This is a genomic window from Paracoccus nototheniae (genome assembly GCF_004335005.1).
Lineage (GTDB): Bacteria > Pseudomonadota > Alphaproteobacteria > Rhodobacterales > Rhodobacteraceae > Paracoccus > Paracoccus nototheniae.
The window spans coordinates 55209-112011 of sequence record NZ_RQRT01000003.1 but is presented as its reverse complement, the minus strand read 5'-3'; the positions used below and the strand labels follow the sequence as shown (position 1 = coordinate 112011).

The following is a 56803-nucleotide window of genomic DNA, read 5'->3' as shown; positions in this document are numbered from 1 at the left end:
GTGGAATACAAAGGCACCGGCGACGTCATCCAGATCAGCGCCCTGTCCATCACCTATGGCATGAGCGCAGGCATGGTCCGGTTCAGCGTCCCGAATGCCTCGCCGCAGATGGTGGCGCGCTGCGACGATCAAGCGGACGAGGTCAACAACCGCCCGTGTCGGATCTTCTATCAGCTTTTCTCGACGGTTGAGAGCGGTGGCTTGCATGCCGGGCGCCTGGTGGGCGATCCCATCGCCATCTTTACGGGCCGGATGCGCGACATGCGAAGCACATCGACGCGGGAGAGGCGAGAGATCGAGCTGGAAGCATATGGACGCCTGTCGCGGCAGGGCAGACCACCCCATGGCCGCTGGACCGATGCCGATCAGAGGGCGCGGTATCCCGGTGATACGGGGCTGGGCCTGCTTGCGGCCCTGAAGAACCGCGCTGTTGTCTGGGTGCCTGCAGGGTGATCCGGCCAGCAGTTGAAAGCGACATCCCCCGCATCATCGACATGGTGGAGCGGCTGACAGGGGCTGTGAGCGGCCCGCAGGCGGTATGCCGCATCTGGACCGGCCAGCGCCTCGCCTTTCTGATCCACAGCCCTGACGGCCTTGTCAGGTTGTCCCAAGGCGGGTTCATCGCGGCCTCTATGACGCGCACCATCATCAGCCCCGACTGGATCGCAAACGAAGAGGGATGGTGGGCCGAGGATCGCAGCTTCATCCCGCTCTTCGATTGCTTCGAGCGGTGGGCTGACGATCGCGCGGCGACCATCCGAAAAATGTCCTGCGCCACCGCAACGGTGCGGAGGTTCCTAGAGCGCCGGGGCTACCGGATGGCAGAAATGGCAATGGTGCGCTGATGGCGATTTTCTCAGCGGCCCTCTATGGCCTCGGATATGCAGTGGGCTTCCTCGGCGCGGCTGCCGGTCTTTCCACGGCGACCATCCTCTCTATTGCCGGTGCTGCGGGACAGATCGCGGTCGGCGCCGCGCTCAATGCTGTCGCCCGGGCGCTGGCGCCGAGCGTCAATGTTCCGCGCTCGGAAATTCAGGCCCTGATAAGCCAGACCGATGCCCCGCGTCGCATCTATGTCGGGCGCAACCTCGTCGGCGGCATCCGGGCCCTGTTCGATGTGAAGGGCGATGTCCTCTATCAGCTGGTTCTGGTCGCGCACGGCCAGGTCGATGCTTTTGAGGCCTTCTGGATCGACGGCGAGGCGCAGACGCTCGGCGCGGGTCCTGACTGGTGGGGGACTGCGCAGCCGGTTCAGTTCCCGACCGGGACGGACAAATTTGGCTTCGTGAACGTCACCACCAGAGACGGTTCGGGGCTCGGGGGTGACTACCCGGTGCTGCTGTCAGAGTTCAGCGAATGGACTTCGGCGCGGAGGGTGGAGGGACAGGCGACTTTCCTTGTCGGGTCCAAGGCGCCCAAGCCCGAGGACTTCGCCAAGATTTTCCCGAAGGGCTATAGCACGGACTATCAGTGGGTCATTCGTGGACAGGCGATTTACGATCCCCGCAGCGATGTGACCAGCTATAGCGCCAACGCGGCACTGGTTCAGATGCACTATCTGACCCATCCGGACGGGTTCAAGCTAGACCGTTCTGAGATGAACATGGAAAGCGTGACCGCCATGGCGCGGGTCTCCGATATCCCTGTTCCCCAAATGGCGGGGGGCAATGCGCCGAACCTGCAGCTCTGGGGTTACTGGACGCTCGATGAGGAACCGAACCAGGTCCTTGACCGGATGCACACCGCCAGCGGCATTCGCCCCTATGAGATGCAAGACGGTCGGATTGGGCTGATCGGCGGCCCTTTCGGCCAACCGGCGTGCACCCTTACGGCGAAGGACATCCGCGACATCCAGACCACCGAGGCGATTAGCGAGCGCAAGGGCTACAACGTCCTGCGGGTGTTCCACATGACGGCAGCGCAGAAATACGAGGTCATCGAGGTCGAAAGCTGGCGCGATGAAGCGCGCTTGGCGATCGAGGGTGAGATCCCTGAGGAATACAAGCTGGAGATGTGCCCGAACCGGTCGCAGGCCCGCCGCCTGGCCAAGCGCCAGATGCACGACGATAACCGGGCGAAGGTCACGATCATCACCAACCTCGTCGGCCTCAAGGCGCGCTGGCCGCGCTTCCATGGCCAGCGACACACGATCCTGCTGGACTATCGGCCCGAGGATGGATCTGGCCGCGTGATTGAGGGCGAATACGAGGTGCTGGACCATGAGTTCGACCCGGTCGAGCTCGAGTGCCGGATCGAACTGGGCCGCGTGAACCGGGCATCTGAGACTTGGACGGCAGTAGAAGAAGGCGAGACGACCGCCGATCTTCCCACGACCGAACGAAACCCGCCTCCGCCGATCGTGGCAGAGCTGACGCAGCGGGTCATTCAGGTCAGCGCGGGGGTCAAACAGCCCGTCCTGGAGATTTCAGCGCTGCCCGTCACCGGTCGCGAGGATCTCTCCATTCAGGCGCGGTATCGTGCGGTTGGCGAGACGGACTGGATCGACATGGGCGTCTCGGGACTTCGCGCGCAGGCCGGGGCCATCGAAGACGGCGAGCAATACCAGGCGCAGGTTCGCTGGCGCGGCGTGTTTGACGGTGTCGCAGCCTGGCAGGACCTCGGCCCTATTACGATCCAGATTGATGCTGTTCCGCCGGGGCAGCCTACCGAACTCGCCGCGTCAAACGAGCCCGACCACATCATGCTCAGCTGGCGCAACGCACCGACGGCCTTCTTCGAGGTCCGGATCTATCGCGGGACCAGCAGCAGCCTTGGCAGCGCCAGCCTGATCGACACCACGGGCGGGGCGATTGGTCAGGTCTCGCAATACGAGGACGACACTGCCGTTTCCGGGACCGCCTATTACTACTGGGTCCGCGCGGCCAACATCTCTGGCGTCGAAGGCCTGCCTGCTGGGCCAGCCACCATCACCCGAACCTGACAACGGCAAGACCGCCGATCAACAACGCCCTTGGGCGGCCCCTCAACGATGGAGGCAACCTTGCCATTTCTAGAAGATGTGAACCTCTTTCTGCGCGACCACATGGGCTATACCGGAGACGGTCAGGGCGGCAACGGCGCCTTGCCGGTGGGCGATCGGTCCACCAGTCGCAAGCCGATCAACACCCGGGATCTGCGCGCCCTCTTCGCTGCTTTCGCCGAGGAATACGAGGGAGCAGTCGATGATGCCATCGAGGCTGCCGTCGACGCGCAGGCCGCCGCTGATCTGGCCGCTGGTTACGCCGGATCTGCAACCGGCACGCCTCAGTTCGCCAGCCGCGCGACGGCAGAGGCCGCGACGATTCCGGCCTTTGCCAATTGGATCATTGTCGGCGGCCTGGTCTATCGCCGCTCGCCGGGCGCCACCGCCCTGACGACTGCGGGGGGTGTGACCTGGGCGCACGTCGATACCACGGAAGGCATCGACACCCGGCAGTTCGGCGCGAGCATGCTGAACGACGATAACAGCCCGGCAATCCAAGCTGCGATCGAAGTTGCGAAGGCGGCTTTCGGCGCATCAGGTGCTGCGATCATACTGCCCGCTGGCGGGTTTGTTATGTGCCGCAGCCAGATCGACGCATATCGCCCCAACAGCCCCCGCTCGGATCTTATCTTCAAGGGCGCGGGCCACCTGATCTGCCGCCTGACATGCGGGTTCTACGGCGCCGATCTGGCGTTGATCAGGTGCCGCGACCCCCTGGGGGTGACCCGCTCAAGCCCTATCTGGTTTGAGAACGTTCGGTTCCAGCACGAGAGCACGACCGGCGGCGTCAATCCGGTGTTCCTGGATATCGGGGGCTGGGGCAACAGTTCCATGTACGGCATCCTGTTCAGCAATTCGAACAACACCCAGCTGCGCGCCTCCAGCATCCAAAACCTGCGGATGACCCGCTGCGAGTTCTGGTATGGCGGCTATGCCTTCCCGAAGAAATCCACGTCAGGGATCACCTTCAGCCTGTCCGGAACCACCCTGACGGCCAGCGGGGCGATCTTCGACTCGCGCGACCGGTACATCACCATCTTCCACAGCCCCGACCGCCGCCGCTATCGCATCGCGGCCTATGTCAGTCCGACGGAGGTGACGCTGGAGGCGGCGGGTTACCGGATCACCAGCGGGACCGGCCTCAACGGTCTTTTCGATTGCCCACGCGTCAGCATGGTGGCCGGGTCGAACCTGGTGAACGGCATCGTCGGGGATGAGATTTTCGTGGCCGGTGATGTCGGCCGGACGATCCTGATCCCCCGTGCGCGTGAGGGGAACGTGGCGGGCGCCTTCCGCATCCTGCGCGCCCGGATTATAGAATATGTCGCGCCGCATGCCGTCCGCATTGGTGACGAACAGGGCAACCCCATCAACGCGGATCGGGACGTCACCCACGTCCGGGTCGGCTGCCCGGCTATCGACTTCTACCAGCCGCGCGGCGGCGGCAGCTATGGCTCTCTGCAATCGGACCTGACCGCGGATCACCTGCACATCGAGCACTTCGCCGGGGTCGGCATCTTCGCCGAGACCGCCGACAGCTGGCGGATTTCTGGCAAGATCCACGGCGACACGAACCCGAGCCGTCTGCGTTATTCGCTGAACACCATGTGGTTCAACAATATCGGCGGGGAATACGTCGGCGGCTTTGACAGCACGTCCGCCTCCGGCGAGGCGCTGGCCTACATCGCCGATCAGGCTAAAGCCTTCACCTACCGAAACCTCTGGGCGCGCAACGCGATCAATGAGCGGATCGTCCAGGCCGAGGATTTCCTGAGCCCGTCGGGCTACGTGATCATCGATGGCATCGACTGCCAGAATTATGCAGGCGATCCGCGCGACCTGATCAGCGAGACCAACGTCCCGTTCCGCGTCCTGCTTCTGGGCTTCGTGAACATGCAGGGCGATTCTCAGGCGGGAGAACTCCGCTTTGGTCACGGCAGCTATATCGACCACCGCCATCTCAAGGTTCAGCCGGGTCGAGTGTTGCTGGGACAGGCCGTTGACGCAGGATCTCTGCCGAATGGCTCGTTTGGCATCAACGTTGTCAGTGGCAATCTGGTCTTCCGCGACATGGCCGGCGTGCTGCGAACAATCAACACCACCGTCGTCTAACCGCACCCCTTCCCCTGCCCTCAACCCGGCCCCGCCGGGCCTTCACCCGTGGAGCACGCAATGGCGACCATTCCCTATAAGCCCGGCACGCCCGGGCCGCTGGCGCTCAGGCTGGTGGACGATTTCGGCATCCCGATCACCGCCGACCGCGCGCAGCTGCGCATCGGGACCGGCGATATCTGCCTGCCCCTCGATGCCGACGGGCCGGGGCCGGTCTTCGAGTTCGCGCTCAACGAGGTCGAGATCGCCCCGTCCTTCTATTCGGCTGAGGTCTATTTCGATCTCGACGACGGCGAAGGCTGGCAGTTGGCCAAGCGATTTTACCTGCACATCAAAAGGGGCTGCTGATGTCGTCATTCGATATCGACGTTGCCAACCGGGGCATTCCCGGCGCGACGACTTATGAGCGGGCACAGGCCCTGTTCGGGTTCACGGGCACCGAAGAGGAATACATGGCCTCCCTGCGCGGGGCCGATGCCGACACGACCGAGCTTCAGGCGGCGGTCACGTCGGCCTCTGGCAGTGCTGGCGCTGCGGCTGCTGACCGAGCTGCTATCGAGCCGCTGGCAGCACAGGTGGATGGGGACGCTCAGGCGGTCGAGACGTCACGCCAGCTGGTCGCGGCAGATCTGTCTTCGACGCAAAGCCTGGCGACTGCGGCTGGCACATCGGCTTCAGTGGCGGATCAGCGGGCGGGGGATGCTGAGACCGCGGCAGCCCAAGCGGGCGGCATCCTCACCCAAGCCACAACTGCCCGGGACGCGGCTTTCGTCAACGCCAACGTCTATGCAGATATCGCAACGGGCCGGGCGGCTGTCGCTGACCTCCAGCAGTTCCAAGTTGTGTCAGGCGACGAGATCATTCGCTATCGTCGGGACAGCGTCAGCACGCAGACGGAAATGGCGAGGTATCCAAGCGCCAGCGCGCTGAGCAAGTCGGTGGACGCGCTTTCTGAGCTGTCTTTCATGGCGCGCTCGGGTCAACCCATTGCGGGCGCCAACTTGGCGTCAGGAACTTACGTTCTCAACCAGCCTGCCTCCGCAGACGGGGAGGTATACCGGCTTGATATCTGGTCGTTGTCGGCGACAACCGTGTCGCTGCGCAGATTTACCCAAGCTAGCGGACAGATCGGTCCGTCGCTCGCAATCCCCCTCGCGGCGGGGTTCAACTCAATCAATATCGAACTCCCAATTGTCGCCGGTCAGTATCTTGGCATTTACACGCCCGGAAACTCCCTGTGCGCTACGGCAAGCACCACTGCGGACAATGTCGGTTATGTCCGCACACTGGCCGACACAACGGAGTTTCCGACATCAGGCGCCATCAATAGCAACCGCATTGAGGTTCGCTTTTATATCCGCAGGCGGATCGTCACAAAGGAGTCTTTCGAGCTTCTGGGCGCGGAAGTTCAGGCCTCTGTTGAAACCGTTGAAGCGGTTCGCGCGGCAATCGATGACTTCGCAGCACCCGTCTTGTCTGCCGTCGAAACTCGGGATGCCACCGCAGCCTATACCACCGGCAACTTTGGGGGGTGGGCAGGCGCCATGCTTCTTCCGGGTGTTTCGGACGGAACGGTTCTAACCGCCTTGGAATTGCAGGGCATCCGAGTTGCAGCCGGAGCCACTGTGCTAAGGCTCATGGTCTACTCGCGCCAGAACGGTGAAGTTGCTGCGCCCCCCGCGGGATGCGCTCTTGCTTTCACTCAGGACTATCAGGTTTCAGACCTTGAAATCACCGCAGGCGCCAGCGATTTCAAGAGCGCGACGTTCCGCTTTCCTGTGCCCTATATCAAAGGTTCCGGCAATCATCTTGCATGGCGCCTGGAAGCCCGCGATGCGGCAGACGCCAAGGTCAATATCGGCATGGGGTATCTTGTCGATGCCGCCGCGACCGCCAGTGAGCGTGGTTGGTATTACGCCAACCTGACTGCGCTCAATTATTCCGCACTGGCCGCCCCAAACAAGGTGGCCGGGGTTGTTTTCCGGGATCGTTATACGGTGCCTGGAGAAAAAGCCCTGCCGGTCGTCGCATCGGCAGAGGCCGACATCTCTGTCGCCGGAGGCAACATTGCCGTGACCGGATCCCTGTCCCGCGTCACGGGAGAGCAGGCCACGTTCAGCGGAACACTAACTCCCGTCCTTGCCGCAGCCGGGCAAGAGCGCATCGACCTTATCGTTCTTGATCGCGCCACGTCGGCCCTGTCCTTGGTTGCAGGTTCGCCCCGAACTGCCCAGCTGGATTCGCTGGAATGGCAAGGGCCTGTGCCATCAAATGCTCTGATGATCGGTCGTGCTCGCGTTGGCAGCGCGTCAATACAAGCCGTCTCAGTGGCCGATTGGCGGGGCGTGATACGGAAGGGTTCTGAGGCCGCGATGGCGGCGCATATTGAACGGAACCGATCTGTCCTGCGCAAGGTGGTCAGCAAGGCCGCGCGCGCGGGTGCTATCCGCTTGGGAGGCTACGGTGACAGCATAACCGCGCTCCAGTTCGGAGCGCCGGGCTTCGAAGCCAACGGCCAAGTCCGCGATAGGGCAACCGCTTCATATCTGACCCATTATCCTTCCGACACCAAAGCGGTTCTGCCGGTCTTTGACACAGGTGACGGCGCCGGGCAGGTTCACACGCGACTTGGCTGGAACTGGGACATCAAGATCGCTTTGGATGATATGGCGGGCGCCGATGTGGTGGCGTATTTTAACTATGGCATCGGCGGTACCAGCAGCCAGCCGACGGCAAACAACGGCCTGGACCCGGCCCGTATTGCCTTCCCCTTGGGCGATAACCTTGACCTGGTAGTTATCGCGTTCGGCATGAACGAACGCGGCCAGTCCTACACCTACGCCAATATCGTGGCGATGATCGGACAGTTCAAAGCCGCAGGCGTGGCCTGCGTCGTGATGGGGTGCCCGCGTCCTAACGCCAACCAGAGCCTTTCGGCGTGGCGGGTAACGAACAACGCCCTTGAGGCTGCAGCTATGGATGCTGGGGCTGCGTTCATTTCCACAGCAGCTATCGCAGATGACCAGACTATCGGGGGCATGGGAATTCCCGCTCAGGCATTGGCGTCGGCTAACACAATCAATAACGGTAACAATCACCCGGGCATCTATGAACTGCGCCGATACGGATTGGCCGCCGTGACCCAGCTGGGGTTGTGAGGCCTGACCGCCGCCTAATCAACCTACCGCCCGCCTCGGCGCGGGCCATCTGCTGCCGAGGTAATCATGCAGGCACCCGCATTTAGACGTAGGAGGGCACCGTAATGGACCCTCAAAGCGCCATCGATGACCTTGCCAGCGGCAGCATCGCGAAGGTCCTATCAACCGGCCTCGTCGCCCTGTTCCTCGTCTGCGTCGTGCTGTTCCGCCGCCTGAACCAGGTGCAGGACCAGCGGATCGAGGACATGCGCGAATACGGCGACCGTCTGCACAAGATGCAGGAGCAGGCCAACCTTGCCCTCGGGGCGCTGGTCGAGCCTGTCCGGGAAGCCGTGCGCGAGATGAGGGGGCGGCGATGATGCGCCTGATCCGACTGCTATGCGGCAAGAGCCGCCGATCTGCCCAGGTCGATGAGATGAAGCGGCGCCAGACAGCCGACTTCGACAATGGCCAGCGACAGGTCGTGGAAAAGCGGGTGGCGTTGGAGCGCCTCGTTGATCAGCTACAGAAGGACGCCACAGCATGGCACTGACTATCGGGATGATCGCGGCCATCAACGCGTTCGGCTATTTCGCCGTGATCTGGGCCTTCCGTGCCAGCTTCCGAGAGCTGCGGTCGGCAACCTGGTGGTTCGCCACCGGCTTCATGATCCTCGCCGGGGCCATCATCGCCCGCGGGCTATACTGGGACGTCTTCGTGCCCCTGCTGCGCCTCTGGGCGCCCGAGGCGGCTGCTTGGCTCTCTGAGCATGTCGGGCGCTACATGAACATCGTCTTCGGGCTGATGAAGATGTCGGCGTTCTACTGCGCGCTGCGCTGCCGTCAGATGCTGATCCCGGAGCATGAGCGGCACCACTGGCCGCTTTGGAAGGCATGGCTGCATCCGAGCGCGATCCGGCTGCTACCGTGGCGGTGATCTAGCGGCGGCTAAGCGGCAGTCACCAAGGCCACTCGTGACCTGAAACGGCGCCGCTTAGCCTGCGCCGAGCATAGCAGATGGCTCGGGTCTAGCCTCGAACAATCGATCGCTTATCGCCCCGCCATCGTGCGGGGCTTTTGCATTGGAGATACCCGTGACCGCAGAAAAGAAAGCCGTCATGAACGCCGTTCGTGCCCGTCAGGCGCGCTGCGCCGCACTGGGCTTCAACCCCGGCCCGATCGATGGGGCGGACGGCCCCCGCACCCAAGCGGCCTTCGCCGCCGCCACGGCGGCACAGCGGGCCAAGGGCCTGCCCTTCGAGCATCCGACCCGCCTGACACGCATCCACTGGCACTGGACCGCCGGGGGCTATGTCCCCAACTCGACGGACCTGCGCGCGTATCATGGCTTGATCCCGGGCGAGGGCCGCCCGCGTTGGCCTGTGGACCCCACTGCTTCGCGCAGCCACACCCTGAACGCCAACGGCGGCGCGATCGGCATCTCTATCTGCGCCATGACCGGCGCGCAGGAACGCCCGTTCGATCGGGGCCGCGCGCCGATCACCCCCTATCAGGTCTGCGAGCTCGTCCGCGAGACGGCCCGCATGTGCCGCGCCTATGACATTCCCGTCTCGCGCTGGTCGACACTGTCGCACGCCGAGATCCAGCCGACCCTTGGCGTCGTCCAGCGGTGGAAGTGGGACATCACCTGGCTGCCAGGCATGGAAGGCCCCGGCGATCCGATCACGGTCGGGGACCGCCTGCGCGACATGGTGCGCGCCGAACTGCTCAACCTCTGAACCTCAGGAGATACCGATGAACCGCACCACCCCCGCCCTGGCGGCTGTCGCCGCTGCGCTGATCATGGCGCCCGTCGCGGCCCTCGCCGCCAACAGCATGCCCGACCTGCTCGATCAGGGCATCTCGTGGCTGGCCGCCGCACTGGCCACCGCCGCCGCCTCGGCCATCGCCGCCACCGTGGCGAAGATCACCGGCGCCACACTCGACGCCAAGGCCCGCGCGACGATCGAGGTGGCGCTGCAGCGCGCCGCGCGGATCGGTCTGGAATGGCTTCTGGACGAGGCCTCGGATACGCCGTTGGGTCAGCGCCTCACGATCGCGGCGCAGACCATGTTGCCCTATGTCGACGAGGGCGCCGGGCACTCGCTGAAGCGCTTTGGCCTCGACGCAGCGCAGGCGGCCCGCCCGCACCTGCAGGACATGGCCCGGGCCGAGCTGATCAAGCAACTGGGCGAGGTCGCGCCGGACAAGCTGGCCGCCGCCCTGACCAGCGCCGTGACCGCATCGGCGCGCGTCAGCACCGCGCCCCGCCCGACCAAAAGCTGAGCGCAAAGCTCGTCGCGCCCCGTGCGCGGCGGGCGCCGTATTGCAACCGCGTTCCCTTTCCGTTCTTGTGACGGAAAGGGAATCACCATGCGAATCCACGAGCCCATCTTTCCAGAGGATCAGGCCCTCTTCATCATCTGGTGCGATCCGCCGCACGGCCCGCGCAGATCCATCGCCGCCGGCACCTTCGAGGCGGTCGACGCCGCATGGGCCGCGATACAGGGGCTGTACCCCCGCGACAGGCTGACATGGCAGCAAGGCGCCCGGGTCATGCGCGAGCGGCCCCCGCTGATGCCATAGGCATCCCCCGGTCCCGTTTCGGTGCGGATAAACCGTATCTCGCCCGTTCAGGATGGGCCGAAAGCAGGAACAAACGGGCGAGAGAGGGCGAACACCCCCGCCCGCACTGCCCTCCGAAGGCAGGGGCCAATCACCGATCGGACGCCGCGCCGCGCAGCTGCGTGACCGTCGCGGCCTTGCCGGTGACGTAATCCGACCAGGACTGCAGGACGGGCCGCCGGCGCTCCAGCAGGTCCGACCGGGCATAGCTGCGCTCAATCTGATTCCCGATCGCGTGGCCAAGCGACGTCTCTGCCACATCCCAGCTGATATCGTGATCCTGGCACCACGTCCGGAAGGTCGTGCGGAAGCCATGCGGCCGCCCGGCTTCGCGCAGGCCATTGAGCCTCTTGATCAGACCGGTCGATGTGGGCCGCTTGCCGGTATAGGTCGCGAACAGCATCCCCTCTGCATACTTGCTGGCCCGGCTGACCAGCGCCTGGGCAGCCGTCGAAAGCGGCACCCGGAAATCCTTGACCGATCCCTCGGACCCTTTCATCCGATCGGCGGGGACCGTCCAGACATCCCCCGCGATCTCGTCGCCCCGTGCCCCGGCGCAGGCCTCGGTTCGCATGGCCGTCAGGATCATGAACCGGAGACAGTCGGCGACCGCACCCTCGCCGAGCCGCGCATAGAGCGCCGGTATCTCCTGCCAAGGCGTCGACACGATCGGCGAGACCTGGTGCCTCACATCCCCCAAAATACGAAGAGCCGCGTCCGCCTCGAACGGATCGCAGTGATACCCCATCAGCTTGCCCTCGCGCAGGATCAACCGAATCCGTTGCTGGCACTTCGCCGCCGTCGGATGCTTCGTCCTCCAGATGGGGCGCAGGTTCTCCGCGATGTCGAAGCGGGTGATGTCGGAGACGCGCTTGCGCCCGATCACCGGGAAGACGTTCACCTTGAGCGGGCTGAGCCACCGGCCCCGCTCGCCCCCGCCCCGCAGGCTGTCCCGCTTCGCGATGAAGACGGTCTCGGTCAGTTCCTGGAACGTCGGGTCCGTCTTGTCCCGCGCTGCCACATCCGCGGCGCGCTGGGTGTTGCGGATGGTGATCGGGTCGCGCCCGGCGGCCAGCTCGGCCGCCCAGCTGTCCCGCACCTTCCGGGCCTCGGACAGCGTGACCGTCGGCCAGTTGCCCAAGCCCATCTCTCGGCGCTTGCCGAGGTGCGAATATCTGAAGACCCATTTCCCGACCGGCCCGGCTTTGATCAGCACGAGGCCGCCGCCGTCCTGCAGCTTCCCGTCAGGTGCTGCCTTGATCGCGACTGCGGTCAGCTTGCTCTTCACGCCAGTCCCCCATCTGGTCCCCCAATGGTCGACGCGCTGCCGGTCGACTCGGTGCGCCACCGTGCGACAACCGTCACCAATGGATCAGGGAAAACAGGGGCTTTGTCGAGACAAAGTGGACAGCATGCGCCGCAATGCGACAGCGGATAAGTGCGCTCTACCCGCACCATCCTTTCCGTTCCCGACCCATGTGAAAGGGCGCCGGATCGACCGGCGCCCTTCGGGATCTGGCAAGGGCCTGTCAGTCGACGCTGCGTTCCTGCAGCTGCAGGCCTGCGGGGGCTGGGGTCAGCTCGGTGACCGGGGCTGCGCTGCCGATGGGGCGGCCGGCCATGGCGGCGTCGAACTGCTCGCGGTCCAGCGCGCCCTGCCAGCGGCTGACCACGACGGTCGCCACGGCATTGCCGATGAAATTCGTGACCGACCGGCATTCCGACATGAAGCGGTCCACGCCCAGGATCAGCGCCATCCCGGCCACCGGCACGGTCGGCACAACCGACAGGGTCGCGGCCAAGGTGATGAACCCCGCGCCCGTCACACCCGCCGCGCCCTTGGACGACAGCATCGCCACCAGCAGCAGCAGCACCTGCTGTTGCAGCGTCAGGTCGGTGTTGGTGGCCTGCGCGATGAACAGCGCCGCCAGCGTCATGTAGATATTGGTGCCGTCCAGATTGAAGGAATAGCCGGTCGGCACGACCAGACCCACGACGGGACGGGCGCAACCGGCCTTTTCCATCTTTTCCATCAGCGAGGGCAGCGCCGATTCCGACGACGAGGTGCCCAGCACCAGCAGGATCTCGGCCTTGAGATAGGAAATCAGCCGAAAGATCGAAAACCCGTTCAGCATGCAGACCGTGCCCAGAATGACCACGATGAACAACGCCGAGGTCAGATAGAACGTCCCCACCAGCGCCGCCAGATTGACGACCGAGCCGATGCCGTATTTGCCGATCGTGAAGGCGAAGGCGCCGAAGGCACCGATGGGCGCGGCCTTCATCAGGATGTCGACGACGCGGAACATGGCGAAACTGGCGGCCTCGAACACGTTCAGGATCGGCTTGGCCTTGTCGCCCACAAGGATCATGCCGATGCCGAACAGGATCGCCACGAACAGAACCTGCAGGATGTTGCCCTCGACAAAGGCCGAGACCAGCGTGGTCGGGATGATGTCCATCACGAAGCCGGTCAGCGAGGTCTCGTGCGCCTTTTCGGTATAGGTGCTGATGGTGCTGGCATCCAGCGAGGCCGGGTCGATGTTCATGCCGCGTCCGGGCTGGATCACATTGGCCACGATCAGCCCGACGATCAGCGCCAGAGTCGAAAAGGTGAAGAAATAGGCAAACGCCTTGCCCACGACCGAGCCGACGCCGCGCAGCGTGCCCATACCGGCCAGTCCGGTGACGATGGTCAGAAAGATGACCGGCGCGATGATCATCTTGACCAGCTTGATGAAGCCGTCGCCAAGCGGCTTCAGCGCCTCGCCGGTCTGCGGGAAGAAATGCCCGATCAGCGCGCCGGTCACGATGGCGGCGATGACCTGAACATAAAGATGGGCATAAAAGGGCTTGGGGGCGGGCGCATCGGGATGTGCGGGGGCGGTGATCTGCATCGGGTCTCCTCCGACCTTAGATGTGGCAGTGATGTGACGGGCAAGTTATCCGCCTGCCCCGGATCGGCCCAATCCCATGCGCATGGCAGCAATGCATTGATTTCATGGCTTTCCGGGGGTGTTTCGCCGGGCCGATTGTGTGGTTTTCCGCACAAGAGGGCCGTGCTAGTGTGGAAACCGAAACAAGGGCTGCGGGGACCGGCATGGGCGGGACGACGGGCGATTCGCGCTGGCCTGTGGCACTGGTGCTGCTGGCGGCCCTGCTGGTGCCGCTGGCGACCTATCGTCTGACGCGCGAGGCCGCGCTGTCGCGGCTGGACGAGGCGGCGCAGATCGCCCTGACCAGCCGCGCCCTGACCTTGGACAGCATCCTTGACCGGCAGCGCGCGGTGGCGGCGGTGCTGGCCGTCGACCGGCAGGTGATCGACACGCTGCGCGCGGGTGGCCGCGATCCCGGCGATCAGGTCTCGGCCAAGATGGATCTGCTGCGGGCGGAAACGCAAAGCGATGTCATCTATCTGCTGGATGTGTCGGGGCGAGCGGTCGCGGCCTCGAACTGGGATCAGCCTGCCAGCTTTGTCGGGTACGACTACGGCTTTCGGCGCTATTTCCAGCAGGCGATGGCCGAGGGCACGGGTCAGGAATACGGGCTGGGCACGGTCAGCGGGCGCCCGGGCCTGTATCTGGCCCATGACGTGCGCGACGACGGGCGCGACGGCGACGCGCTGTGGGGCGTGGTCGTGGTCAAGGTCGAGTTCGACGCGCTGGAGGCCGCATGGGGCCGCGATCCGGCGGGCACGCATGTGCTGGACGCGGCGGGGCGGGTGCTGATCTCGGGGCGTCCGGCGCTGCGGTTCCAGCCCCTGCCGCCCGACAGCGGCACGCGGGCGATCAGCATGGCCCTGCGCGGCACCGACTGGCGGCTGGTCATGCGCAGCCCCACCGCGGGGGCGACGCGGCTGGCCGGGCTGGCGGCGGGCACGGCCCTGCTGGCGGTGCTGCTGGCGGGGATCGTGCTGGCGCTTTATCTGGCGCGGCGGCGCCGGGCGGCGCGGGTCGCGCGGGCCGATGCCGCCCATCGCGCCGATCTGGAACGCGCGGTCGGTGAACGCACCCGCGATCTGTCCGACGAGATGCGCACCCGCCGCGCCGCCGAACAGCGGCTGGTGCAGTTGCAGTCGGATCTGGTGCAGGCCAACAAGCTGGCCACCCTGGGTCAGGTGACCGCGGGCTTTGCGCATGAGGTGAACCAGCCGCTGGCCACGATCCGCCTGCTGGCCGAAAACGGGCGTCATCTGCTGGGCGACGGCCCGCTTTTGGTGCGCGAAAATCTGGACCGGATTATCGGCATGACCGATCGCATCGGGCAGATCACCCGCGAATTGCGCAGCTTTTCGCGCAAGGCGACCGGCACGGTGCAGGCGGTGTCGCTGCAAGAGGCGATCCAGGCGTCCCTGATGCTGACGGCCAGCCGCAGGCGGGCGGTGGCGATGGCCTTCGATCTGCCCGACCTGCCCCCCGGTCTGTGCGTGCGGGCCGAGGCGGTGCGGCTGGAACAGATTTTGGTGAACCTGTTGACCAACGCCCATGACGCGCAGGAAGGCCGCGCCGCGCCGCGCATCGCCATCGCCGTGGAGACGACGTCCGACAGCGTTGCCCTGACGATCCGCGACGATGGCCCCGGCCTGTCGCCCGGCATGGCCGCGCAGCTGTTCACGCCCTTTGCAACCGACAAGCCGCAGGGTCTGGGGCTGGGGCTGGTCATCTCGCGCGAGATCGCCCGCGATTTCGGAGGAGAGCTGGACGCCCTGCCCCCCGTGCCCGGTCGGGGCGCCGCGTTTCGCCTGACCTTGCCGAGGGCCGCATGACCCGCATCCGGCTGATCGACGACGATGACGACCTGCGTGGCGCCCTGTGTCAGACGCTGGCCATCGCCGGGTTGCAGGTCGAGGATTTCGCCGCTGCGGCCCCCGCTCTGATTGGGCTCGAGCGTGATTATCCCGGCGTGGTGCTGACCGATATCCGCATGCCTGGCATGGATGGGCTGCAGCTGATGCGGCATCTGCAAGGGGTGGACCCCGATCTGCCGGTGATCCTGCTGACCGGGCATGGCGACGTGCCGATGGCCGTCGATGCGCTGCGCGAGGGGGCCTATGATTTCCTGACCAAGCCGGTGGCCGCCGACCGGCTGCTGGCGGCGCTGAACCGGGCGCTGGCAGCCCGCGCACTGGTCATGGAAAACCGCCGCCTGCGCCGGACCCGGCAGGATGCGTCTCTGACCCATCCGCCGCTGCAGGGCGACAGCCCGGCCATGATCCATCTGCGCGACGCGCTGGAACGGGTGGCAGAGGCCGACAGCGATGCGCTGATCACCGGCCCCTCGGGTGCGGGGAAATCGCTGGTCGCACAGGCGATCCATAGGCTGGGGACGCGCCGGTCGCGCCCGATGGTGGTGCTGGATTGCGCATCAACCGGCGAGGCCGGGTTCGAGATCCTGCTGACCGGGCAAGAGGCGCAGCCTGGCCAGCGCCAGCCCCGCCGCCCCGGCCTGCTGGAAAAGGCCCATCGCGGCATCCTGTGTCTGGAACGCGCCACCGCCCTGCCTCCGCATCATCAGGCCCGCCTGCTGGCGCTGGTCGAGGCCGGGGAATACTGGCCCGCCGGCGCTGCGGCCCCGCGCCCGCTGGATCTGCAGATCCTTGCCACCGCCGATGACGGGAACGGGAACGGGGACGGCACGGGCACGGGGTTGCAACAGGGCCTCTCCTTCCGGCTGTCGCGGGCGGTGCTGCGGGTGCCGCCGCTGTCGGACCGCCGGGGCGATGTCCCGGCGCTGTTTCGCCATTTCCTGCAACAGGCGGCGGACCGGCTGGCGCGGCAGGTGCCGCCGCTGACCGATCTGGTGATGGCGCGTCTGGCCGCCCATGACTGGCCCGGCAATCTGCGCGAATTGCAGGCCTTTGCCGAAAACCACGTTCTGGGAATCGCCCCCCGCACCCTGCCCCGGCCCGGCGCCGACCACCCCGCCCTGCCCGATCTGGTCGCCGCCTACGAGGCCGCGCTGATCCGCGAGGCTTTGCGCGCGTGTCAGGGCCATGCCACCGGGGCGATGGCGCTGCTGGGCCTGCCGCGCAAGACGTTTTACGACAAGCTGACCCGCCACGGCATCCGGCCCGGCGATTTCCGCGGCCCCCCTGCGCGCGGCTAGGGGTCGGCTCTGGCGGACGCCTCTAACGGTCGGTGGTGTTCACCGGATAGGCGGTGCCCTGGCGCACCGCCTCCATCGCGAATTGGGCGGTGACATTGCGGATCGGGACCGCATCGGTCAGCGCCGTATAGAACCGGTCATAGGCCGCCATGTCGGGCACCGCCACGCGCAACAGATAATCGACATCGCCCGCCATGCGCCACGCCTCGATCACCTCGGGCAAGGCGGCCAGCGCGCGGGCAAAGGTCGCGCGCCAGTCGCTGCCGTGATCTGGCGCGGCGATGCCCACAAAGACCGTCAGCCCAAAGCCCAGCTTGACCGGATCGGCCAAGGCCACCCGGCGCAGGATGACACCCGAGGCCTCCAGCCGTTGAATGCGTTTCCAGCAGGGGGTTTGCGACAGGCCCACCTTGTCGGCGATCCGGGCGATGGGGGTGGTCGCATCCGCCATCAGCGCCGCGACGATCTTGCGGTCGATCAGGTCCAAGCCGTGCGGGGTCTGGGTCTGGGTCTGGGTCTGGGGAAGATGTCTGTCCACTGGGGTCATCGGGCGATTCCTTTCATCGCCGTCAGGATGCCAGAATAGAATATAATGTCTAGCGTGATTGTCGTTATTAGAGCGGCAGGCCGGTCAGGCCTGCGCGGAGCGCCGCTCAGCTTTCGGTCGTGGTCAGGCCCAGTTCGGACATCAGGTCCGGTCCCAGCACATAGATCTCGGCTGGCGGGGTGCGCAGGGCATAGGTCATCAGCCGCAGATCGACGCCCATCTGGACCAGATAATCCATCACCCCGGCCTGCGCCCGCTGCAGGTCGCTGACCGCCATGAACGCAGGCAGGATCGTGTTTTGCCCGAAATAATGCTGATGCACCCCGACGACGCCGCCGTTCGCCACGGCCCGCCCGACGCCGCCCGCCAGCATATAGGGGCAGGCCGACATGCAGACCGCACCATCCTGAACGGTCGTGTCATAGCCCGCCGCCCGGATCGTGCGCCCGATCGCCAGCGCATCCGAGACAGAGCCGCCGGAACTGTCCAGCGCCACCGCCGTCACCTCGGGGCGGGTGCGTTCCAGCCATTCGGCAAAGCGGTCGGCATCGCCCGGCGCGATCTGCCCCGACATCTGCAGCGTGCCGTCGGCCGCGTCGAATTCCAGCGCCTCGGGCATCGGGCGCATCGCGGGGCCGCCCGGCCGCGCGGGGTCCGAGGGGCGCAGGTCGGGGCGATAGGGGCGCACGCTCGGCCCCTCGGCGGGGGGCGCGTAAAGACCGGGCGCGGCATTGCCCGGCGCGCGCATCAGATCCAGCCCGACGATGCCGAAACCCATGATCACCTGCGCGACCAGCACCGCCCGGATCGCCTTGCCGGGGGTCGAGAACAGCCCCATCCTAGACCCCGCCCCGCAGATCGTCAGGCGGCGGCGGATAGCCCCGGTCGGTTCGGGACGGGCCCGCGCCCTCGTGCTGGCGCAGAATCTCGGACGCGGCCAGGGCGGCGCGCAATTCGCCCACCGTCATGCGGTCGTCGCTGTGCCCCTCGCCCCGGCCCGACCGGATCGCGGCCTGCACGACCATGATGATAAAGACCAGCACGGCGGGCAGAAGATCGATCGAGATCGCCCCCGCCCAGGCAGGAATGAAATTGCCCGCATAGGCGATCACCGCATCCGCCGCCGACATCGGCTTGTAAAGCGCATCGTCGGGTTCGGGCAGGGCCATCACCTCGGCTGCGGCGGTGGTCAGGGTCTGGGCGCGTTGGGCGACAAGGCTCAGGACCGATTCGATGGTGCTGGACTGGCCTGCGCGGGTGGCGGCGGTCGATCCGTCCAGCTCGGGCAGCACCACCGCATCGGCCAGATCCTGCGCCGCCCGTCCGACCAGCGGCGCGGGGTTCAGCTGACGCAGTTGGGTGATCAGGCCCGCCAGTTCGACCGCGTCTTCCGAAAAGCTGACGGTGCGGTCCGACAGCGGCCCGGGCGCGACCGAGGTGCCGCGCATGCGCGACAGGATGGTGTTGCCTTGGGCAAAGGTCTGTTCGACGGGCGCGAGGGTCAGGACAAGCTGTTCCTCCAGCGCCTGCAATTCGGCGCTTTTCTGGGTCAGAACGCGGAAGACCGCGCCGCGCCCGGAAAAACCCGACAGGGTGCCCCCGGCTTCTTGTTCGGACAGATCCTGAAAGCTTTGGCGCACCCGCGCCACGTCGCGCGACAGCGATTGCCCCGCCACCGCATTGGCATGGGCGCGTTCCAGCGAGGTCTGGTAATGCTGCACGGTGGTGGCCATGTGCGTCTCGACCGCCGCCCCCCCGGCCAGCGCCGCGGCGTTCAGCCAGGACGACATCGCGATGATCGCCACCGATCCAAGCGCCATGGTCAGCATCAGCCCCACGCGCGATGCCGCGCTGCGCACCGCAGGCAACAGCCGCAGCAGATAGGACCAGAAGACGAAGATCCCCACCGACACCGCGATCGCATAGGCCAGTGCGGCAAAGGTCGTCCACAGCCCCGGATCGTCCAGAAGCGTGCGCACCCCCAGATAGGTATAGATGCCGGACGCCGCCGACAGCACCCCGAGCGCGGTCGAGGTAAAGCTGTCCAGCCAGTCCAGATGCCGTTCCAGTTCCCGCGCATAGCGGTCGCCCGCGCGGTCGGGGCCGGGGTTCACGCTTGCATCGGCACCATAGGGCCGCGCCGGGACGGGGCCGGTCTGCGCCGGGTGGATCTCCGCCGCGCTGGCATCCATGTTGCGGCTGTCGGCGGGATGGGTATCGGCGGGGCGGGTATCGGGCAAGGGAGGCTGGGCCATGCGGTCTCCGGACAAGCGAGGGTGCTGGCATCAGATAAGCCAAAACCGCCCGATATCTCAGCCCCCCGCGCGACGGCTTGCGGTCACGCTTTCGGCATGGTCGGGCATCGGCGTCAGCGCAGATCCTCGGGGATGCGGAAGATGCTGTTATCAAGGACGATCCTGTCATTGCCGCAATGCGCGTTTTCCAGCCGCACCCGGTCCAGCACCCGGATCGCGCCGCGTCCCATCTGCACGATGCCCGCATCGCGCAATTGCGCCAGCGTCTTGTTCACCGTCTGGCGCGAACATCCGGCAAAACCCGCCAGCTCGGTCTGGCTCAGCTGAACATCGGGCGCCTCGATCGAGGTCATGGACAGCAGGTGAATGCGAATCCGATCCTCGGCGCCATAGAACATCGCCAGCGATTGCAGGCGGTTGTCGCGCGTCAGGCGGTCGTGAAAGATGTCGGCGATATTGCGCAGCAACAGGTCCGGGGCCAGATGGCGCAACAACAGCGCCGCATCGACGATCAGCACCGTCGTGTTGGCCATCGTGGTGCAGGTCGCCGCGCAGGTCCGCCCGGAAAACTGTTCGACCTCGCCCATCGCCTCGCCCGGACCGGCCAGATGCGCCAGCACCCGGTTGCCGTTCACATCGATGAAGCTGACCTCGATCCGGCCTTTCAGGATCAGATACACGCCATCCGCCGGCTCTCCCTGTCGCAGAACCTCGCGCGGGCGGGGCAGGTTCAGGACGCGCCCTTCGGCCAGCAACGCCTGCATCTGCCCCCGCTCCATGCCTGCGATCAGCGTCGGGTTTACTGCGGTCAACACCGACAGCCAATCCGATGCCTCGGGGCATTTTTTGCGAAAATGGATGTCGGAAGAGGTGGGATGCATAACGGCGACGCCCGGCTGCTTTGGTCTGCAGCCAGCATAGCACGATCACAGGATCGTCACAAAGTTTTTACCCGGCTATCCAACAAGGCGGAACAGGGCCGCCGGCGGCGGGTCGAAGGCGTTTTCGTTAGGAAACAGAACACTTTTTAAAAAGCCTCGACCCGCCCGTTCGTTTTAAGCCGGATCAAATTGCGACAATGTCACGCAGGCGACAGTAAAAGGGACTTGTGCAGAATTTTTCCATGATCGCAGCTCTTGCCCGTTTTCAAGGCACATGGAACATACCGACAAGGAGGATCTGCGATGCATGAACGGATCGATCTGCCGCACCTGGTGGCGCGGTTGACGGAGATGACACAGGGCCGGGCGCGGCGGATGGTGGCGCTGGCCGGTCCGCCGGGCGCGGGCAAAAGCCATGTGACGGATGCCTTGCTGGATCAGCTGCCGGGCGCGGCCCTGCTGCCGATGGACGGCTATCATCTGGATGACGGGCTGTTGGCCGCGCGGGGCGAGCTGTCCCGCAAGGGCGCGCCGCAGACCTTCGATCTGGACGGGTTCGCCGTCATGCTGGACCGGCTGGCGCGCGATGACGGGCGCGACGTGCTGGTCCCCGTCTTCGACCGCGATCTGGAAATCAGCCGCGCCGCCGCGCGCGCCATCCCCGCACAGGCCAGGCTGATTCTGGTCGAGGGGAATTACCTGCTGCTGGATCGCCCCGGCTGGCGCGATCTGGCGGGCCATTTCGCGCTGACGGTGATGCTGGACGTGCCCCGCGCGGTGCTGGAGGCGCGGCTGACCGCCCGCTGGCGCGCCCTGCCCGCCGATGAGGCCCGCGCCAGGCTGCAGGGCAACGATCTGCCCAATCTGGACCTGGTGCTGACGGAAAGCCGTGCCGCCGACCTGATCCTGCCGAACGGCTAGCCCGATGGGCTGGCCGCGCGGCGCCTGCGCGCGATCTCAAACGCAAGCGCCCCGATCACGGTGGCCACGATGATGATCAGGGCCAGCGCATTGACCGCAGGGGTCAGGCCGGTGCGGACTTTGGTGGCGATGAACACGGTCAGCGGCGTCTCGAACCCGCGCACGAACAGGGTGGTGTTGTAATTCTCGATCGATTGCAGCACCGCCAGCCCAGCTGAGGCCAGCAGCGCGGGCCGCAGGAACGGCAGCAGCACCCGGCGGAACACCATCACGCGAGAGGCGCCAAGGCCCAACGCGGCCTCTTCCTGCGTGCGGTCGAACCGTTGCAGGCGGGCCATGACCATCAGCATCACATAGCTGATGATAAAGGTCGATTGCGCCAGCACGATCAGGAACACCCCGCCACCGACACCCAGCTGCCGCCACAGGATCAGCGTCGAGATTCCGATCACCACCCCCGGCGTCAGCAAGGGCGACACCATCAGCGCATAGGCCACCCCGCGCGCGCGGGCATGCAGCGAGGTCAGGACCAGCGCGGCCGCCGTGCCCACCGGCACCACGATCACCACCACCGCGACCGCGATCAGCACCGATGTCCACAGCGATTGCCACATCGCCGCGTCCGCCCACATGGCGCGGAACCATTCCAGCGTCGTGCCCTGCCACGGGATCACGGTGGGAAAGCGGCTTTCGTTGAAAGCCGCCGCCCCCATGATGATCATCGGCAGAAACAGATACAGCACGAAGACCGCCAGATAGAGGACGAACATCGCCCGGAAAATACGCTCTGCCGTCATTTCGCCACATCCGTCAGATTGACCCGGGCCAGCTTCAGCGTGGCCAGCACGACGGCCAGACACAGGACCAGCAGCACCAGCGCATAGGCCGCGCCCCGGTTCCAGTCGCCGCCCTCGAAGAACCAGTTATAGATGATCTCGGTGAACCAGCGGCTGCCGGGACTGCCCAGCAGCGCGGGCGCGACATAAGATCCCGCCGCCAGCATGAAGGTAAAGACGAAACCCGTCGCGATCCCGGCTTTCGCATGGGGAATGACCACCCGCGTGTGGATCCGCCATGTCGAGGCGCCAAGGTCGCGCGCCGCCTCGACCTGGGCTTTTTCCAGCGATTCGATGGCGTTGTAGATTGGGAACAGCATGAACAGGATATAGGCATAGACCATCGCCGCCAGCACGCCGCCATCGCCCTGCCAGCGGATCGGGGCGCCGATCAGGCCGATATCCATCAGCACGCTGTTCAGCGGCCCGCGATAGGCCAGAATGATGAACCAGGCCAGCGTGCGCAGCACCTCGTTGATGAAAAACGGGATGATGATCAGCAGCATCGCCACCGCCGCCTGCCCCGTGGTCGCCCGCTGCGCCAGCCAGAAGGCGATGGGATAGCAGACAAGAAAGGTCACCCCGGCCACCAGCCCGCTGGCGCAGATGGTCTTGAAAAAGATCGACCGATGCGTCGGCTCGCCCGCCAGATACAGGATATTGGCCAGCGACCAGCCGTCGTCCGGCCCGCCGATGGCCGAGGGCGGCAGGTTCGGGCGCAGCGCGTAATCGATCATCATCAGGTTCGGCGCCAGCACCATCCCCGCCAGCCACAGCCCGACCAGCGCAAGGAAGATAGTCGAAAGCCCCGGTCCGAAACGGTTTTTCAGATCACCCATCGCCCAGCACCACCGCATGGGCGGGATCAAAGCTGAAGCCCGCCCGGCTGCCCGGCTCGGGCGCATCCGCCAATCGCGTGCTGGGAACCGAGGCGGCCAGCGCCTCGCCCCCCTCGAACCGGCCATGGACCAGCGCGAAAGACCCCTCGAAATCGACGCGGTCGATATCGGCGCTGATCTGATTGGGTCCGGTGCCCTGGGGCATCAGCGCCTCGGGGCGGATATAGATGGTGCCCTGCGCACCGGGTTGAGCGCCCTGCCCCGCGCGACCTGTCAGCGGGCCAAGCCCGGTCTCGATCTGCGCATGGCCGTTCTGCACCGAGGCGATGCGGCCCGACAGGGCGTTCGTCTCGCCCACGAAGCGGGCCACAAAAGGCGTGGCGGGGTTGTCATACAGCTCGCGCGGGGTGGCCACCTGTTGCAGCAGCCCCGCCGACATGACGGCGACGCGGTCCGACATGGCCAAAGCCTCGGACTGGTCATGGGTGATATAGATGAAGGTGACGCCGGTGCGTTTCTGCAGGGCGCGCAGTTCGGCCCGCATATGCTGGCGCAGCTTCAGATCCAGCGCCGACAGCGGCTCGTCCAGCAGCAGAACGCCCGGTTCGACCGCGAGGGCGCGGGCGATGGCCACGCGCTGGCGCTGACCGCCCGACAATTCGCCCGGCATCCGGTCGCCATACCCCTCCAGCGCGATCAGGCGCAGCAGATCATCGGCCTTGGCATGGCGTTCGGCGCGGCTGACGCCCCGCGCCTCCAGTCCGAAGGCGATGTTGTCGCGCACCGACATCAGCGGAAACAGCGCCAGCGACTGAAAGATCATCGCGGTCGGGCGCTGATTGGGGCCAAGCCCCTTCATGTCGCGATCGCCGATCAGCACGCTGCCCTCGGTCGGTTCGATAAAGCCCGCGATCATGCGCAGGATCGTCGTCTTGCCACAGCCCGACGGCCCGAGGATCGAAAAGAATTCACCTGCCGCGACCGTAAAGGTCACGTCGCTGACGGCGCGGGTGGTGCCGAAGGTCATGCCGATCCCGGCCAGTTCCACGGAATGGGACATCGTCTCTCCTGCAAAGGGGGCGCCTGTTCGGGCGCCCCGCCAAGTCATCAGGCCGACAGGAAGCGGTCCTGATATTCATTGCGCTTGGTGATATACCAGCTTTCCTGAATCGGCCACCACCAAAGCTTTTCAAGGGCATCGCCGGGATAGGCGGCGGCAAAGAACGCCTTGGCCTCGTCCGAGGTCAGCTGGTCGGACCCCACGGCGGTCGAGTTGATCTTGGTCGCGTTGGTATACATCGCGCCCGCTTCCGGGGTCAGAAACCAGTTGATGAATTCATAGGCACCATCGAGATTTTCGGCACCCGTGGGGATGGACAGCCCCTCCATCCAGGCCAGCGCGCCTTCCTTGGGCGCGACAAAACCAACCGGCAGACCTTCGGCGGCCAGTGCGGCGGCGGTCGAATCCCAGGTCTGACCGACCGTCGCGCCGTTCACGCGGAAGGCACCCTGCGCCTCGTTCTCGTTGTTCCAGAACTGGATGATCGCGGCCTTGCGGGCCACGGCCTCGGCCAGAATCGCGTCGAACACCTCGGACTGTGCCTCGGGCGAGGTAAAGGCGTCCAGCAGCGGGCGGGGCAGCTTGCCTTCGGCCTCCATCCACAGGCCCAACCCGATCAGCGAGGAATGGCCGCGCACGGTCGCCTGCGCGCCTTCGGCCCAGATGTCGCCATAGGACGCGGTGCCGTATTCCAGCGGGTTCTGTTCGGTGTCAAAGGCCACCGCCTCGGTGCCCCAGTCCGTCGGCACCTGATAGCGCGCGCCATCCACGACGGCGCCCAGATTGACCGAGTTTTCCCATGCGCTTGGCAGGACGCGGGCGACCTCGATCCGGGCCTCGTCCAAAGGCTGGATCAGGCCGAATTCGACATAATTCGGCACCCGGTCCACGGTCGGCCAGATCAGATCGAATCCCGCCCCATTGTTGGCGCGCAGCTGGTTCAGCAGCTCGTCATTGGTGCCATAGGGGGTGAAATTGGGGGTGATGCCGGTCGCCTCGGCAAAGGCGCCCAGAATCTCGTCATTCAGATAGCCGGACCAGGCAAAGATGTTCACCGTGCCCGCACCCTGCGCCATCGCGCGCCGCGCCAGAAAGGGCGAGGCCAGCGTCACGCCTGCAGTGGCCGCAGCCCCGCGCAACAGCCCGCGTCGGTCGATCCGTGTCATCGAAAGATCCTCCTTGTTCATGTCATCTGCCGTCACCCGTTAAACGCTTGGCATGTCAACGACATGACGGCGCCTGCGGGCTGACTTGCGGCGAAGACTAGACCGCGCGGACCGCTTCGCAAAGCATCTTTCTGGCGGCATGCCCGGACGCCACGCGGCGGGGATGCGGCGGGGCGGCATGCGAAAAGGGCCGCCCCGACGGGACGGCCCTTTCCCCGGGCAGACTGCCCGATTGTTCAGCGCGCGGTTTCGCGCAGCACCTCGCCCTCGGGATCCAGTTCCAGCGTGACGGTTTCGCCGTGCGGATTGGTGGCGTCCAGCATGACGCGCGGACCGTCCTGACGCAGCAGGCCAAAGGCGGAATAGCCCGCCCCGGTCAGGCTTTCGTTGACGGCCACGGTGTCGAATTGCGGCGCGGGTGCCGGCATGTCGCCACGGGGGCCTTCCGCACGGGGACCGCCGTCACGGGGACCATCACCACGGGGACCACGATCGTGATCGCCGCGTTCATGGCGCGGGCCACGGCCTTCGCGACCGCCCCGCTCTCCGTCGCGGGCAAAACGCAGGACATTGCCCGCCTCGTCGAACTGGGCGCGCATATCCTCGCCCTGCGCATCCTCGCCCTTGACCTCGAAGCGGCCGTATTCCGCCTTGATCTCCTCGATCATGCCGAACTGGGCGATGATCTCGTTGCTGCGCACGGCCTGCGGCAGGATCGCGTCGATCATCGGCTGCGGCATGGCCATGTCGTCGGTCTCGATCTCGATCAGGCTGTTATCGGGGCCGAACTTGACCTCGACCTCGGCGCCCGTCTCGTTGCGACCCTTGATTTCCAGATGGCGGGGATGGGTCTTGATCTCTTCAAAGCTGGCAAACATCGCCATGGCCGGATGGTCGCGCAGCTCGGACGGCAGGGCCGCGTCCACCACGGATGCGGGCAGCATGCCGTCATCGGCCTCGACCTTGATCAGATTGTCGGCCATGTCGTATTCGGCCTCGATCTCGGTGCCGTCGGGCAGATAGCCCTCGTATTTGCGCTGGCCGTCGCGCTTGGTCTCAAAGCTGATGCGGCTGAGGTCCAGCCCCTGCAGCAGCGCAGGCAGCGTCACGCCCTCGGTCTGGGGGGCGGTCTGGGCCAAGACAGGTGCCGCGCCCGCAACAACGGCGATCAGCGCGGCGGTCGAGGCAAGATGCTTGATGGTCATGTGAGTAACTCCTTTAGAACTTCTGGCTGGGCCATCGATGGTGGCCCGCGACGAATCACATCTAACCCAGGGCGCCCGAACGAAACGCCAATGCGGCATTTGGTTTTCATTGGGGTGCGTTTCGCCATAATGACCCCATGACACGCCGCCCCCCCCTTGCTGTCCTGATGATCCCGCTGCTGGCCGTTCTGGCCGTCCCGGCGGGTGGCCAGCCCGTGCCGCCCGATCCCGTGCCCGCGGACGCGGTCGACCCTTGGGCGACCAGCTTTCGCCCCATGCCCTTCCACCAGATCGCCGAGGCGGTCACAGCCCGCTATGCCGGTCGCCTGCTGGCGGCCGAGACAAAGCCACCGACCCCCGGCGAACGCGCGATGGGGGCCCAGCTGGTCTATGAATTCCGCCTGCTGACGCCGCAGCGCAACCGCCTGAACATCCGCGTCGATGCGCAGAACGGCCGCTTTCTGGAGGTCGCGGGACGCGGCCAGCTGCAGGCGCGTCGCGGCGCCGAACCGCAACCGCCCGGCACCGCGTTGCCCCGCCAGACCCCCTAGGACAAAGACCCCATGCGCGCGCTGATAGTCGAAGACGACCCCCTGCTGGCCGACCAGCTGTCTCAGGCCATGACCCAGGCCGGTTTCGTGACCGACCGGGCCTCGGACGGGACGCAAGGCGAATTTCTGGGCGCCACCGAAAGCTATGACGTGGCGATCCTTGATCTGGGCCTGCCCGGCCTGCCCGGCATCGAGGTGCTGACCCGCTGGCGCGATCAGGGCATCGCCATGCCGGTGCTGATCCTGACGGCGCGCGGCGACTGGACCGACAAGGTGGCGGGCTTTCGGGCGGGCGCCGACGACTACGCCGTCAAGCCGTTCCGTCTGGACGAGGTCGTCCTGCGCGCCCAGACCCTGATCCGGCGCGCGGCGGGCCATGCGCGCCCGATGATCGCGGCGGGGCGGCTGCAGCTGGATGGCCAGCTGGGGGTGATCACCCGCGACGGCATTGCGCTGAAGCTGACGGCATTCGAGGCACGCATCCTGACCTATCTGATCCATCATCAGGACCGCGTGGTCAGCCGGACCGAGCTGTCCGACCATCTGTACGAGGCCGAGACCGACCGCGATTTCAAATCCATCGAGGTCGTCATCGGCCGCCTGCGCCGCAAGGTCGGCGACGGCGTGATCGAGACGCGGCGCGGCGAGGGTTACGTTCTGAGGGTCGCGTGACGCGCTCTATCCGGGGGCGCCTGCTGCTGCTGGCGGCGGTCTGGCTGTCGGCGGCGCTGCTGGCGGCGTTCCTGCTGATCTCGGCCCTGCTCGAGGACTTCGTGACCGACCGTTTCGATGCAGAGACGCTGGCCATCGCCGACAGCCTGATCGGTCAGCTGGAGGTCGATGACGACGATGCCCGGATCGAGCTGGACGACACGCCGCTGGATGTTCGCTTCAGCCTGCCCTTGTCGGGCTGGTACTGGCAGGTGACGGCGGATGGGGCGGCAGTGGCACGGTCGGATTCGCTGCTGGACGGGCAGCTGTCGGGGCCTGCCGGCGATCTGACCGGAACGATGGGCCGCGACACCGACGGGGCAGGCCTGCGGGTGCTGCGGCGCGAGCTGACCATTCCCGACAGCGATGCGCGCCTTGCCGTCACCGTGACGGCACCATTATCCGAGATCGAGGCCAGTCTGGCCCAAATCATCCGTCCGCTGGCCGTGGCGCTGGCGGTTCTGGGGCTGGGTCTGGCCGTGGCCAGCCTGGTGCAGGTGACCATCGGGCTGCGCAGTCTGGACCGGCTGCGCGCCGATCTGGCCCATGTGCGGGCGGGCGGCGCCGACCGGCTGGCGCGCCCCGACGTCACCGAATTGCGCCCCCTGACGGATGAGATCAACGCCGCACTGGACCAGAACGCCACGCTGCTGGCCCGGTCCCGCCAGCATCTGGGCAATCTGGCCCATTCGCTGAAGACACCCCTGTCGGCCCTGTCGAACGAACTGCCCGCCGATCACGCCGGTCAGGCGCTGATCACCCGCATGGACCGGCTGATCGGCTGGCATCTGCGCCGTGCCCGTCAGGCGGGTCCGCGCCTTCTGGGCAGCCGAACCCCCGTGGCGCCGGTGATCGACGACATCCTGCTGGTCCTGCGCTGGCCCCTGTCCGACAAGGGCATGCGGACCGAGGTCACCTGCCCCCCGGACGCGGCCTTTCCCGGCGAACGTCAGGATCTGGAAGAGATGATCGGCAACCTGTCCGAAAACGCCGTGAAATGGGGCCGCTCGCGTGTGGCGGTCACCGTGACCCCCTCGCCCGGTCATCTGGTCCTGCGGATCGAGGATGACGGGCCGGGGCTGGACGAAACACAGGCCCCCCGCGCGCTGATCCGCGGCGCGCGTCTGGACGAGCTGGGGCCCCCCGGTGCCGGGCTGGGGCTGGCCATCGTCGCCGATCTGGCGGCCCTGCATGGCGGCGAATTGCGTCTGGAACGGTCGGATCTGGGCGGTCTGGCGGCGGTGCTGGATCTGCCTGCCTGAAATTTCCGCAAAGCCTGCCGGCAGATATTTTACCATTTGATAAAAAACCGGACCTGTGCCAGCCTGAAAAGACCAACAGGTGAGCCAGGAGACGGAAATGTCCCAAGCGATACAGAACCCCGCACGATTGGCCTCTGGCGTCGTGCCGGGCCGACTGACCCCCGACCAGCTGGCGGCGAATTTCGTCGATGTCGCCCCGCCGCTGGACCGCCACGAGGCGCGCGTTGCCGCCGACCGCTGCTATTTCTGCCATGACGCGCCCTGCATCACGGCCTGCCCGACCTCTATCGACATCCCGCTGTTCATCCGCCAGATCGCTACGGGCACCCCCGATGCGGCGGCGATGACCATCTTTCACGCCAATATCCTGGGCGGCATGTGCGCCCGCGTCTGCCCCACCGAACAGCTGTGCGAAGGCGCCTGCGTCCGCATGGAGGCCGAGGGCCAGCCGGTCGAGATCGGCGCCCTGCAACGCTATGCCACCGACGGGCTGATGGCTCAGGACGCGCATCCCTTCCGCCGTGCCGCCCCCACGGGCAAGCGTGTGGCTGTCGTGGGCGCCGGCCCCGCGGGTCTGGCCGCAGCCCACCGGCTGGCTGCCAAAGGCCACGAGGTCTCCATCTATGAGGCGCGACCCAAACCCGGCGGGCTGAACGAATACGGCATCGCCAGCTATAAGGCCGTGGACGGTTTCGCGCAGGCCGAGGTCGACTGGCTGATGGGCATCGGCGGCATCACTCTGCGTCACGATCAGGCCCTTGGCCGCGACATCACGATCGCTGCGCTGCAGGCGGATTATGACGCGGTGTTCCTTGGCATGGGTCTGGGCGGCGTGAACGCGCTGCGCGCCGAGGGAGAGGATCGCCGCCATGTGCTGGACGCGGTCAGCTTCATCCGCGATCTTCGTCAGGCCTCCGATCTGGGCACCCTGCCGGTGGGCCGCGACGTGGTGGTGATCGGCGGCGGCATGACGGCGGTGGACGCCGCCGTGCAGGCCCGGCTGCTGGGCGCGGAAAACGTCAGCATCGTCTATCGCCGGGGTCAGGACCGGATGGGCGCCAGCCGCCACGAACAGGATCACGCCACCGCCAGCGGCGTGCGGATCATCTGCAACGCCGCCCCCGTCGCGGTCCATGGCAATGGCGCGGTGACCGAGGTCGAGTTCGCCTATACCACCGACGGCCCCGACGGGCTGGTCCTGACCGAGGACCGGTTCCGCCTCAGGGCCGATCAGGTCTTCCGCGCCATCGGCCAGCGGCTGGACGGCGCGCCGGACGCTCTGACGCTGGAGGGCGGCAAGATCGCCGTCAGCGGCCCCGGTCGCACGACCCTCGACGGGGTCTGGGCGGGTGGCGATTGCGCAGCGGGCGGTGACGATCTGACGGTGACCGCCGTGGCCGAGGGCCGCGATGCGGCAGAAGACATCGACGCCCGGCTGACCGGACGTCCCTCCGAAATCCCCGGCTGAGGACAGACCCATGGCAGATCTGCGCAGCACCTTCATCGGCATCAAATCCCCCAACCCCTTCTGGCTGGCCTCGGCCCCCCCGACGGATAAGGAATACAACGTCCGCCGCGCCTTTCAGGCCGGATGGGGCGGTGTGGTCTGGAAGACCCTGGGCTCGGAAGGCCCGCCCGTCGTCAACGTCAACGGCCCGCGCTATGGCGTCATCTATGGCGCCGACCGGCGGGTTCTGGGCATCAACAATATCGAACTGATCACCGATCGCCCGCTGGAGGTGAACCTGCGCGAGATCAAGTCGGTCAAGCGCGACTATCCCGACCGGGCGCTGATCATCAGCCTGATGGTGCCCTGCGACGAGGACAGCTGGCGCGACATCCTGGCCCGGATCGAAGATACCGAAGCCGACGGGGTCGAGCTGAACTTTGGCTGCCCCCACGGCATGGCCGAACGCGGCATGGGATCGGCCGTGGGTCAGGTGCCCGAATATATCGAGATGGTCACCCGTTGGGTGAAAAAGCACTCGCGCATGCCCTGCATCGTCAAGCTGACGCCCAATATCAGCGACGTGCGAAAGCCCGCCGAGGCCGCGAAACGCGGCGGCGCCGATGCTGTCAGCCTGATCAACACCATCAACTCGATCACCTCGGTCGATCTGGACCTGTTCGCCCCCCAGCCCACCATCGACGGCAAGGGCAGCCATGGCGGCTATTGCGGCCCGGCGGTGAAACCCATCGCGCTGAACATGGTGGCCGAGATCGCCCGCCATCCCGAAACCGCGGGCCTGCCCATCAGCGGCATCGGCGGCATCACCACATGGCGCGACGCCGCCGAATTCATGGCCCTTGGCGCGGGCAATGTGCAGGTCTGCACGGCGGCGATGACCTATGGCTTCAAGGTGGTGCAGGAGATGATCACCGGGCTGCACGATTATCTGGACAGCCACCAGATGGAGCTGTCCGACCTGATCGGGCGCGCCACCCCGAACGTCACCGACTGGCAACAGCTGAACCTGAACTATGTCACCAAGGCGGTCATTGATCAGGATGCCTGCATCAGCTGCGGCCGCTGCTATGCCGCCTGCGAGGATACCAGCCACCAAGCGATCGCCATGAAGCCCGGCCGCATCTTCGAGGTGATCGAGGAGGAATGCGTGGCCTGCAATCTCTGCGTCGATGTCTGCCCGGTCGAGGATTGCATCACCATGCGCGAACTGGAACTGGGCGAGATCGACAAACGCACCGGCCTGCCCCGCGCGGGCTATGCCAACTGGACCCAGCATCCGAACAACCCGATGGCAAAGGCGGCGGAATAGGCGAGGCCTTTGCGCCCCGCGACGCCGGGGGGCCAGCCCCGTCGCCGGCTGGTCCTCGGACCAGTGGCGCACCATCCGGCGACCCCCCTGGGATATTTGCGTGAAGAAGAAGGGCTGAGGGGCGCGAGACCTCTCAGCCTTTCATCTTGGCTTAAATATCCATCCGTGGCTTACAAGGCGTAGATGCGCCCAAATTTCTTCTCGAGGTAATCCAGAAGCGGCTCGGGGCTGATGATGCTGTCCGAGGCGGCCTCAACGACATCTGCGGGCGGCATCAGGCCGCCATGGCGCTGGACGTTTTCGCGCAGCCATTCGGTGCCGGGGGTGGCATCGCCCCGGGCCAGTGCCTCGTCCAGATCGGGAACGTCGCGGCGCAGCGCCTGATTGAGGCAGCCGGCATAAACATTGCCAAGCGCATAGGTCGGGAAATAACCGAACAGACCCACCGACCAATGCACGTCCTGCAACAGGCCATGGGCGGGGCGGTCCACCGCGACATCGAAATCCTTGAGGAAGCGCGCGTTCCACGCCTCGACCAGATCGCGCGTGTCGAGGCGGCCCGAGATCAGGTCACGCTCCAGATCGAAACGCAGCATGATGTGCAGGTTGTACTGCACCTCGTCAGATTCGGTGCGGATATAGCCGGGCGTTACCCGGTTCACGGTGGCGTAGAAGGCATCGGGATCGGTGATGTTCAACCCGTCGAAGGCCTCGGACATGCGTTCGAACAGCCAGCCGGTGAAGGCGCGGCCCCGGCCCATCTGATTCTCGAAGATCCGGCTCTGGCTTTCGTGGACACCCATCGAGACGCCCCGGCCCAGGGGGGTGAAGGCGTAATCGGGGTCGATGCCCAGTTCATAGCTGGAATGGCCGACTTCGTGGATCGTGGAATAGATGCAGTTGAAGGGATCGGTTTCCACCACCCGCGTGGTGATCCGGCTGTCCTGCCAGCGGCCCGAGCTGAAGGGATGCACGGCCATATCCATCCGCCCGCGCGTCCAGTCATAGCCGAAGGCGGTGGCGCAGCTGCGCGCCAGACGCAGCTGGGTTTCCTGCGGGAAATGCCCCGACAGGGGTTGCGGCTGACGATCGGCGCCCAGCACGTCGTCGCGCAGGGTGACCAGACGCGGGCGCATGGCGTCGAACAGGCTGGCCAGCCGGGCGCCGGTCATGCCGGGTTCGTAATCCTCCAGCAGCGCGTCGTACAGATCGCCGCCATCGGCTAGGGCGGCGGCCTCTTCGCGCTTCAGCATCAGCACCTGATCGAGGGTCGGCAGGAAATCCTCGGGCGCGTCCTTGGCGCGGGCCTCGCCCCAGATGCCCTGCGCCAGCGAGGTCAGCCGCGCCAGTTCGGATGCCAGACGCGCGGGCACCCGGCTGGTGCGGGCGAAATCGCGGGCGATCAGATCGATGGCGCGGCGGTCGGCATCGGTCTGCGGATCGGCGGCGTCCAGCCATTCGCCCAAGCGGGGATCGGTGCGGCGTTCGTGCAGCACCTCTTCCATGGCGCCCATCTCCTCGGCGCGCTGTTCAGTGGCGCCGCGCGGCATCACCGTTTCCTGATCCCAGCCAAGACGTTCGGCGACCGAGGACAGGGCTTCGGTCTGGCGCTGAAAGGCCAGAAGGTCGGTCAGTGCGGTCATCGGATCACTCCTCGGATCGAGGTTTCATGGGGATAGCGGGCATGGTGGCGCGCGCGCAGCAGGGTTGCAAACAGGATCACCGCGCCCAGCTGATGCGTCAGCGCCAGATGCAGTGGCGAGGCATGCAGGACATTGGCGATGCCAAGCGTGATCTGCACCGCCATGGCGGCGATCATCAGCGTGAAGGCCCGGCGCGTCACCGGATGGGGCGAGCGGCGCGCGCGCAGCCAGACCACGATCGCAAAGGCGGCCAGCAGATAGCCGGTCATGCGGTGAATGAACTGCACCAGCGCCGGGTTCTCAAAAAAGTTGCGCCAGCCCAGAGTGCCGTCCCAGATGGCGGCGGGGATCCATTCCCCGCCCATGGTGGGCCAGCCGGTATAGGTGCGGCCCGCGTCGATGCCCGCGACCAGCGCGCCCAGCAGGATCTGCAGAAAGGTCAGATGCATCAGGCCGGTGGACATGGAAAACAGCTTGGCCTCGCCCGCGCGGCGGGCGCGCATCAGCTGCGCCTCGGACCGCGACAGGTGCAGCACATACCAGGTGATCAGGCCGAGGATGACGAAGGCGATGCCCAGATGCGTGGCAAGCCGGTACGAGGCCACGCGGACCATCCCCTCGGTCAGGCCGGAACTGACCATCCACCAGCCGATCGCGCCCTGCAGCCCGCCAAGCGCGCCCAGACCCAGCAGGCGTGGGGTCCAGCCGACCGGAATGCGGGATGTCGCCCAGAAGAACAGGAACCCAAGCGCCCAGACCAGCCCGACTGCGCGGCCCAGCAGGCGGTGGCCCCATTCCCAGTAGTAAATATACTGGAATTCTGACAGGGACATGCCCCGGTTGACCTCGATATATTGGGGGATCTGGCGATAGGCGTCGAATTCGCGCTGCCAGTCGGCGGCGTTCAGGGGCGGGATGGTGCCGGTGACCGGCGCCCATTCGGTGATCGACAGGCCCGACCCGGTCAGTCGGGTGGCGCCCCCCACCACGATCATCGCCAGCACCATCGCGAACAGCACCATCAGCCAGACCCGGATCGCCCGGCGCGCGCCTTTGGGCGCGGCGTCGATCATGCCGGTGGTCTGGACCGGGCGGCTGCTGGCTGAGGGGTCCGAGACTTCCTGAAAGACAGGGCGCTTGGCCATCGCGTTCTCCTTGTTGGGGGCGATTGGTGGGGGGCGGTCAGCGGCGGGTCAGTTGGCGCAGGATGCCGTGCAGAATGCGCACATCGCCCTGCGTCAGGGCCAGACGCGACCACATGTTGCGCAGGTTCAGCCGCATCGATGCGGCCTTCGTCTCGGGGAAAAAGAACCCCGCCTGCGTCAGCTGATCGTCATAATGATCGCCCAAACGCTCGATCTCGATGCGGTCGGCGGGGGTTTCGGCCGGGCCGCGTCGCAGATGGGGCGCGGGTTCGGGCGGCAGCATGTCGCGGCCATATTCATAGCCCATCAGCAGCACCGCCTGCGCCAGATTCAGCGAGGGGAAATCGGGGTTCACCGGCACCGTCACGATGGCGCTGGCGCGCGCGATGTCGTCGTTTTCCAGACCCGTGCGTTCGGGGCCAAAGATGATCGCGCTGCGGCCTTCGCGCGCGCGGGCGCCGGCCATCGCCGCCTCGGGCGTCAGGACGGGCTTGGTCAGCTCGCGTCCCCGCGCGGTGGTGGCATAGGCGTATTCGATGCCCTCCATCGCCTCGGCCAGCGTCGGATAAAGGCGGGCGTGATCCAAGACCCGGGCCGCGGCGCCCGAGGCCATGGCCACCGCCTTGGGGTTGGGCCAGCCGTCGCGGGGATCGACCAGCCGCATTTCGGTCAGGCCGAAATTCAGCATGGCGCGGGCGGCGGCACCGATATTCTCGCCCATCTGCGGACGGACCAGAATGATGACAGGAGAGCGTTCGATTTGCATGATGCGGCATCTAGTGCGTCTGGCGGCGACGGGCAAGCTGCGCTATCTGCGACATGAAGGAGATATTCGATGAGTGACGACGCGCCGCAATTGTATCTGATGACGCCCGCCGGGGCGCAGGCCTCGGCTCTTGGCCCGCTGCTGGCCGAGGTGATGGACCGGATTGCCCCTGCCTGCCTGCGCATTCGCGGCGGTGCCGAGGAAGACGAACTGGGCCGTCTGGCCGATCTGGCGCGCGAGATCGGGCATGCGCGCGACGTGGCCGTGGTGATCGACGATCACGTCAAGCTGGCGCAGCGGCACGGGCTGGACGGCGTGCATCTGACCGATGGCGCCCGCAGCGTGCGCTATGCCCGCAAGGAACTGGGCGATGATGCGATTGTCGGCGCGTTTTGTGGCGCCTCGCGCCATGAAGGGCTGTCGGCGGCGGAACACGGGGCCGATTACGTGTCCTTTGGCCCGATCACCGAAAGCGCGCTGTACAAGGGCGAGCCGGTCGAACTGGAGCTGTTCCAGTGGTGGTCCGAGATGATCGAGGTGCCGGTCGTGGCCGAGGGCGCGATCACCCGCGACCTGATCGCGCAGCTGTCCCCCATGACCGATTTCATCGCCCTGGGGGCCGAGATCTGGACCCAGGACGATCCGGTCGCGGCACTTGTGCAGATGTGGGGTTGATCTAAGGCATCACCGCTCAAGCAGCACGGGCGTCCGGTCGCCTGCCGCAAATCGCCGCAGGACGGCCGGATACAGCCGATGTTCCTGCACCAGCACCCGCGCCGCCAGCACCGCCGCATCGTCGCCGGGCATGATCGGCACCCGCGCCTGACCCAGCATCGGTCCCGCATCCAGTTCGGGCGTGACCAGATGCACGGTGCAGCCCGCTTGCTTATCCCCCGCCGCAATGGCGCGGGCATGGGTATCAAGCCCCGGATAATCGGGCAGCAGCGAGGGGTGGATATTGATCATCCGCCCCGCGAACCGCTGCACGAAATCCGGCGTCAGGATGCGCATGAAGCCCGCCAGACAGATGATGTCGGGACGCGCGTCCAGCAGCGGTTCCAGCAACGCCGACTCGAACCCGGCGCGGTCGCGGGGAAACTTGCGGTGATCGACCGCCGCCGTGGGCACGCCCATTTCCGCCGCCCGCGCCAGCCCCCCCGCCTGCGGGTCGTTCGAGGCGACCAGCACCGCACGCCCCGGATGATCGCCCGTCATATCCTGAACCAGCCGGACCATGTTCGATCCGCCGCCCGAGATCAGTATGGCAACCCGTGTCACGCAAGCGTGCCGGAATAGCGGATGCCCGCACCTTCCGTCACCGTGCCAAGCCGGTGCACGGTCTCGCCCTGCCCGGCCAGCAGATCTGCCAGCGCCTCGGCCCGGTCCGCGGCCACGACCACGATCATGCCGATGCCGCTGTTGAAGGTCTTGAGCATCTCGTCCTGCGCGATCCCACCCGCATCGGCCAGCCAGCCGAAGACCGGCGGCAGCGGCCAGCGGCCAAGGTCGATATCGGCGCCCAGATCCTTGGGCAGGACGCGGGGCAGGTTCTCGGTCAGTCCGCCGCCGGTGATATGGGCCAGCGCATGCACGCCCCCCGCCCGGATCGCCGCCAGCGCGGGTTTGACGTACAGCCGCGTGGGGGTCAGCAGCGCCTCGCCCAGAGTGGTGTTGGCGAAAGGCGCCGGGTCGGCCCATGCCAGACCGGCATGTTCCGCGACCTTGCGCACCAGCGAATAGCCGTTCGAATGCACCCCGTCCGAAGCCAGCCCCAGCAGGACATCCCCCGCCATCACGCCCGCAGGCAGCGCCGTGCCGCGCTGCATCGCGCCGACAGCAAAGCCCGCCAGATCGAAATCGCCGTCATGATACATGCCCGGCATCTCGGCCGTCTCGCCGCCGATCAGGGCGCAACCGGCGGCCTGACAACCGCGCGCGATCCCCTCGACCACGCGGGCGCCCTCATCAACCGACAGCTTGCCAGTGGCGAAATAATCAAGAAAGAAAAGGGGTTCGGCCCCTTGGCAGACCAGATCGTTCACGCACATGGCGACCAGATCCTGTCCCAGCCCGTCCAGATGGCCGGTGTCGATGCCGATGCGCAGCTTGGTGCCCACCCCGTCGGTGGCCGCGACCAGCACCGGATCGTCATAGCCCGCCGCCTTCAGATCGAACAGCGCCCCAAAGCCACCAAGCGCATCCATGACGCCCGGCCGCGCCGTGGCGGCGGCGGCAGGCTTGATGCGTTCGACCAACGCATTGCCCGCGTCGATATCGACGCCCGCGTCGCGATAGCTGATCCCGTTTTTCGTCATGGCGGCCCCCGGCTGATGTCGGCCCCCCGATAGCCGAACCCCGCCCCCGGGGCAACGCCCAAGCTTGACCTGCGCGCGGGCTGAGGATACGCAGATCCCCGCTGCGGGGGCCTGTAGCTCAACTGGTCAGAGCAGGGCGCTCATAACGCCTTGGTTGCGGGTTCAAGTCCTGCCGGGCCTACCAACCCCCCTTTTCATGCATCCCCATACGTCCTCATGAACACGGAAAACGCAGCAATTTCAATGCTAGCCGCTTTTCTTGGTCCTCATGCGTCCTCAATCATCCAGCTTGATACCAACGCAGATACCATCAAAGTGAAATCTCCAGATACCAACGGGAGATTCTGATGGCCCTTACAGATGTCGCCTGCCGCGCGGCGAAGGCCGAGTCGAAGCCGCGCAAGCTGTCGGACGGGGGCGGACTCTTCTTGCTGGTTCAGCCCAACGGCTCAAAATATTGGCGCTGGAGCTATCGATTTGGCGGGAAACAGAAGACACTCGCATTGGGCGTCTTCCCAGCTGTCAGGCTTGCCCAGGCGCGGGCGATGCGAGAGCGTGCACGGGAAGTTCTGGCCGGCGGGCTGGATCCCAGCGCCAACAAAGCCGCGCTAGAGGCACCGGCCACAGAGGGCCCCGGCGTCACCTTCCGGACGGTGGCCGACGAATGGCTGAAGGCACAGGAAGCGGCATGGACACCCGCCCATGCGCTGCGCGTTATTTCTCGCTTCAAGGGTGACGTATACCCGGCGTTCGGCGATGAGCCGATCCGCGAGCTGTCGGCCCAGAAGATCCTAAAGATGCTGCGGACCATCGAAGACCGCGGGGCAGTCGACGTGGCCAAGCGCGTGCGGCAGTCTGTTGGCGCGGTGATGCGCTATGCCATTGCCACCGGCCGCGCCGATCGCGATCCCGCCGCGGACCTGACCGGCGCCCTGAAGCCGTCGCCTCGAGTCAAGCACATGGCCGCGATAAAGCAGAACGAACTGGGCGAGTTCATGGCCAAGCTGCGGGCCTATGACGGCGAACCTCAGACGCGCCTTGGGCTTGAACTGATCATGCGCACCATGACGCGGACGAACGAATTGCGGTTCGGCACTTGGGACGAGATCAGCGGCGACGTCTGGCGGATCCCCGGCGATCGTATGAAGATGGCCCGCGACCATATGATCCCCCTGCCCCCGCAAGCCCAAGCCATTCTAAAGGAACTGAAGCAGCACGCGGGCGGCAGCCCATGGATCGTGCCGGGCCTGCGCGGCAAACCCCAGAGTCAGAACACCTATATCTTTGCTCTTTACCGGATGGGCTACCGCAGCCGCGTCACCGTGCACGGCATGCGGTCTCTCGCATCGACGGTTCTAAACGAGTCCGGGCTGTGGTCAGGGGACGCGATCGAACGGCAGCTGGCCCACGTCCCGGGCAATGGCGTCAGGGCCAGCTATAACCATGCAGAGTATTGGCCGGAGCGGGTGCGCATGGTGGCGTGGTTCAATGATTTTCTCGACAAGGCTTTGAAGGTCGACGACCCGTATAACTTGGACGAACTTCTGCGCTGAGTTTCACAGTTTAAGTGAAATTCATCTTATCTTGCAATAACTTAGCCGCATCGCCATACTGGTTGATGCGGCTTCTTCATTTCTGGAATGATCTGGAAATAGAAGAAGCCGCCGGGCGGCACACCCGACGGCTTCAAGAGGTTCAAATGAAAGATACTCTCCAATCGGGGTCCGTTCAAGACCCTTATAATCTCGACGATCTGCTTGCGATCACTCCACCCCTCCGAACAAATCTGGATGTTGCCCTATCCCTCGCATCGCGGGGGCTTGCTGTATGTCCTGTCCGCGACTGGGGCGACGGCGACGGCTGGAAGCCGATAGCCGCGTTCCCGACACGCGCGACGGCTGACGCGACCACTATCCGCAGTTGGTGGCGCCAATGGCCGGAATCCCGGGTCGCGCTTATCACGGGCGAACGGAACGGCATTAGCGTCCTGGATGTCGACGTGAAGAACGGAAAGGACGGCTTGGCGAGCCTGAATCAGCTGGGCTTTCCGGACATCCACGTCATGAGCCCCGTCCGAAGCGGTTCCCCCAGCGGCGGCTGGCATGTCTTTCTCAAGTATAAGCCGGGACTGAAGGCGACGGTTGGCCAGATCGGCCCTGGGCTGGATGTCCGGAACAATGGCGGGTTTGTCATTGCCCCCGACAGCCTAAAGGACGGCAAGCGGTACGTCGTTCATGGGCTGGACCTGACCCGGGACACTGTGCTGCCCGAGTGGCCCCAGGCGCTCACCCCGCCCGCTAAACCAGACCGTGGGGCCGTAGAGGTGCGGGAGGCCTCGCCATCGCACATGGAATGGGCCCGAGGCGAGCTGGACGCGCACGCTGCCAGGGTGGCCGACGCAGGTGAAGGTACGCGTCAAAGCGCTTTGAACAACGCCAGCATGTGGGCGGGTGGTGTCGGCGCTCACGGTGCCCTGACGCGCGATCAGGCCGAGGAACTGCTTGTGGCGGCCGGGCTGACTTGTGGCCTGTCTGATCGCGAGGCGCGCAGCACCTTCGCACATGGCTGGTCAGATGGCCTGGCCAAGCCGATCGCCCTGCCTTTTGCAGTTGATGCCAGCGACTTTGACGATCTGCCAGCGATCGGTCACGGCATCGAGGATAAGACAATCCAGGTTACCGGATTTGGCGCGCCCAAGGCGACGATGCATAATGCCATCTGCTACCTCCAGCAGGTGAACGCCGCCAAAGGCTTCGGACTTCGGCACAACGCCATGACTGGGCGGGATGAGTGGCAAGGCGGGCTGATCCAAGAGTCTGACCTGACCTTGTTCCGCGTAGCGATCGAACAAGCGGGGATGCACAACGTCGGGGGCATGACGGCAGAAGCCGTGCGGGCAGTCGCGCAGATGAACCAGTTTCACCCGATCAAGGATTGGCTTGCCGTGCTCGCCCATGATGGTGAGATGCGATTGGACACCTGGCTGACGCGCTATCTGGGCGTGGCGGACTCCCCCTACGTTCGCGCCGTCGGCCGCGCCTTCCTGATCGCTATGGTGGCCCGCGTCATGCGTCCCGGCTGCAAGCATGACCACGTGCTTGTGCTTGCTGGGCCCCAAGGCATCGGGAAGAGCACGGCTTGCCGCATCGTGGGTGGCGAATGGACTGGCGACAACATGCCGTCGATCAGAGAGGGCGCGAAAGAGGCGGGTCTATATCTCCGCGGACATTGGCTCGTGGAGCTGGCCGAGCTTGCCCCATCGAGAAAGGCCGAGGCGGAAGACCTGAAATCCTTCCTGACCCGGGGCGACGATGAGATCCGTGCACCCTACGCGCGCCGCGCAGACATCGTGCCGCGCCAGACGGTGTTTATCGGCACAACGAACGAGGCTGCATTCCTACGCGACATGACCGGGGGCCGGCGCTTCTGGCCGGTCACATGCGGCGACATGCTGGACACCATCGGACTTGCCCGAGATCGCGACCAGCTGTTCGCCGAGGCAGTGGCAGCGTTCACCGCTGGCGAGCGGTGGCACCTATCATCTGAGACCGAACGTCTTGCATGGGCCGAACAGGAGTCGGTGCGAGAGGAAGACCCGTGGGAAAGCGCCATTGCTGACCATCTGGACGGCGACGATGGGCAGGACGGCTTTGACGAGCCGGTGGACAAGATCACTGCGCGCGACCTGCTTATCCGCATCGGTGTTCCCATAGAGCGGCAGAAGCAGGCCGATCTGCAACGGATATCCCGCATCCTGAAGCATCGGGGCTGGATCAGGCAGCACAGCCGCAATGGCAAGGTCTGGGTGCGTCAATGCAACAGGATCGAACTGTGACCCCCCGTGACCCCTTGGTGACCCCCTCTAGCGGTGTGAGGGGTCACTTATTATCCAATTCTATACAGTGTCTTAGCTATAGTGTGACCCCTGTGACCCCTGAATATCTAAAGAAGACCTATAAGCAGCCAGTGGCAGCCCACAGCCTACTGGGCACCAGCAGCAGGGGTCGAATCCATAATATAGGCAAATTGGGGTCACAGGGGTCACAGGGGTCACAGATTGATCCTGTCGCATCGCAGCCGGGCGACCGCGCAGGCTATGCGTCCCGATGGGTCCTTCCCCCTGCCGGCCTGCCGCGGGGGACGCTGACCGCGAAGAAAGACGGTTTGCAGAATTTTTCAGACATGAAGGGCCGAGTAAATGCATCCTACGCCATCGCCTGACCCGTACTCGCTAGATGACCTTCTGAGCCTCGACAGCCCTGCCTCGCACCTCGCACCTATCGAAGGGCCGGAAGCCCTGCCAGCGAACAGCACAGAAAGCAGAAACGCCATTCCCGGCGCCATGACGCAACCTGAGATCGCCGCCTTCCTCAACTTGGCCACCTCGCAGGTCAGGACGAAAACGGTCGACGGCGTGCTTGTGAAGGCGGGCCGGGCCCGCTGGGATGTCCGCAGATCGACCGCGGCATATATCGCGCGGCTGCAGGAACACGCGGCGCGCGCTGGGCGCCCACCGGATGGCGGCGACGATCTGAGGGCCGAGAAGTTACGACTGACCCGTGCACAGGCGGATAAGGAAGAAACCCGCGTGAAGCGCGAGTCAGGTGACCTGGTCGAGGTCGCAGCCGTCAGCCGAGAATGGTCGAACCTGATGCGCGACGTCCGCAATGCGCTTCTAGCGGTTCCGTCCCGCTGCGGCGCCGCTCTTCCGCACCTGACTGCAACCGACATCGCCACGCTAGATCGCGAGATCAAAAAGGCGCTGGAGGGCCTCGCAGATGGGGATTGAGATCGTCCGCAAAAATGCGCTTCAGGCGCTACGCCCGCCACCCAATGTCCCACTGGCGAGATGGATCGAGTCGACCATCAGGATTCCTGCCAGCGCCTCGGCCCTTCCTGGACGCATGGACCTTTGGCCGTTTCAGCGCGGATGGTGCGATGCGATCGAAGATCCGGAAATCGAACGTCTGACGATCATGAAAGGCGCGCGGATTGGATACACGCAATGGCTGTCAGCAACGATAGCCAGCTTCGTGGCCAATTCGCCTGCACCAATCATCGCACTGCAGCCGACGGCCGATGATGCACGGGACTATTCAGTCGAGCTTGAGTCCATGTTCGAGGCATCGCCTGCCCTGCGTGGGCTGCTGTCGGATGATGCGGACGAGGCCGGGCGCAGCACGATGCTAGCGCGTCGCTTTGCCGGCGGCAGTCTGAAGTTTCTGGCCGCGAAAAGCCCGCGCAACCTGCGCAGGCACACGACACGATTCTTGGCCATGGACGAGATCGACGGCTACGAGTCGACGCAGGAAGGCGATCCGATCAAGCTGGCCGAAATGCGGACCCAGACGTTTCGTGACCGGAAGATCCTGGCGGGCTCAACTCCAATTTTCGACTTCGGCCCAATCACCCGCATGTACGGTGAGTCCGACCAGCGGATCTATGAGGTGCTTTGCCCGGAGTGCGGCGGCTTCCATGAGATCGAATGGGCTCAGATCAGCTGGCCTGATGGCGAACCGGATAAGGCGGCATGGACCTGCCCCGGTTGCGGCTGCGTAATCGAGGAACGGCACAAGCCCGCCATGGTGGCGTCCGGGCGCTGGCGGGCAACGACGCCCCACGTGAAAGGGCATGCGGGCTTCCGGATTAACTGCCTGATCAGCCCGCACCACAATGCCCGCTGGGGCAAGCTAGCCGCCGAGTTCCTGCAGGCCAAGCGCAGTCCGGAGACTCTGCAGCCGTTCGTCAACACCATCCTGGGCCAACCGTGGAAAACCGAAGGCGAGGATCTGGACGAGCACGAGCTGTTCAACCGCCGCGAAGCCTTTGGGTTGGACCGCCTGCCGCCGGAGGTGCTGTGGATCACGGCGGGCGTCGACTGCCAAGATGATCGGATCGAGATCGTCTTGATGGGCCACACTGAAAACGATTGGCTCATGCTCGATCACCGCTGCATCTTTGGGCCGATTGACGGTGAAGCGGTCTGGCAGGATCTGGACTCGCTGCTGCGTGAGACGTGGCCGCACCCGAACGGCGGCACGATCCGCATCGATGCCTGCGCGGTGGACTCTGGTGATGGCGGGCATTTGGAGAGCGTGATGGCTTTCTGTAAGCCCCGGTTCGGCCGTCGCGTTGTGCCCATCAAGGGGGTCGCAGGCTTCAGCCGTGCACTGCTGGCCAAGTCTGGCAATCAGCACCTATGGCTTGTGGGCTCCGATGCGGCCAAGTCGCAGCTCTTTGCGCGGGTCAGTCGGAATCAGGGTGTGCGCTTCTCGGATGACCTAGCGCCTATCTATTTCGAACAGCTGGCCAGTGAGCGGCGCGTGGTGCGGTATGTGAGGGGGAAACCGGAAGCGCGCTTTGAACGGATCAAGGGCAAACGTGCCGAGACGCTAGACGCCTCTGTCTACGCCCTTGCCGTGCGTCAGCTGATCGGGCAGCGTGTGGATCTGCGGGCGGCTGAATTGGCAAGCGCGGCAGCACCGAAGGCACCGCCGCGCGTAATCAGGTCCAAGTGGTTGGGGGGTTAATCTTCGGGAGGCTTTGGGCCTTTCTCATGAAGTTCATATCCATTCGCGGATATTATTACTTCCACAAGCTTATCGCCCTCAAATTCTAGGCTCGGCGAATCAATAGAGCCAACGTCAACTGATATCAGAGACCCAGCGTAAAGCCCTTTTTTATAAGTGATCGTCCGAAATGTGGCTTTGTAGCCGATGGGTGGAATAAAATCCATTTCCGTTGCGAAAATGACAGTCCCACTCAATTCGAATGAAATTTTCATGAGCATCTCCTATAAATTGAATAATATTAACGCGTAGCGGCTTGAGCCAAGGCAGAAAGATACCCTACCCCAAATCCAGCAGGGTCCGCCGCAGCGGCGCGGATCTTTCTTATCAACAGTAGCATGTTGTCTGTCTGCCGTACTGCCGCAAGATCGTGGGCGGCCTCCATGCGTCCGAGAGCGGTCTGATTCGACCAGTCTTTCGACCAGTCCTGAACTTTGCATTCCATAGCGATTCCTTTCGTTTCGATAGAATCACTATGCGGTATTTCGCGCTTCAACGTCAGATTGATTATAAAGTGCAATGCACGTTTAACGTGACAGTTAATGCACCCGCGTCGGGCGCCAATGTTCCGTAGGCACCGCGCCCAGCCAATCGAGAATAGAATGCGGCGGGGCAATCCTCTGCATCTCGAACCAGCGCAGCGCGGCAAAGCAGGCCAGGTGCATCGGCACGCCCTTGGCGCGGCATTCTGCGAAGATTTGGGCGACCTCATAGCGTTGTTCAGCTGGCGACACGGTGCATTCCTTGGTGCTGAATATGATCGGGGCGGCAGGCCGATGACAAAGCTGCCGCCCCTTGCCAGCGCCCCGGGCTCTGAACCCCGGTCACCGACCGCGCCGCGCGGGGGAGATGAAGCCCCCTTGGAGCCTTCTTGTGTGCAGCAGGCCGATCCGCGCCCGGCCTGCTGCGTCTTCAGATGCCCGAACACCCCACTGTGCCCATTTTTATGAACTAGCACTTGCGTCAGCTAGACGCAAGAAACAACTTGCGTCCGCATGACGCAGGATGCATAACGGTGCAAAGAGAATGGAGCCCTTCAATGGATTATCCGACCGCCACTTTACGCCAGATTACGGATGCAGTTGCTAGAACACGCGGCAATCAAGATCCCGCACGCTTATATTCTCGGGCGCGAACCATGCGAGATCGCGGTTTAATCCTGTCGAGCGCTGCAACCTCTCAAGGAAAAGAGATCTCGTACTCACCTGCGGACATTGCAGCTGCCGTCGTAGCTATCAGCCTGTCGTTGGACGGCGGCTCATCCGGGCAGGTCTCTGCGATCAATTCGAAACTGCGTCCGATCGGCAATACGCAGGGAACGTTCGCCTACGAAAAAAATGTCCAACGTGTTTCTGACGGGGTGCAGATCTTTATCCGGCTGGATATCTACACGCACCCGTGGGCATTCACCGATGCGAAAATGGGCAGTTTTGAGGAAGTCGGCTTGACCGAACGATTTGAATGGTTCGACGACTGGAACCACGCAAACGTCATCTCGCAGACCGTCCTTCTGCCTGTGACGACGTTGGTGCGGCCGGTGCTTTCAATCCTAGCCGGACAGGAAGCCTGACCCATGGGCATCTGGTCGCGCCTTATGAGCCGCCGCGCAGATCCGCCATCTATTTCGCAGGTTCGGATGCTGGAAGGCGCCAGCGGTAAGCGTTGGCCCTCGACCCCGGCTTTTGGTGCGACGGGTAGCGAAGTTCTGGCAGGCGCGGCCCAAGTGCGCGGCCGAGCCCGGCATCTGCGGTTCAATGATCCTACCGCCACCAATGCTGCGGAGATCCTGCGCACCGCCCTTGTGGGCTATGGCGCGACACTGACCAGCGGCACGGAAGAGATCGACACTGCCTTTGCCGAATGGGCTGCACGGACGCGCCTGCCCGCCCTGGAAGGTGAGATGATCGACTCGCTGGCAACGGACGGCGAAGCGCTGATTATCCTGCGCAGTGACGACAGCGGCGCCCTGCGCCTGCAGCATGTCCCAGCTGAACAGCTGGACGAGGCTTACAGCGTCGAACTGAGCGGCGGGCGCTACATAGCCGCGGGCATCGAATACAACGCGGACGATCTGCCTGTCGCGTATCACTTCCGCCCTGCCCGTCCGACTGACCAATATCAGACCTTCCGGGCGCCCGTACGGGTCGAGGCAGTGGACGTGCTGCATATCTTCCGCCGACAGGGCGCAGGGCAAACCCGCGGCTTGTCATGGTTCGCGCCTGTCATCCTGCCGCTTAACGAACTGTCGCAACTGCAGGACGCTCTGCAGGTGACCGCCAAGATTCAGGCGATGCTCGTCGGCTTCTTGGTCGATCTGAACGGCACCGCGACCAATCCGCTTGGCGAGGGCGAAAACCCAATGGACGTGTCGCTTGAACCCGGCACGATGCGCGTCTTGCCGGCGGGCTGGGATGTGAAGTTCACGACGCCCCAGCAGATGGCGCAATCTGTCGAACTGGTGGCCGTGTCGCTGCGGCAGATCGCAGCCGGTTTGCAGATTCCCGAGTTCCTGCTGTCGGGCGATATGCGCGGTGTGAACTACAGCAGCGCGCGTACCGCGCTGATACAGTTTCGCAGCCGGATCGAAGCCATGCAGCACGCCCTATTGGTTCCCGCCTTTTACGGGCCGATTTGGCAGCGTTGGCAACTTCTGGAAAGTCTGCGCGGTAGCGACTGGGCCGATCCCGCCACACCGCTGGAGGTTCACTTTCCGAAACCTCAGTGGGTCGACCCAGAGTCGGACGCCAAGGCAACACGAGAGATGCTGGCAATGGGCCTCATCAGCCGCCGGCAAGCGGTCGCGCAGATCGGCTATGACGTGGCCAAGGTCGATGCGGAAATTGCAGCCGATCGGCAGCGCGAAGCCGCGATGGGTCTTACCTTTGGCGAAAAGCCGAAAGAACAAAACGGAATCCAAGCATGAACATTCTTGCCCATGGCGGCATGCTGACGCGCGAAGCCCCGGCATCCGGCAGCTTCAGCCCTGAGTCCCTCGAAATCGAAGCCGTCATCGCAACCCGCCACCCAGTCACCCGGCGCGATGCTCGCGGACTTTATATCGAGATCCTCGACCCCGCCGGGCTGGTGCTGTCGGGAGACGACTGGCCGCTTCTGGCGGATCACCGCCCCACGGCACGCGAGACGATCGGCCGGGTGCATGATGTCCGCATCGACGGCGACACAGTACTGGCCCGGCTGCGCTTCAGCGGTGCAGACGACCTGCTGCCGATCCGCCAGCGCGTCCAAGACGGCACGCTGCGCGCCTTCAGCGCCGGCTATTCGGTCGAGGCATGGGCCGAGGGCAAAGATGAAACCGGCCAAAGAACGAAAACTGCAACCCGCTGGCACCTCAAAGAAGTGTCGCTTGTCGCAATCCCTGCTGACCCCAATGCAACCCGACGGAGTGACACCATGCCTTTTGACATCGAAACCCGAAACGCGCTGATCGACACGCTGCGCGGCGCCTGCAATCTGTCCGACGAATGGGGCGCCGATCTGGGCGCTGAAGCCGTCACCGACGACGATGTGCGCAGAGCTGCCCGCGACGCCATGACTCAGCGTGCGGCACCGCCGATCCGCGTCACCCGCGAAAACGGCAACCCTGCCGAGATTCAGACCCGCGCCGCTGATGCGCTGGCCTTCCGGATGGCTGGTGGAGCCCTGCCCGAAGCCAGCCGAGAATATGTGAACGTGACCCTACGCGAGATGGCGGCCGATGCCCTTCAGCGTTCGGGCGTCAGCACTCGCGGCATGTCCGCTGATGAGGTCTTTTCGCGGAGCCTGAGCGCGTCCGACTTCCCGCTGCTGGTTTCGAACGCCATGGGCAAGGTCGCGGCGCAGGCTTATCAAGCGGCCGAAAGCCCGCTGAAGGCTCTGGCCCGCCAACGGACGCTGCCGAACTTCAAGACTACGACCGCCATCCGTATCGGTGAAATGGGCCGTCTGGAAGAGATGACGGAACATGGCGAGTTCACCCATACCAGCCGCGCCGAGGCGGGCGAGACCATGAGCCTGAAGACCTTCGGCCGGGCGATCAGCGTGTCGCGCAAGCTGCTGATCGACGACGATCTGGGCCTTCTGGGCGACATGACCAGCGCGATGGGCGCGGCGGCGGCGCAGACCGAAGCCGACGAGCTGGTGAAGCTGCTGGCTGACAATCCGATTATGTCGGATGGCCTGCCCGTTTTCCATGTCAGCCGGGGCAACATCGCCACGGGTCCCGGGTCGGATATGCTGGACCCGGAAGCTGCCGTTGCGGCGCTGCTTGAAGCCCGTCGCGTCATGCGGACGATTACGGGTCTGGACGGTCGGACCATCCTTAGCGTGAAGCCGCGCTATCTGGTCGTGGGTGCAGACCTAGAAGCACACGCAGAGAAGGCGCTTGCGTCGATCTACGCCGCGACAACGCATGACGTGAACCCGATGGCTGGGAAGCTGGAACTGGTCGTGGAACCTCGTCTGATCGGCAACACGTGGTTCGTCATGGCCGACCCGGCTGCCGTCCCGTCGCTGCAATATGCCTATCTGTCCAGCGCGCAGGGCGTGCAGATCCAGCGACAGGAAGCCTGGGACACGCTGGGCCTGAAGTATCGCGCCTTCCTCGACTTCGGTTGCGGCTGGCTCGACTGGCGCGGGGCCTATCGCTCGACCGGGGCGGCCTGATGGCCAGCGCCGCACAGCTGAGCGAATGGCGGGACCGGCTGCAGGAAGCGCGCTTCAGCGGTGAACGTGCGGTGCACGATGCCAACGGCGATCGCGTGGAATTCAAAAGCGACTCGGAGATGGCCCGCGCCCTGGCGGCCATCGACGCAGAGATCGCAAATCTTCAACGGCGGCGTCTTTCGATCGTCCGCTTCCAGACCTCGAAAGGACTCTAACCCATGGCCCGCAACTTCATTCAAGCCGGTGACAACCTGACCATTCCCGCCCCCGCTTCCGTCCTGTCGGGCGGCGTGGTGATCGCAGGTGACATCCGCGGCATTGCCCTGATCGACGCTGCAGCTGGCGCCCCCGTCGACGTGTCTGTCGTCGGCTGCTGGGAACTGCCCAAGGTGGCCGCTAACGCCTTCACCCTCGGCGCCAAGGTCTATTGGAACGCGACCGACAGCCTGGCCACCACGACCGCCAGCGGCAACACCCTGCTGGGCTATACGATCGAAGCGGCACCGGCCGACACCGCTGCCGTCAAAGTGCGGCTGCTGACCGCTTAACCATCGGCCCACGACGGGCACGATCGGCCGCCGGGGTTGCGTGTTCCCCGGCGGCTGTTTTATTTCAGGCCTCGCCTGTTAGTCGCCTAATCGCTTCTTCTTTCGCATAGGCAAGAACCACATCGACTGTCCAACCACCAGCTGCCGAGAAATACGCTTTAGTCTTGTCCCATACCGTCTTTTCTTCTGTCGCGCTTATGAACTGATGGCCTTTCATAGTCAGCCCATGCACGTGAAAACTGAGATCCAAGCTCTGAACGTTAGTGGGCTTGATGAACCCTTCATCGATCAGCATGCTGATATGATAATTGTTTTGCGGTGGTGTTCCCGAAAAATCGTTGATCCCGATTTCTTGGATACCCGAAACAGATTCCGGCTCATAATTTTCGACGGCAAGCAAGATCTCACGAATCAGGTCAAGGTTGTATTTCATTTCAAAAGACCCCTCTGAGTGCCTCTTATGCACATGGTAGTATCCTGTTGTCTCCGTGCAACAACCACAAGAATTCGATGTGAGTCCTGCGCATGGTAGCGTCCTGTTGGTACCAGTTGTTGGTATTGACCATCTAATGCCCATCAATATCAACGCGATGTGAAGGCTGCCGGGCCTACCAACCCCACCCCAGTCCGTTGATCTTTATGACTAAATCAGGAATTTTAACGGGAATAGGTGCGGGTTTGCGCCGTTCCGACCGTGTTCCGGTCCCAGAACGAGACCGCCGGGGTCCGTCGTGCGGATGCCCGGTTCCGCCTCTGCCCGCGGTTTGTGCGCGTCAAGATAGGGCGGGATCTCCCAGCACTGATCGCGTTTGGTCGTTTGCCTTACCGATATGAGCGCGTCGCACGACCTCGGCGGGACAGCGGCAAGGCCGCACCGCTTCCTGCGCGGGATTGATCATCGGGCCAGCCAACGGGCCGGGCATCTGCCAAAGGCGATCTGCTGGTCAGGCGCTCGGGCAATGGACCCTTTCGCGCGAATACCGAACAGTTTGTTTTATAATCTGTGGGTTGACCGATGCCATGAACCTGAGGCTGATGAGGAAACCGTGCTGCAGGAGGTCTCATGGCCCGCCCCAGACTGCCCTCCATCGACATCATCGGCGACTCCCATACCGTGTTTTTCGGGGCGAAGAAGGTGGCAGCGGCGACGGCCCGCATGGGGCTAAGCGGGGCGCCGTTTCACACCCGCGTGCACCTTCTTCAGGGAGCATCGCTGACCGGGGTCCGGGCCTATTCGTCATCCCTGCAGATTCGCGAAAAAATCGACGCGGTCGTGAAGACGGCAGACCGGCTTGTTCTTGCTCTGGGGCAGGTCGATCTGGAGCTGGGGTTTTGTTACAAGCAGGTCATCAAGAAAGAAACGTGGACCCCGGACGGCTATGTTGCCTATCTGACCGATATCTATCGCACGTTCCTTGAGACATCGGATTTCGGTCCGTGCACGCTGGCCCTCAAGGGGGTCAATCTCACGGTCCTTTCCACGCCGCACTTTGCCAGAGCGTATGTGGGCCGGATCATCACCGAAGGAAAGCCGGACGATATCGGCCAGGCACAGGCCGCTTTGGATGCGGCCATGCTGAACGAGCGGGACCAAAACGATCTCCATCTGTCCTTCAACGCCAAAGTGGCGCAACTGGCTAAGCAGTTCGGGTTGGGATATTTCGACCTGACCAGCCGCCTGTCCGCCCGCGACGACGGCGGATCGCCTGTCATGCCTGCCGTCCTTGATCGGGCGCACCGGCCCATGAAAGCGGATCACCACCTGCTTTCAAGTGTCGCCGTCTATCGCCACCATTACGAGGCCTTGCAGCAGACATTCGGGTTTTCCCACGGTACGGATCGACATTCCCCGGTAATGTCCGATCCGCACCCGACCCCGTCATCACACGAAACGTCGCCACACCCACAGCCCGCCTTATGACGTCGAGGCTGATGCCGATGCAGCCCCGGGCTCATACTGGTATGGTTCCGGTCTTCGCCAGCGGACTGGTCGGGATGTCATGGGCCGGGCGGATCCTTGGCGCGCCCGACGGCTGCCGGGCATGTCAAGCGTCACCCTTAGCGGCGGCGCGTCATTTTGAACGGCCGTTCATGCGCGTCGTTTCAGCGGCTCCCATCTGGCCGGAAAGGCGCTGGATGACAGCCTGATATTCGCTGTTGTGGGAATAGGCCGAAAGCGCGCGGGAAATCAGCGTCCAGTCCTCCATGGTGATCACCGGACGATGGGCTGCCAGAGGCATTGATTGAGCCATAACCATTTACTCCATACAAAATACTCATGAATATTAACGCCGTTTTGCACAGGGTCATATGTGTCCTTTCGTATAAGTCAGACAGGGCAATAGGCGGCTTTCCGCGCAAAAAACATACCTTAACGTGCGTGTTTTCCATCCGATCGCGCAGGGGTTGTCTGCAGACAAATGGTCCCGGTCACTGCAGGCGCACGAACGATATTGTCGCTCTGAACGGCAGGCCGCGCCAGCCGGCGCCTGCCGGTCGCAGGCAGGCATCGGGCGTCAGGTTTGCCGGGCGGGATCTGGCGGGCTATAGGTGGTGACGACCCGGAGCGGACCCGCCAAGGCAAGATCGGGCAGACCGGCCAGCGCCTCTGACACCGCAAGATCCTGCACCTCGCGGCAGAACACGTCGCCATCGCATTGAACAAAGACATGCAGGGTGACCTCTGTCTTGGCGCAGGGGCCTGTCAGCGTGACCGTGACGGCCACCCCGGCATTCCTGCCGCATGGCGATCGCAGGCCAAAGGCGTTCGCCTGTACCACTCGCCGTTCGTCAGATCGATGCATCGCGCCTCTCAGCTTGTGGTTGCAAAGATAGCAGCAGAGATTTGCGCTTTGCGCAAACGCCGTGTCGTCGTTTTGAACTATTCGTTACGGAACCGCACCGTTTGGCATCACAATCCGGCGAAGGGGCGTCCGACTTGCGGCTTTGCAGGCATCCTTGCAACGGACAGGCAAGGACCATCAGGCAGGCCGCATGATGGATGGCGAGGGCCATTGCTGTGGGACCGTGATCGGCGACGGTTGTCCGGTGAAAGGGCGCGGCGGCGGTCCGGGGCTGCCTATCCCGCGTTGGGCAGGCCGGCCATCCCCTTGCCCTTCGCGGTCAGGAACGGAAACTGGCTGGCGCAGGTCTTTGAAATCTCGGCCTTGTCCATCCGCACGAAACCCTGCCGCCGGATCCGGTCCGCATCGAACAGCGTGTCGTTCTGGCCGTTATGGGTGGCCAGCGACATCCCGTCCGGGATCACGATACTGGCGAACCGGCGCATCAGGGCGAAATGGCCAAACGAAAAAATGCTGCGGGTGGGATGATACAGGGCGGCGCCGGCGCTGAAAAAGGGCGAATCCCACGCATAGATCCCGGCCTGCTCTCCACCAGCGGAACAGAACAGCACCGACCGGAAACTCAGCGCCAGCGGCGTGCAGACCGCCACCAGCCGCGAGGCGATCTGGCGTTTGCGTTCGACGAAGGTTGTGCAGACCGCATCATCATCGTCCAGCCGGAACTGCACCATGGTCTTCAGCTCCATCCCCAGTTCGGCCAGAACGGCTTTCTGCGCATCGACCACATGGATCAGCGGGAAAAAGCGCAGCACGACCTGAGGAACCGCGCTGCAGATCTGAGACAGGCGCTGCTTGTAGGGGGCGGGCATCGTCTCGGGCGCCAGAACGATCAGGGTAAAGTCCTGATCCGTCTGCGCCTGCAGCGAGGCCAGCGTCAGATGCTGCAAGGTCGCAAGGCGCCGCTCGATCCGGTCGGGCGCGAACAGCGTTGCTGCCTGCTGATCGGCGATGACCGCGACCTCGGCGTCGGATGCCCCCTGATAGGCCTTCCAGTCGCCGCGCCCCAGCAAAGAGAAACGACAGATACCGACAACATGCATAAAGGGGGGCCCGTGGATCGCAAAAGGATGCATCAGGGTGCCAAGACTTGGCGTCGGCGGCAATCCAAATCGTTCAGTTTAAAAAATGCCGTCGGCGCGATGTCAAACCCGTGCCGAAGCCCGGAACCAGAAAGGCGGCCTCGAAAGGGCCGCCTGTCCGGTTATCGCATGTCAGGACCGACCCGCAACGGGCCGGTCCCTTAGATCGCTGCGATCAGCGGGCAAGACCCGCCTGCAGCCCGATCAGCCGCATTTGGAATGGCCGCAGCTGGGGCATGTCATGCAGCCCTCGACCATGCGCATGCCGTATTGGCCGCAGCTGGAACAGGCGGGGCCGCGCGGGGCCTCGTTCACGGCGATGGCCTCGGCCTTGGGATCGCTTTTCAGACCCAGACCTTCGCCCGCCAGAAAGCCCGTCTCGACCAGATGACGCTCGATCACCCCGCCGATGGCCGCCAGGATCGAGGGCACATAGCGGCCCGCCATCCAGGCGCCGCCGCGCGGATCGAAGACGGCCTTCAGCTCTTCGACCACGAAGGACACATCGCCACCGCGCCGGAACACGGCCGAGACCATCCGCGTCAGCGCGACGGTCCAGGCATAATGCTCCATGTTCTTGGAGTTGATGAAGATCTCGAAGGGGCGGCGGTGGTTGCCCTGCACGATGTCGTTGATGGTGATATAGATCGCGTGCTCGGACCCCGGCCATTTCAGCTTGTAGGTCGCGCCTTCCAGCGCCGCCGGACGGTCCAGCGGTTCGGTCAGATAGACCACATCGGCGCCCTTGTCGGCCTCGGGGGCCTTTTCGGTCGTCTCGCTGACCGACAGGACCGATCCTGTCACCGCATTCGGGCGATAGGTGGTGCAGCCCTTGCAGCCCAGATCCCAAGCCGCCATGTAGACGTCCTTGAACTCTTCAAAGCCGATATCCTCGGGGCAGTTGATGGTCTTGGAGATGGAACTGTCCACCCATTCCTGCGCGGCCGCCTGCATGGCGACATGATCGCGCGGCGCCAGAGTCTGCGCGTTCACGAAATAGGCGGGCAGTTCGGCGTCACCCTTCAGATCGCGCCACATCTGCACGGCGTAATCGACGACCTCTTCCTCGGTGCGCGAGCCGTCCTTCTGCAGAACCTTGCGGGTATAGGCATAGGCAAAGACCGGCTCGATGCCCGAGGACACGTTGCCCGCATAGAGGCTGATCGTCCCGGTCGGCGCGATGGATGTCAGCAGCGCATTGCGGATGCCGTGTTCGCGGATCGCCTCGCGGACGTCCTCGTCCATCTTGGACATGAAGCCCGAGGCCAGATATTGCTCGGCATCGAACAGCGGGAAGGCGCCTTTTTCGCGGGCCAGATCGACCGAGGCCAGATAGGCCGACCGCGCGATGGCCTTCATCCAGATGCGGGTCTGTTCGACCGCGTCATCGGCACCATAGCGCAGGCCCAGCATCAGCAGCGCATCGGCAAGGCCCGTGACGCCCAGACCGATGCGGCGCTTGTTGCGGGCCTCCTCGGCCTGTGCGTCCAGCGGGAATTTCGACGCATCGACCACATTGTCCATCATGCGCACGGCGGTGCGGACCAGATCGTCCAGACCCTTGGGGTCCAGCTGGGCGGCATCGGTGAACGGGTCAGTCACCAGCCGCGCCAGATTGATCGAGCCCAGCAGGCAGGCGCCATAGGGCGGCAGGGGCTGTTCGCCGCAGGGATTGGTGGCGGCGATCGTCTCGACATAGGACAGGTTGTTGGCCTTGTTGATCCGGTCGATGAAGATCACGCCCGGCTCGGCGAAATCATAGGTCGCCTGCATGATCTTGTTCCACAGGTCCAGCGCCTGAACGGTGCTGTAAACCCGGCCCTCGAATTTCAGATCCCAGGGACCATCGGCGCGGACGGCGGCCATGAAATCATCGGTGATCAGGACCGACAGGTTGAACATGCGCAGCCGGGCGGCGTCCTGCTTGGCCACGATGAACTGTTCCACATCGGGGTGGTCGCAGCGCATCGTCGCCATCATCGCGCCGCGACGGCTGCCCGCCGACATGATCGTGCGGCACATCGCGTCCCAGACATCCATGAAGGACAGGGGACCAGACGCATCCGCCGCCACGCCTTTGACCACGGCGCCACGCGGACGGATGGTCGAGAAATCATAGCCGATGCCGCCGCCCTGCTGCATGGTCAGCGCAGCCTCTTTCAGCATCTCGAAGATGCCACCCATGCTGTCGGGGATGGTGCCCATGACAAAGCAGTTGAACAGCGTGACCGACCGGCCCGTGCCCGCGCCTGCCAGAATGCGGCCTGCGGGCAGGTATTTGAAATCTTCCAGCGCGGTATAGAATTTGTCTTCCCACTTGGCCGGATCGCTTTCGACCCGCGCCAGATCGCGGGCGACGCGGCGCCAGCTATCCTCGACGGATGCATCGACCGCCTGCCCCTCGGCATCCTTCATCCGGTACTTCATATTCCAGATCTGTTCGGCAATCGGGACGGCAAAGCGAGTCATATCCACATTCCTTAGCGGTATTTTTGGAGTTAGACACCAGATATAGAGATCGCCGCGCCAAGGCAAGGTCTTGACACGGGTATTCAGACCTCTGGAACGGACGGTGTGAAATCCGAGGATACCGCGGAAAAGCATGCCGCCGAAAGGCTTTTACGATCATGGTCGCGAACCAGAATCGGTTGATGCAGCCGCACCACCACATGCCCCTGACGTTTTGCCGCAAGCACGGTCAGCAGATGCGGGCCCAGATCCATCTCGGCCCACCAGCCATAGAATCGCGGATCGCGACCAGGCGGCGCATGATAGAGCGCGCTGACCGGCTGGATCGCCAGGGCCTGGGGCAGATCGGGGTCCAGAAAACCCTGGAACAACGTCGCCTTGAAGGGCAGGACGCGGCGGCCATCGGTCGAGGTGCCCTCGGGGAAGAACAGCAGGCGGTGACCGGCGCGGATGCGGGCGGTGAACTCCGCCGCCTGCGCGCGGGCCAGTTTCGGATCGCGGGCCACGAAATGCGTGTCGGTCACCCGGGTCAGGATGTTGATGCCGGGCCAGCGGGCGACCTCGGCCTTGCTGACGAAGATGACCGGCAGGGCGGCGTTCAGCACAAGGATGTCCAGCCAGCTGGAATGATTGGCCACCACGGCGCCGGGACCGTGCAGGGGCCGACCCTCGCGCCGCCAGCCGATCCCAAGACAGAGCAGCACCAGATGGCAGACGCGTTGCACATGCGGGCCGGTCCAGGGACGGCGGCGGCCATGAAACAGCCGCTCG

The 56803-nt window shown here is 64.8% G+C and carries 55 protein-coding genes and 1 tRNA gene (2 of these 56 only partly in view); 32 read left to right on the top strand and 24 right to left on the bottom strand.

The window, feature by feature from the left end; genetic code table 11:
• From EG885_RS02525 to EG885_RS02475, 12 genes are all read left to right on the top strand, one after another.
• On the top strand, positions 1 to 453 hold the 3' portion of the coding sequence (locus EG885_RS02525; protein WP_165571013.1) for a hypothetical protein. It extends 183 nt beyond the left edge of the window; 453 of the gene's 636 nt are visible here — the last part of the coding sequence; the start codon falls outside the window, past its left edge; its stop codon occupies positions 451 to 453.
• The gene (locus EG885_RS02520; protein WP_131572901.1) at positions 450 to 845 is read left to right on the top strand and encodes a hypothetical protein; all 396 of its coding nucleotides are present in this window, start codon (positions 450 to 452) and stop codon (positions 843 to 845) included. The genes EG885_RS02525 and EG885_RS02520 overlap by 4 nt, the downstream gene beginning before the upstream one ends.
• Positions 845 to 2941 (top strand): phage tail protein, encoded by a 2097-nt coding sequence (locus EG885_RS02515; protein ID WP_131572900.1) that lies wholly within the window; start codon positions 845 to 847, stop codon positions 2939 to 2941. The genes EG885_RS02520 and EG885_RS02515 overlap by 1 nt, the downstream gene beginning before the upstream one ends.
• Positions 2942 to 3001: 60 nt before the next feature.
• Entirely contained in the window at positions 3002 to 5095 is a 2094-nt protein-coding gene (locus EG885_RS02510; RefSeq protein WP_165571012.1) for a hypothetical protein, read from the top strand.
• A 60-nt stretch (positions 5096 to 5155) separates the two neighbouring features.
• Positions 5156 to 5443: a hypothetical protein gene (locus EG885_RS02505; RefSeq protein ID WP_131572898.1), complete on the top strand. Its 288-nt coding sequence runs from the start codon at positions 5156 to 5158 to the stop codon at positions 5441 to 5443.
• Positions 5443 to 8253 carry an SGNH/GDSL hydrolase family protein gene (locus EG885_RS02500; RefSeq protein WP_131572897.1) on the top strand — a complete coding sequence of 937 codons (2811 nt, stop codon included), beginning with the start codon at positions 5443 to 5445 and terminating at the stop codon, positions 8251 to 8253. Before EG885_RS02505 ends, EG885_RS02500 begins: the two co-directional genes overlap by 1 nt.
• 104 nt (positions 8254 to 8357) lie before the next feature.
• Positions 8358 to 8612: a hypothetical protein gene (locus tag EG885_RS02495; RefSeq protein WP_131572896.1), complete on the top strand. Its 255-nt coding sequence runs from the start codon at positions 8358 to 8360 to the stop codon at positions 8610 to 8612.
• Complete coding sequence (locus EG885_RS22605; RefSeq protein ID WP_165571011.1) at positions 8609 to 8785, top strand: hypothetical protein; 177 nt, start codon at positions 8609 to 8611, stop codon at positions 8783 to 8785. The genes EG885_RS02495 and EG885_RS22605 overlap by 4 nt, the downstream gene beginning before the upstream one ends.
• Positions 8776 to 9168, top strand: a complete 393-nt coding sequence (locus EG885_RS02490; RefSeq protein ID WP_131572895.1) for a hypothetical protein — start codon at positions 8776 to 8778, stop codon at positions 9166 to 9168. The genes EG885_RS22605 and EG885_RS02490 overlap by 10 nt, the downstream gene beginning before the upstream one ends.
• A 181-nt stretch (positions 9169 to 9349) precedes the next feature.
• A complete protein-coding gene (locus EG885_RS02485; protein ID WP_131572894.1) occupies positions 9350 to 9970 on the top strand; it encodes an N-acetylmuramoyl-L-alanine amidase in 621 nt (206 codons plus the stop codon).
• Between the two features lie 16 nt (positions 9971 to 9986).
• A complete protein-coding gene (locus EG885_RS02480) occupies positions 9987 to 10517 on the top strand; it encodes a hypothetical protein (RefSeq protein ID WP_131572893.1) in 531 nt (176 codons plus the stop codon).
• 87 nt (positions 10518 to 10604) lie between these two features.
• Complete coding sequence (locus EG885_RS02475) at positions 10605 to 10817, top strand: hypothetical protein (protein WP_131572892.1); 213 nt, start codon at positions 10605 to 10607, stop codon at positions 10815 to 10817.
• 130 nt (positions 10818 to 10947) lie between these two features.
• On the opposite strand, the gene EG885_RS02470 is transcribed toward EG885_RS02475, so the two are convergent.
• Together EG885_RS02470 and EG885_RS02465 are read right to left on the bottom strand one after the other, a co-directional pair.
• Complete coding sequence (locus EG885_RS02470) at positions 10948 to 12144, bottom strand: tyrosine-type recombinase/integrase (protein ID WP_131572891.1); 1197 nt, start codon at positions 12142 to 12144, stop codon at positions 10948 to 10950.
• 241 nt (positions 12145 to 12385) lie between these two features.
• Positions 12386 to 13753: a dicarboxylate/amino acid:cation symporter gene (locus EG885_RS02465; protein WP_131572890.1), complete on the bottom strand. Its 1368-nt coding sequence runs from the start codon at positions 13751 to 13753 to the stop codon at positions 12386 to 12388.
• Between the two features lie 203 nt (positions 13754 to 13956).
• On the opposite strand from EG885_RS02465, the gene EG885_RS02460 reads away from it, so the two are divergent.
• Both EG885_RS02460 and EG885_RS02455 read left to right on the top strand, forming a co-directional pair.
• Positions 13957 to 15621 carry a sensor histidine kinase gene (locus EG885_RS02460; protein ID WP_131572889.1) on the top strand — a complete coding sequence of 555 codons (1665 nt, stop codon included), beginning with the start codon at positions 13957 to 13959 and terminating at the stop codon, positions 15619 to 15621.
• The gene (locus EG885_RS02455) at positions 15618 to 16961 is read left to right on the top strand and encodes a sigma-54-dependent transcriptional regulator (RefSeq protein ID WP_131572888.1); all 1344 of its coding nucleotides are present in this window, start codon (positions 15618 to 15620) and stop codon (positions 16959 to 16961) included. Before EG885_RS02460 ends, EG885_RS02455 begins: the two co-directional genes overlap by 4 nt.
• Positions 16962 to 16983: 22 nt before the next feature.
• Here the strand turns inward: EG885_RS02455 and EG885_RS02450 are convergent, their stop codons facing one another.
• The 4 genes from EG885_RS02450 to EG885_RS02435 form a co-directional block, all read right to left on the bottom strand.
• A complete protein-coding gene (locus EG885_RS02450) occupies positions 16984 to 17508 on the bottom strand; it encodes an Lrp/AsnC family transcriptional regulator (protein WP_131572887.1) in 525 nt (174 codons plus the stop codon).
• Positions 17509 to 17614: 106 nt separating this feature from the next.
• Positions 17615 to 18346, bottom strand: a complete 732-nt coding sequence (locus EG885_RS02445; protein ID WP_131572886.1) for a COG3904 family protein — start codon at positions 18344 to 18346, stop codon at positions 17615 to 17617.
• A 1-nt stretch (position 18347) separates the two neighbouring features.
• Positions 18348 to 19700: a hypothetical protein gene (locus tag EG885_RS02440; protein ID WP_379107191.1), complete on the bottom strand. Its 1353-nt coding sequence runs from the start codon at positions 19698 to 19700 to the stop codon at positions 18348 to 18350.
• A 176-nt stretch (positions 19701 to 19876) separates the two neighbouring features.
• Complete coding sequence (locus tag EG885_RS02435; RefSeq protein WP_207392182.1) at positions 19877 to 20575, bottom strand: Crp/Fnr family transcriptional regulator; 699 nt, start codon at positions 20573 to 20575, stop codon at positions 19877 to 19879.
• A 372-nt stretch (positions 20576 to 20947) separates the two neighbouring features.
• Here EG885_RS02435 and EG885_RS02430 point away from each other — a divergent pair, with 372 nt between their 5' ends.
• Positions 20948 to 21565 (top strand): nucleoside/nucleotide kinase family protein, encoded by a 618-nt coding sequence (locus EG885_RS02430; protein ID WP_131572884.1) that lies wholly within the window; start codon positions 20948 to 20950, stop codon positions 21563 to 21565.
• Here EG885_RS02430 and EG885_RS02425 read toward each other — a convergent pair.
• The 5 genes from EG885_RS02425 to EG885_RS02405 all read right to left on the bottom strand — a co-directional run bounded on the left by EG885_RS02425 (position 21562) and on the right by EG885_RS02405 (position 26671).
• A complete protein-coding gene (locus EG885_RS02425; protein ID WP_131572883.1) occupies positions 21562 to 22362 on the bottom strand; it encodes an ABC transporter permease in 801 nt (266 codons plus the stop codon). The genes EG885_RS02430 and EG885_RS02425 overlap by 4 nt on opposite strands.
• Positions 22359 to 23240, bottom strand: a complete 882-nt coding sequence (locus tag EG885_RS02420; protein ID WP_131572882.1) for an ABC transporter permease — start codon at positions 23238 to 23240, stop codon at positions 22359 to 22361. The genes EG885_RS02425 and EG885_RS02420 overlap by 4 nt, the downstream gene beginning before the upstream one ends.
• Entirely contained in the window at positions 23233 to 24300 is a 1068-nt protein-coding gene (locus EG885_RS02415; RefSeq protein WP_131572881.1) for an ABC transporter ATP-binding protein, read from the bottom strand. Before EG885_RS02415 ends, EG885_RS02420 begins: the two co-directional genes overlap by 8 nt.
• Before the next feature lie 47 nt (positions 24301 to 24347).
• Positions 24348 to 25466: an extracellular solute-binding protein gene (locus EG885_RS02410; protein ID WP_131572880.1), complete on the bottom strand. Its 1119-nt coding sequence runs from the start codon at positions 25464 to 25466 to the stop codon at positions 24348 to 24350.
• Positions 25467 to 25702: 236 nt separating this feature from the next.
• Complete coding sequence (locus EG885_RS02405) at positions 25703 to 26671, bottom strand: hypothetical protein (protein WP_131572879.1); 969 nt, start codon at positions 26669 to 26671, stop codon at positions 25703 to 25705.
• A 137-nt stretch (positions 26672 to 26808) separates the two neighbouring features.
• Here EG885_RS02405 and EG885_RS02400 point away from each other — a divergent pair, with 137 nt between their 5' ends.
• From EG885_RS02400 to preA, 5 genes are all read left to right on the top strand, one after another.
• Positions 26809 to 27222 carry a PepSY domain-containing protein gene (locus tag EG885_RS02400; RefSeq protein ID WP_131572878.1) on the top strand — a complete coding sequence of 138 codons (414 nt, stop codon included), beginning with the start codon at positions 26809 to 26811 and terminating at the stop codon, positions 27220 to 27222.
• Between the two features lie 12 nt (positions 27223 to 27234).
• Positions 27235 to 27894, top strand: coding sequence for a response regulator transcription factor (locus tag EG885_RS02395; protein WP_131572877.1), 660 nt, complete (start codon positions 27235 to 27237; stop codon positions 27892 to 27894).
• Positions 27891 to 29195, top strand: coding sequence for a sensor histidine kinase (locus EG885_RS02390; RefSeq protein ID WP_131572876.1), 1305 nt, complete (start codon positions 27891 to 27893; stop codon positions 29193 to 29195). Before EG885_RS02395 ends, EG885_RS02390 begins: the two co-directional genes overlap by 4 nt.
• A 97-nt stretch (positions 29196 to 29292) precedes the next feature.
• Positions 29293 to 30663, top strand: a complete 1371-nt coding sequence (locus EG885_RS02385) for an NAD(P)-dependent oxidoreductase (protein WP_131572875.1) — start codon at positions 29293 to 29295, stop codon at positions 30661 to 30663.
• Between the two features lie 10 nt (positions 30664 to 30673).
• Positions 30674 to 31972 (top strand): NAD-dependent dihydropyrimidine dehydrogenase subunit PreA, encoded by a 1299-nt coding sequence (preA, locus tag EG885_RS02380; protein ID WP_131572874.1) that lies wholly within the window; start codon positions 30674 to 30676, stop codon positions 31970 to 31972.
• Between the two features lie 170 nt (positions 31973 to 32142).
• On the opposite strand, the gene EG885_RS02375 is transcribed toward preA, so the two are convergent.
• Genes EG885_RS02375 through EG885_RS02365 form a run of 3 tightly spaced genes read right to left on the bottom strand, consistent with a single transcriptional unit; the run spans position 32143 to position 35526 of the window.
• Positions 32143 to 33615, bottom strand: coding sequence for a carboxypeptidase M32 (locus EG885_RS02375; protein ID WP_131572873.1), 1473 nt, complete (start codon positions 33613 to 33615; stop codon positions 32143 to 32145).
• Entirely contained in the window at positions 33612 to 34760 is a 1149-nt protein-coding gene (gene ctaA / locus EG885_RS02370; RefSeq protein ID WP_131572872.1) for a heme A synthase, read from the bottom strand. Before ctaA ends, EG885_RS02375 begins: the two co-directional genes overlap by 4 nt.
• Before the next feature lie 37 nt (positions 34761 to 34797).
• Positions 34798 to 35526, bottom strand: a complete 729-nt coding sequence (locus tag EG885_RS02365; protein ID WP_131572871.1) for an RNA methyltransferase — start codon at positions 35524 to 35526, stop codon at positions 34798 to 34800.
• A gap of 69 nt (positions 35527 to 35595) precedes the next feature.
• Here EG885_RS02365 and EG885_RS02360 point away from each other — a divergent pair, with 69 nt between their 5' ends.
• The gene (locus tag EG885_RS02360; RefSeq protein ID WP_131572870.1) at positions 35596 to 36201 is read left to right on the top strand and encodes a thiamine phosphate synthase; all 606 of its coding nucleotides are present in this window, start codon (positions 35596 to 35598) and stop codon (positions 36199 to 36201) included.
• A gap of 9 nt (positions 36202 to 36210) precedes the next feature.
• Here the strand turns inward: EG885_RS02360 and purN are convergent, their stop codons facing one another.
• Both purN and purM read right to left on the bottom strand, forming a co-directional pair.
• On the bottom strand, positions 36211 to 36804 hold the full coding sequence (gene purN, locus EG885_RS02355) for a phosphoribosylglycinamide formyltransferase (RefSeq protein ID WP_131572869.1): 594 nt from the start codon (positions 36802 to 36804) through the stop codon (positions 36211 to 36213).
• A complete protein-coding gene (gene purM / locus EG885_RS02350; protein ID WP_131572868.1) occupies positions 36801 to 37841 on the bottom strand; it encodes a phosphoribosylformylglycinamidine cyclo-ligase in 1041 nt (346 codons plus the stop codon). Before purM ends, purN begins: the two co-directional genes overlap by 4 nt.
• 107 nt (positions 37842 to 37948) lie before the next feature.
• Between purM and EG885_RS02345 the strand changes: the two genes are divergently transcribed.
• The 5 genes from EG885_RS02345 to EG885_RS02325 all read left to right on the top strand — a co-directional run bounded on the left by EG885_RS02345 (position 37949) and on the right by EG885_RS02325 (position 44371).
• Positions 37949 to 38025: transfer RNA gene (locus EG885_RS02345), tRNA-Ile, on the top strand.
• 163 nt (positions 38026 to 38188) lie between these two features.
• Positions 38189 to 39394, top strand: a complete 1206-nt coding sequence (locus EG885_RS02340; protein WP_131572867.1) for a tyrosine-type recombinase/integrase — start codon at positions 38189 to 38191, stop codon at positions 39392 to 39394.
• Positions 39395 to 39540: 146 nt separating this feature from the next.
• Complete coding sequence (locus tag EG885_RS02335; RefSeq protein ID WP_165571009.1) at positions 39541 to 41676, top strand: VapE domain-containing protein; 2136 nt, start codon at positions 39541 to 39543, stop codon at positions 41674 to 41676.
• Between the two features lie 363 nt (positions 41677 to 42039).
• A complete protein-coding gene (locus EG885_RS02330) occupies positions 42040 to 42630 on the top strand; it encodes a terminase small subunit (RefSeq protein WP_131572865.1) in 591 nt (196 codons plus the stop codon).
• On the top strand, positions 42620 to 44371 hold the full coding sequence (locus EG885_RS02325; protein ID WP_131572864.1) for a phage terminase large subunit family protein: 1752 nt from the start codon (positions 42620 to 42622) through the stop codon (positions 44369 to 44371). Before EG885_RS02330 ends, EG885_RS02325 begins: the two co-directional genes overlap by 11 nt.
• Here the strand turns inward: EG885_RS02325 and EG885_RS02320 are convergent.
• Together EG885_RS02320 and EG885_RS02315 are read right to left on the bottom strand one after the other, a co-directional pair.
• Positions 44368 to 44625 carry a hypothetical protein gene (locus EG885_RS02320; RefSeq protein WP_131572863.1) on the bottom strand — a complete coding sequence of 86 codons (258 nt, stop codon included), beginning with the start codon at positions 44623 to 44625 and terminating at the stop codon, positions 44368 to 44370. The two genes, EG885_RS02325 and EG885_RS02320, sit on opposite strands and share 4 nt — an antisense overlap.
• Before the next feature lie 324 nt (positions 44626 to 44949).
• Positions 44950 to 45144, bottom strand: a complete 195-nt coding sequence (locus EG885_RS02315; protein ID WP_131572862.1) for a hypothetical protein — start codon at positions 45142 to 45144, stop codon at positions 44950 to 44952.
• Positions 45145 to 45449: 305 nt separating this feature from the next.
• Here EG885_RS02315 and EG885_RS02310 point away from each other — a divergent pair, with 305 nt between their 5' ends.
• The 5 genes from EG885_RS02310 to EG885_RS02290 are packed head-to-tail and all read left to right on the top strand — an operon-like array spanning position 45450 to position 49620.
• Positions 45450 to 45980, top strand: coding sequence for a hypothetical protein (locus tag EG885_RS02310; protein ID WP_131572861.1), 531 nt, complete (start codon positions 45450 to 45452; stop codon positions 45978 to 45980).
• 3 nt (positions 45981 to 45983) lie between these two features.
• Positions 45984 to 47333 (top strand): phage portal protein, encoded by a 1350-nt coding sequence (locus tag EG885_RS02305; protein WP_131572860.1) that lies wholly within the window; start codon positions 45984 to 45986, stop codon positions 47331 to 47333.
• Complete coding sequence (locus EG885_RS02300) at positions 47330 to 49072, top strand: phage major capsid protein (protein WP_131572859.1); 1743 nt, start codon at positions 47330 to 47332, stop codon at positions 49070 to 49072. Before EG885_RS02305 ends, EG885_RS02300 begins: the two co-directional genes overlap by 4 nt.
• Positions 49072 to 49287 carry a phage head-tail joining protein gene (locus EG885_RS02295; protein ID WP_131572858.1) on the top strand — a complete coding sequence of 72 codons (216 nt, stop codon included), beginning with the start codon at positions 49072 to 49074 and terminating at the stop codon, positions 49285 to 49287. The genes EG885_RS02300 and EG885_RS02295 overlap by 1 nt, the downstream gene beginning before the upstream one ends.
• Before the next feature lie 3 nt (positions 49288 to 49290).
• Positions 49291 to 49620, top strand: a complete 330-nt coding sequence (locus EG885_RS02290; protein ID WP_131572857.1) for a DUF2190 family protein — start codon at positions 49291 to 49293, stop codon at positions 49618 to 49620.
• A 64-nt stretch (positions 49621 to 49684) separates the two neighbouring features.
• Here the strand turns inward: EG885_RS02290 and EG885_RS02285 are convergent, their stop codons facing one another.
• On the bottom strand, positions 49685 to 50053 hold the full coding sequence (locus tag EG885_RS02285; protein ID WP_165571008.1) for a DUF2513 domain-containing protein: 369 nt from the start codon (positions 50051 to 50053) through the stop codon (positions 49685 to 49687).
• A gap of 630 nt (positions 50054 to 50683) precedes the next feature.
• Between EG885_RS02285 and EG885_RS02280 the strand changes: the two genes are divergently transcribed.
• Complete coding sequence (locus EG885_RS02280) at positions 50684 to 51541, top strand: hypothetical protein (RefSeq protein WP_131572855.1); 858 nt, start codon at positions 50684 to 50686, stop codon at positions 51539 to 51541.
• A gap of 151 nt (positions 51542 to 51692) precedes the next feature.
• Here the strand turns inward: EG885_RS02280 and EG885_RS22600 are convergent, their stop codons facing one another.
• The 5 genes from EG885_RS22600 to olsA form a co-directional block, all read right to left on the bottom strand.
• Positions 51693 to 51872, bottom strand: coding sequence for a hypothetical protein (locus EG885_RS22600; protein WP_165571007.1), 180 nt, complete (start codon positions 51870 to 51872; stop codon positions 51693 to 51695).
• Between the two features lie 264 nt (positions 51873 to 52136).
• Positions 52137 to 52346, bottom strand: a complete 210-nt coding sequence (locus tag EG885_RS02275; RefSeq protein WP_131572854.1) for a hypothetical protein — start codon at positions 52344 to 52346, stop codon at positions 52137 to 52139.
• A gap of 353 nt (positions 52347 to 52699) precedes the next feature.
• Entirely contained in the window at positions 52700 to 53524 is an 825-nt protein-coding gene (locus EG885_RS02270) for a glycosyltransferase (RefSeq protein ID WP_165571006.1), read from the bottom strand.
• A 243-nt stretch (positions 53525 to 53767) separates the two neighbouring features.
• Positions 53768 to 56032: an adenosylcobalamin-dependent ribonucleoside-diphosphate reductase gene (locus tag EG885_RS02265; RefSeq protein WP_131572852.1), complete on the bottom strand. Its 2265-nt coding sequence runs from the start codon at positions 56030 to 56032 to the stop codon at positions 53768 to 53770.
• A gap of 83 nt (positions 56033 to 56115) precedes the next feature.
• A protein-coding gene (gene olsA, locus EG885_RS02260) for a lyso-ornithine lipid O-acyltransferase (protein WP_242679467.1) crosses the window boundary here: on the bottom strand, positions 56116 to 56803 show its 3' portion. The gene runs 149 nt beyond the window's last position; only the last 688 of its 837 coding nucleotides appear in the window; its start codon lies off the right edge, out of view — the gene reads right to left on this strand; it ends in the stop codon at positions 56116 to 56118.

Bases quoted from the DNA above. Each gene is read 5' to 3' on its own strand.
- EG885_RS02515 (WP_131572900.1), top strand. From the start codon at position 845: ATGGCGATTTTCTCAGCGGCCCTCTATGGCCTCGGATATGCAGTGGGC.
- EG885_RS02505 (WP_131572898.1), top strand. From the start codon at position 5,156: ATGGCGACCATTCCCTATAAGCCCGGCACGCCCGGGCCGCTGGCGCTC.
- EG885_RS02500 (WP_131572897.1), top strand. From the start codon at position 5,443: ATGTCGTCATTCGATATCGACGTTGCCAACCGGGGCATTCCCGGCGCG.
- EG885_RS02495 (WP_131572896.1), top strand. From the start codon at position 8,358: ATGGACCCTCAAAGCGCCATCGATGACCTTGCCAGCGGCAGCATCGCG.
- EG885_RS22605 (WP_165571011.1), top strand. From the start codon at position 8,609: ATGATGCGCCTGATCCGACTGCTATGCGGCAAGAGCCGCCGATCTGCC.
- EG885_RS02490 (WP_131572895.1), top strand. From the start codon at position 8,776: ATGGCACTGACTATCGGGATGATCGCGGCCATCAACGCGTTCGGCTAT.
- EG885_RS02485 (WP_131572894.1), top strand. From the start codon at position 9,350: ATGAACGCCGTTCGTGCCCGTCAGGCGCGCTGCGCCGCACTGGGCTTC.
- EG885_RS02480 (WP_131572893.1), top strand. From the start codon at position 9,987: ATGAACCGCACCACCCCCGCCCTGGCGGCTGTCGCCGCTGCGCTGATC.
- EG885_RS02475 (WP_131572892.1), top strand. From the start codon at position 10,605: ATGCGAATCCACGAGCCCATCTTTCCAGAGGATCAGGCCCTCTTCATC.
- EG885_RS02465 (WP_131572890.1), bottom strand. From the start codon at position 13,753: ATGCAGATCACCGCCCCCGCACATCCCGATGCGCCCGCCCCCAAGCCC.
- EG885_RS02460 (WP_131572889.1), top strand. From the start codon at position 13,957: ATGGGCGGGACGACGGGCGATTCGCGCTGGCCTGTGGCACTGGTGCTG.
- EG885_RS02455 (WP_131572888.1), top strand. From the start codon at position 15,618: ATGACCCGCATCCGGCTGATCGACGACGATGACGACCTGCGTGGCGCC.
- EG885_RS02450 (WP_131572887.1), bottom strand. From the start codon at position 17,508: ATGACCCCAGTGGACAGACATCTTCCCCAGACCCAGACCCAGACCCAG.
- EG885_RS02445 (WP_131572886.1), bottom strand. From the start codon at position 18,346: ATGGGGCTGTTCTCGACCCCCGGCAAGGCGATCCGGGCGGTGCTGGTC.
- EG885_RS02440 (WP_379107191.1), bottom strand. From the start codon at position 19,700: ATGGATGCCAGCGCGGCGGAGATCCACCCGGCGCAGACCGGCCCCGTC.
- EG885_RS02430 (WP_131572884.1), top strand. From the start codon at position 20,948: ATGCATGAACGGATCGATCTGCCGCACCTGGTGGCGCGGTTGACGGAG.
- EG885_RS02425 (WP_131572883.1), bottom strand. From the start codon at position 22,362: ATGACGGCAGAGCGTATTTTCCGGGCGATGTTCGTCCTCTATCTGGCG.
- EG885_RS02420 (WP_131572882.1), bottom strand. From the start codon at position 23,240: ATGGGTGATCTGAAAAACCGTTTCGGACCGGGGCTTTCGACTATCTTC.
- EG885_RS02415 (WP_131572881.1), bottom strand. From the start codon at position 24,300: ATGTCCCATTCCGTGGAACTGGCCGGGATCGGCATGACCTTCGGCACC.
- EG885_RS02410 (WP_131572880.1), bottom strand. From the start codon at position 25,466: ATGACACGGATCGACCGACGCGGGCTGTTGCGCGGGGCTGCGGCCACT.
- EG885_RS02405 (WP_131572879.1), bottom strand. From the start codon at position 26,671: ATGACCATCAAGCATCTTGCCTCGACCGCCGCGCTGATCGCCGTTGTT.
- EG885_RS02400 (WP_131572878.1), top strand. From the start codon at position 26,809: ATGACACGCCGCCCCCCCCTTGCTGTCCTGATGATCCCGCTGCTGGCC.
- EG885_RS02395 (WP_131572877.1), top strand. From the start codon at position 27,235: ATGCGCGCGCTGATAGTCGAAGACGACCCCCTGCTGGCCGACCAGCTG.
- EG885_RS02385 (WP_131572875.1), top strand. From the start codon at position 29,293: ATGTCCCAAGCGATACAGAACCCCGCACGATTGGCCTCTGGCGTCGTG.
- preA (WP_131572874.1), top strand. From the start codon at position 30,674: ATGGCAGATCTGCGCAGCACCTTCATCGGCATCAAATCCCCCAACCCC.
- EG885_RS02375 (WP_131572873.1), bottom strand. From the start codon at position 33,615: ATGACCGCACTGACCGACCTTCTGGCCTTTCAGCGCCAGACCGAAGCC.
- ctaA (WP_131572872.1), bottom strand. From the start codon at position 34,760: ATGGCCAAGCGCCCTGTCTTTCAGGAAGTCTCGGACCCCTCAGCCAGC.
- EG885_RS02365 (WP_131572871.1), bottom strand. From the start codon at position 35,526: ATGCAAATCGAACGCTCTCCTGTCATCATTCTGGTCCGTCCGCAGATG.
- EG885_RS02360 (WP_131572870.1), top strand. From the start codon at position 35,596: ATGAGTGACGACGCGCCGCAATTGTATCTGATGACGCCCGCCGGGGCG.
- purM (WP_131572868.1), bottom strand. From the start codon at position 37,841: ATGACGAAAAACGGGATCAGCTATCGCGACGCGGGCGTCGATATCGAC.
- EG885_RS02340 (WP_131572867.1), top strand. From the start codon at position 38,189: ATGGCCCTTACAGATGTCGCCTGCCGCGCGGCGAAGGCCGAGTCGAAG.
- EG885_RS02335 (WP_165571009.1), top strand. From the start codon at position 39,541: ATGAAAGATACTCTCCAATCGGGGTCCGTTCAAGACCCTTATAATCTC.
- EG885_RS02330 (WP_131572865.1), top strand. From the start codon at position 42,040: ATGCATCCTACGCCATCGCCTGACCCGTACTCGCTAGATGACCTTCTG.
- EG885_RS02325 (WP_131572864.1), top strand. From the start codon at position 42,620: ATGGGGATTGAGATCGTCCGCAAAAATGCGCTTCAGGCGCTACGCCCG.
- EG885_RS02320 (WP_131572863.1), bottom strand. From the start codon at position 44,625: ATGAAAATTTCATTCGAATTGAGTGGGACTGTCATTTTCGCAACGGAA.
- EG885_RS02310 (WP_131572861.1), top strand. From the start codon at position 45,450: ATGGATTATCCGACCGCCACTTTACGCCAGATTACGGATGCAGTTGCT.
- EG885_RS02305 (WP_131572860.1), top strand. From the start codon at position 45,984: ATGGGCATCTGGTCGCGCCTTATGAGCCGCCGCGCAGATCCGCCATCT.
- EG885_RS02300 (WP_131572859.1), top strand. From the start codon at position 47,330: ATGAACATTCTTGCCCATGGCGGCATGCTGACGCGCGAAGCCCCGGCA.
- EG885_RS02295 (WP_131572858.1), top strand. From the start codon at position 49,072: ATGGCCAGCGCCGCACAGCTGAGCGAATGGCGGGACCGGCTGCAGGAA.
- EG885_RS02290 (WP_131572857.1), top strand. From the start codon at position 49,291: ATGGCCCGCAACTTCATTCAAGCCGGTGACAACCTGACCATTCCCGCC.
- EG885_RS02285 (WP_165571008.1), bottom strand. From the start codon at position 50,053: ATGAAATACAACCTTGACCTGATTCGTGAGATCTTGCTTGCCGTCGAA.
- EG885_RS02280 (WP_131572855.1), top strand. From the start codon at position 50,684: ATGGCCCGCCCCAGACTGCCCTCCATCGACATCATCGGCGACTCCCAT.
- EG885_RS22600 (WP_165571007.1), bottom strand. From the start codon at position 51,872: ATGGCTCAATCAATGCCTCTGGCAGCCCATCGTCCGGTGATCACCATG.
- EG885_RS02270 (WP_165571006.1), bottom strand. From the start codon at position 53,524: ATGCATGTTGTCGGTATCTGTCGTTTCTCTTTGCTGGGGCGCGGCGAC.
- EG885_RS02265 (WP_131572852.1), bottom strand. From the start codon at position 56,032: ATGACTCGCTTTGCCGTCCCGATTGCCGAACAGATCTGGAATATGAAG.